The organism is Vreelandella sp. L-15 (assembly GCF_056857635.1).
The window spans coordinates 1-50248 of the sequence record NZ_JBSXNN010000034.1 but is presented as its reverse complement, the minus strand read 5'-3'; the positions used below and the strand labels follow the sequence as shown (position 1 = coordinate 50248).

Genomic DNA, 50248 nt, shown 5'->3' with positions numbered 1-50248 from the left:
GGTTACCCGACACCACGCAACACTCGCTGCCGGCTGGTGGCTAGCCTTGGCCGGGTGGGACTTTCACCCACTGGGTTTCACGACATCCTTTCCACCTTCTCGGTTTCCCGGATGTCCAGGCTTTGCCTGGCGCACTCAAATCTGGTGGATGGCGGTCAGGCGGCAGTCCTGTCTGACTGATCGGTTACTTGCTCTCCATCCTGGAACCGGACGTTGTTCACGACCAGTTCCAGCTTGCTGACCCCCTTGATGCGCTTCCAGCGCTTCTCGGCGCTCTGGAGCAGCTTGAAGACCATCGCCAGGGTCGTCGCTCTGGAGCCGCAGTTCCGGCTGCGCTTGCTCCGCAGGCGGACCGTGGCGAAGGTCGACTCAATCGGGTTGGTGGTGCGGATATGCACCCAGTGCTCTGCCGGGTAGTCGTAGAACGCCAGCAGCTCGTCCCGATCCTTAGCCAGGCACGCCATCGCCTTGGGGTACTTGGCCTCGAAGCGCTTCAGCGTGCGATCAAAGGCCTTGTGCGCATCAAAGCGGGTCTCGGCCATCCAGATGTCATGCAGGTCGGCCTTGACCTTGGGCTGTACTGACTTTGGCAGCTTGTTCAGCACGTTAGCCGTCTTGTGAACCCAGCAGCGCTGATGGTCGGTCTCCGGGTAAATCTTGCTCAGGGCCGCCCAGAACCCCATGGCGCCGTCGCCCACCGCCAGCTTGGGAGCCTGGGTCAGGCCGCGTTCTCGCAGGCCTGTCAGCAGGGTCTTCCAGCTGTCCGCCGACTCGCGGAAGCCGTCCTCGACGGCCACCAACTCCTTGCGGCCCTGCTCGGTGACCCCGATGATCACCAGCAGGCACAGGCGGTCATCCATGCGCACGTTGCTGTACACCCCGTCGGCCCACCAGTAGACGTAGCGACGGTCTGACAGGTCCCGCTTTCGCCACTCGGTATGCTCGCCCTCCCACTGCTTCTTGAGCCGTGACACAGTGTTGGCCGACAGCCCCTTGGCCTGGTCGCCCAGCAGCGCCGCCAGGGCTTCCTGGTAGTCGCCGGTGGAGATTCCCTTCAGGTAGAGCCAGGGGATCAGCTCCTCGATGCTGCGGGCCCGCTTCAGGTAGGGGGGCAGCAGGCTGCTATTAAAGCGAGCGCCTCCACCGCTTCGGTCTCGCACCTTGGGCACCTGCACGCTGACATCCCCGATGCCAGTCTGGACCGTACGCTCGGGCAGGTACCCGTTGCGGACCACGGCCTGGCGGCCATCGTCGAGCCGATGATCGGCATACTGCGCCAAGAAGGTAGCCAGTTCGGCCTCGACAGCCTTGGCAATCAAGTCACGGGCGCCTTGGCGCAGCAGCTCGTGCAGCGGGTCAGCGACCTGGGGTTCTGGTTGTGAAAGAGCCCGGAGGGTAGAATCGGTCATGACGTATCCACCCTGTTGGTTGAGATTTTGGTCGTGATCAATCAACAGGATACGCCACCCTTCCTACCTCCTCCCATACACCAGACTTGAGCTTAACTCCTGATTCAACCCCGGCATCCCCTGCCACCGAACCCCAAGAAAACCTAGTGAAGTTCACTCCCAAAGAGGTCCGTCATGGATAAGCTCGAAATGCGCCATACCCTGCTGGCTGCCAAAGCCCGTAAAAAAATGAGTTGGGATGACATTGCCAGCGCCGTCGGCATGTCGCCGGTGTGGGTCGCCTCTGCCTGCTACGGCATGAACAGCGCCAGCGCCGATATCGCCCATAAGCTCTGCGACGCACTGGAAGTGGATGGCGATGTCGCCACTGCGCTCACGACCTTCCCCACAAAAGCGTGGGATGAAGCCATCCCCCAAGACCCGTTCGTCTACCGCCTCTACGAAGTGGTCGGCGTGTACGGCGAAACGCTGAAAGACGTGGTGCAAGAGAAGTTCGGCGACGGCATCATGAGCGCCATTGACTTCACCATGGAAGTGGACAAAATCGAAGACCCGAAAGGCGACCGAGTACTGCTGACCCTGAACGGAAAATTCCTGCCTTATAAATCCTGGTAAGCAGCCTGCATAAAACACGCTAATACACGAACGCCAGCACCCTTCGATGATCAAGGTGCTGGCGTTGTTATTTATAGAGTTATTTCTAAAGCGAGTGGCGCTGCCCTAGCGCGGCCAAATAGCGCTGATAGGCTCCTTCATAGGCGGCCACACGCTCGGCATCAGGCTCCGCTAGCGATGCCGCATCCAGATGCACTAAACGCTCGCAGAGTGATGCCAGGCTAACGCCCTCGGGCTGTAGATCGCACCAGGCCGCTTGAATGGCTGCTCCTAGCGCGGCGGCATCGGTAATCTCGGGGCAAATCACCTGGGTGTTGGTAATATCAGCGACCATTTGCCGCCACACCGGGCTTTTCGCCCCGCCGCCAATCAATCGAATCTGGCTGGTGCCCGCCGCCAGCTCGCCTAGCAGCTCCAGCCCATAGCGTAGGCCAAAGGTCGCACCCTCCATCACGCCTCGGCAGAGGTTGGCCTGGGTCATATTCAGGCTGGTCAACCCGAGAAAATCGCCGGTGGCATCGGGCAGCATGGGCACCCGTTCGCCGTTAAAGAACGGCAGCACGGTGACGCCATCGGCACCAATCGGGGCGCTGGCGACCTGTTCGCCAAAGGTAGCCAAGTCCAACCCAAACAGCTCACGCACGCGAGTCGTTGCCGAGGTCACGTTCATGGTGCAGATCAGCGGCAGCCACCCCCCGTGGCTGGCGCAAAAATTCGCCACCATGGCGCTGTCACACACCACGGAATTAGGTGAGTAAGCACACACCGTGCCGGAAGTGCCCAAACTGAGCGTGACCAGTCCCTGGGTAATATTTCCGGTGCCAATCGCCCCCATCATGTTGTCGCCACCGCCGGAGGAGACCACCACGTTATCGCCTAGCCCCAGCTCCTGAGCCACTAACGGGCGAACGCGGCCAGCGGGTTCATAGGCGTCAATGATCCGAGGCAGTACACGGTCAGGGTCGAGCTCCGGCGCAATGGCGGCAAACACCTCTTTTTGCCAGCACTGGGCGCGGGTATCAAAGTAACCGGTGCCCGAGGCGTCGCCTGCCTCGGTAACCCGTTCGCCGGTCAGCCAGAAATTCAGGTAGTCATGGGGCAGCAAGAGCGTAGCAATACGCTGGTAGGCATCCGGCTGATGCTCGCGTAACCAAGCCACTTTGGAAGCGGTATAGCCCGTTTGCAGCACCAGGCCCAGCTTCTCCAGGCAGCCCGCCTCGCCCCCCAGCGTTTCTACCAACGCGCTATTTTGAGCGCTGGTTTCGGTATCGCACCACAGCTTGGCGGGATACACCGGCACGCCATCGGCATCGAGTGCCACCATGCCGTGCTGCTGGCCAGACACACCAATACCGCGCACCTGCTTGGCATCGATCCCGGCGCGCTCAATCGCTTGAAAGAACGCGCCCTTGAGCGCCGCCAGCCACTCTGCCGGTGCCTGCTCCCGGCGGCCATGCTCCCCTTCATCCAGGCGATGCGGGCGGCTGCCCTCGCCCAGAATGACGCCCCGCTCTACATCCACCACCACGACTTTGGTACTTTGCGTACCGCAATCCACCCCGATATACATCACAACGTTCCTTTGGACGCGACCAGAGCCTCAAGAGTAGCCCGTGCGCCCCGTTCATGCAGCGACTTCAGCGCCTCCAGGTAGGCGTTAAGGAAGCGAGGCTGGTCCGCCAAGTCGCCAAACAGCTCCCGGTTTTCCACGAAGGCCGCTGGATGGGTGCGGTTATTGGTGGCAATGGCCATTAACGGCTCGCGCAAGCGGTCCACGATCTCAATGGTCTGCCCCTGCTCATCGACGCCTTCGGCGTAGCGTGCCCAGCTGGCCACCACGGCGGCACTGCGCTCAATCTCACCGCCCTGGGCAAGCTGCTGGCGAATCACCGGCACTAACCATTTAGGAATGCGATCCGAGCTTTCGGCGCACAGCCGCGCCAAGGTATCTCTGATTTGTGGGTTCGCAAAGCGCTCGATCAGCGTCAGCCGGTAGGCTTCTAGATCCACCCCCGGCACGGGGGCCAGCGTCGGCGTGCCCTCTTCGCGCATGTAGCCGAGCAAGAACTCGACAAACAGCGGGTCTTGGCACACCTCATGGGCGTAGCGGTAGCCCGCCAGATAGCCAAAGTAGGTAAGCGCTTGGTGGCTGGCATTGAGCAGGCGCAGCTTCATGAGCTCGTACGGCTCGACATCCTCAACAACTTGCACGCCGACCTTCTCGAACGCCGGGCGGCCCAAGGGGAAGTGATCTTCCAACACCCACTGGGTAAAAGGCTCGCACACCACGGGCCAGGCATCTTCAACGCCAAAGCGCTGGGAGAGCTCTTCGATATCCGTGGGCGCGGTCACTGGCGTGATGCGGTCTACCATGGCGTTGGGGAACGCCACCTCGGCGGCCAGCCAGTCGCCCAGCTCCGCACTGCGGGCGCGGGCGTAGGCGCTGAACATACGCTTGGCGACATCGCCGTTGCCTTGAATGTTATCGCAGGACATCACCGTAAACGGCGCAATACCCCGTGCCCGGCGGCGTACCAGGGCTTCCACCACTAAGCCAAAGCTGGTGGAGGGGCGCTCAGGATGGGCGAGATCGTCGCGCACCTGGGGGGCGTCCAGGTTGAATTCTCCGGACACCGGATGAAAGTTGTAGCCGCCCTCCGTAACGGTGAGCGAGACAATTTTGATGGCGGGGTCGGCCATGGTTTCGATCACCGCCTCGGGGTCTTCCGGGGCAAACAGGTAGTTCACCATGCTGCCAATCACCCGAGGCTGATATTCACCGTCAGGGTGCTTGACCACGAGGGTGTAAAGGTAGTCTTGTGCGGCGAGGGCCTGCTGCATGCGTTTGTCGCCGGGCATGACCCCCACGCCCACAATGCCCCAATCCAGCGCTTCGCCTTGGTTCATCAGCGCATCTACGTACATCGCCTGATGGGCACGATGAAAACCACCGACGCCAATATGGACGATGCCAGGCGTCACGGCCTGACGATCATAGGTCGGCGTCTCAACCGCCGCGCTGAGGGAACCCACATTGTGGTTATTAAGCTGGGTCATCGTCACTCTCCGGGTTATTGGCTGGGCAAGTGCGGCCTAGCGCCAGCGCTGGTCAGGTGGCACGCTGCTGGTTTTTACCAGCGCGGCGTTCAGCATGTCTTTTTGGTGGGTGCGCTCAAGCGCGCCGCTGTGGTCTTGGCCCATACAGAGCCAGCGGTTCACCAACCGCTCTACGAGCACGGCATCGTCCACGTCGATAAATAGCGTCCAGTCGAACAGCGCGTGCAGTGAACGCCACGGATCTTGGTTCAATAGCAGATAATTGCCTTCCACAATCACAATGCGATGCGCGGGGGTGATTAACCGCCCACCGGCACGGGCAAGGTCCAGCGGCCGATCAAAGACCGGCACGGCCACCGGCTTATCCGCCCGACGGATGCGCATTAAATCGTGATGCAAGCCCTCCACATCGAAGGTGTGGGGCGCACCTTTCACAGGCAGCTGCTCATCGCCTAGTACGGCGTTATCGAAGTGGTAGCCATCCATCGGCACCACCGCCGCGTGCCCTGGGCGCAGTTGATTAATCGCTTCACAGAGCAGCGCGCTGCGGTAGGATTTTCCGGCCCCCGGCGGCCCCGCCAGGGCAACCATAAAGCGCGGCTTGCCTTCGGCGGCATCCAGCAGTTGGTGGCTTAACGAAACAAGATCAGGGCTCATAGGCGTCTTAGCTCATCCAGTTGCCGCCATCGACGTTGAGCGTCTGGGCGACGACGTAATCGCTATCCTGGCTGGCAAGAAACACGGCGGCGCCGGTGTGATCTTCCGGCAGCCCCATACGGCCATAGGGCACCGCCTCGCCCACTAGGCGCTTTTTCTCGCCTAATGGGCGGTTCTCGTAGCGAGCAAACAGCGCATCGACCTCTTCCCACATCGGGGTATCCACCACGCCGGGGGCAATGCCGTTGACGTTAATGCGGTGTTTGATCAAATCGAGCCCGCAGGACTGGGTCAGGCTAATCACGGCGGCTTTGCTGGCGCAGTAAACACTCACTAGCGGTTCGCCACGCCGACCCGCCTGGGAGGCCATATTGATAATTTTGCCTCCCTGACCTTGGGCCACCATGGCGCGGGCCACGGCCTGCAGGGTGAAAAACATGCCTTTGGTGTTCACCGCAAACTGTTTGTCAAAGCTGGCCTGGGTCACTTCCAGCACCGGCGCCATATCGAACACCGCCGCGTTATTGACCAAAATATCAATGCCACCAAAGCGCTCGGTGACGCTCTCCACCATGGCATCGATAGAGCCTTGGTCGCACACGTTCAGCACTACGCCCATAACCCGCTCGGCGCTGGCATCCTGCTGCAGCGTGGTGAGCGCGTCTTCGATGGCCTTGGCATCGATATCGGCCACCACGACACTGGCCCCTTCGGCCAAATAGCGCTGGGCAATGGCGAGTCCGATGCCACGGGCACCACCGGTAATCACGGCACGTTTATTGAGCAGTTTCATTGTTATCTTGTCCTTGCAGATGTAGTTGCCACTCGTCCACTAAGGCGCGGAGCCCGCGCATATGAGGCAAAATTCGCCAAGCACCCGCCGCGAGCAGGCGGTTAGGCTGCTCGTCGTCGATATGGCTGGCGCCCACAAAACCAATCACCCGCATGCCGGCGGCATGGGCAGCGGTAACGCCTGCCACGCTATCCTCAACCACTAGGCAGCGGCTGGGCGGGCAGCCAAGCTCATGCGCCGCCAAGCGGTAAATCGCCGGGTCCGGTTTAGGGTTATCGACCTGCTCGGCCGTGAAAATCGGCACATCGCCCAACGCCTCTTCCAACTGCGTTGTTGCAAGCGATGCCAATACGCGGCAGCGGCGGCTGTTGGAGACCACGGCCTTAGGTAAATCGAGACTACTAACGGCGTCGTGGACCCCTGCAATCGCGGTGAGCTCTCGTGCCAGACGCGCTTCTATGGCGCTATCGACCCGCTCGGAGGCATCAGGCGGCAACTGATGGCGGCTTAACTGCGCCAAGTGCTTAAGGATGTCGGCGGTCGTCATGCCCAGGGCTTGGCTGAGCAGCGTGGGAATATCCAGATCCGGCAGCCACTGCCCAAGGTGAGTTTCCAGGGTCTCTTCAGCCAGGGCTTCGCTATCCACCAGGACGCCGTCACAATCAAAAATCAGCGCTTTCATACCTGCGCCCCTGGCGCAGCAGGCTCGGTAGCCGCACGGTTATCCTGGCGGGTCAGGCTGGCCAGCGGGTGCTGTGACAGGCTCTCTAGCGCCAAGCCTTGGGCATCGAACAGGTGAGCACGCTCGGCGGCAAAGCTAAACTGCACGGTATCGTTCACCCGATAGGCTACATCGCCATCGGCCATAATGGTGATCAGTAGCTCGCCCATCTGCACGTACAGCGAGGTCTGCCCGCCTAAGCGCTCCAACACTTTAATCTGCCCACTCAGCGGGCCGTTTTCATCCAGCTGTAGATGCTCAGGACGAATACCCAGCTCCAGCGCTTCATCGCTGGCGAGCTGTTCGCCCGCCACAGGGATAGTGCAGGGCCGCCCGCCGGGCAGGCGCACGGTGACGCCATCATCGCCAATGGACTGCTGCTCGACGGTGAAGAAATTCATCTTCGGCGAGCCGATAAAGCCTGCCACAAAGCGGTTACGCGGGTGGTGATAGAGCGCCATGGGCGAGCCCACCTGCTCCACCACGCCATCGTGTAGCACGACGATTTTATCGGCCATGGTCATGGCTTCTATCTGGTCGTGGGTCACGTAAATCATCGTGGCATCCAGCTCTTCATGCAGCCGCGCCAGCTCGATACGCATCTGCACCCGCAACGCCGCGTCTAGGTTGGAGAGCGGCTCATCAAACAGGAAGATGCTGGGGTTGCGCACAATCGCTCGGCCAATCGCCACCCGCTGGCGCTGCCCGCCGGACAGCGCTTTGGGCTTGCGATCCAGCAGCGGCTCAAGCTGAAGGATCTTGGCAGCTTCCAGCACCTTGGCGCGGCGCTCCTCTTTGGGCACCCCAGCCAAGCGCATGCTGAAGCCCATGTTGCCCTCAACGGTCATGTGCGGGTAAAGCGCGTAGCTTTGAAACACCATCGCCAAACCGCGGTCGGCGGGGCCCACCTCGTTCATGCGCTTGCCATCGATGAGAATATCACCGTCGCTGGCGCTCTCCAGGCCTGCGATCATGCGCATCAGCGTGGATTTACCGCAGCCCGAGGGACCAACGAACACCACGAACTCACGATCGTTAACGTCGAGATCAATGCCCTTGATGACCTTGGTGTCGCCAAACTGCTTAGTAATGTTCTTGAGTTGTAAGGTTGCCATGGGGAACTCCTTTACTTGACGGCGCCAAAGGTCAGGCCGCGCACCATTTGTTTTTGGGTCATCCAGCCGAGAATTAGAATGGGGGCGATGGCCATGGTAGAAGCCGCCGACAGCTTGGCCCAGAACAGCCCTTCGGGGCTTGAGAACGAGGCAATGTAGGCGGTCAACGGCGCGGCTTTCGACGAGGTGAGATTGAGACTCCAGAACGCTTCGTTCCAGCTCAAAATCACCGAGAGCAGCCCGGTCGACGCAATCCCTGGCAGGGTCAGCGGCAGTAGCAGGAAGAACACTTCCTGCAGAGTGGAGGCACCGTCCATCCGGCCCGCTTCGAGAATGTCTTTGGGCATATCTTTAAAGAAGGTGTAGAGCATCCACACCACAATGGGCAGATTCATCAAGGTATAAATAATGATCAGCCCGGTACGGGTATCCAGCAGCCCGACATCTCGGAAAATCAGATAGATAGGCACCAGAACACCCACCGGTGGCAGCATTTTGGTGGAGAGCATCCACAGCAGCGTGCCCTTGGTGCGTTTAGTGGGCAAAAAGGCCATGGCGTAAGCCGAGGGAATGGCGATGAGCAGCGCTAACAACGTGGAGCCAAATGCAACGGCAACGCTGTTTAACGCAAAGCGGGCGTAGCCCGAGCGGGCCTGAACAGCTTGATAACTTTCCAGCGTGGGTGAAAAAATAAAGCTGGGATCGGCAATGGCTGCCGTTTCGGTTTTAAATCCCGTCAGCACCATCCACAGGATGGGAAAGAAGATAATCAGCGCGATGGACCAGCCCAACAGAGTTAACACCAGTTGCCGGATGGGCAACGAGCGAGTGTGTGCTGGCGCGCTATTATGATGCGTTGTCATTGAAATACTCCCAAGACGCCCTGGTGCTGGGGTCAGTCTTCTAAGTTCTTAGCGACCATACGGACAAGGAAAATCGCGACGATATTGGCCAGAATGATGGCGATCACCCCACCCGCCGAGGCCATGCCCACATCGAAATCCAGCAGCGCTTGGATGTAGATCAAATAAGCCAAGTTGGTGGTGGCGAGCCCAGGCCCACCGGAGGTAGTGACAAAGATCTCGGCAAAAATCGTCAGCAGGAAGATCATTTCAATCATGATCACCACGCTAATCGCCCGCTTTAGGTGCGGTAGCGTGATAAAGAAGAAAATCGCCAGCGGCCCCGCGCCATCCATCCGTGCGGCTTCCACTTGGTCTTCATCCAGCGATTGCATCGCCGTCAGCAGGATCAGTAGCGCAAACGGCAGCCACTGCCACGAGACGATGATGATGATGGAGGTCAGCGGTAGCGATGAGAACCAGTCCAGCGCAGGAAGCCCCAGCGACTGTGCTAACCACGCCAACACCCCGTTAGAGGGGTGCATCATCATGTTTTTCCATACCAGCGCGCTCACCGTTGGCATGACAAAGAAGGGAGAGATCGCCAACACACGGGCAATCCCCCGCCCTGCGAAATCCTGCTGAAACAGTACCGCCAGTAACGTGCCGCCAATGACCGTAATCGCCAGTACTGACCCGACCAGCAGCAGCGTGTTGCCCATAGCCCGCCACAGTGCGGGGTCAGTTAGCAGATATTCGTAGTTTTCCACCCCGGCAAACCCGGCCATGTCGGGCATTAGCAGGTTGTAGTACTGGAAGGAGAACCATATCGTCATGCCTAACGGCACAATCATCCATAGCAGCAGTAGCGTGACGGCGGGCGCTTGAAGCGAAAGCGTTCTCAGCCCGCCGACCGTACGGCCAGAAGCACGTGTTCTATTCATGGAAATACCTGCAAGAAAACAGACCTGCGAGAACCACCGAAAACGCCTGCCTGTGGCCGGGCAGGCGCAGGAGTGCATTAACGTTCGATGTAGCCCGCCCGCTGCATCGTGCGCTCAGTAGCACGCTGGGCGCTATCTAGCGCCTGCTCAACCGACGTATCGCCGGTCAGCGCCGCCGCAATGGTTTGGCCTACCTGAGTGCCAATCGATTGGAACTCAGGAATACCCACAAACTGCACGCCCACATAGGGGTTCGGCTCTAGGCTAGAGTCGGTGGGGTCGGCCTCTTTAATGGCGTTCAGTACGAAGCCAGCAAACGGCGCGGCTGAGGTGTACTGCTCGTTAGCGTAGGTGGACTCACGAGTACCCGGCGGTACGCTGGTCCAGCCGTTAGTCTCACCGACAAGCTCGATATACTCTTCAGAAGTGGCCCAGGTAATAAACTCTTGAGCTGCCTCTTTATGCTCAGAGGAGGCTGGGATAGCCAGTGCCCAAGACCACAGCCAGTGGGAACCTTTGGGAGTTTCGGCGATGGGCGCAGGTGCAAAGCCAAGCGTACCGACTACGTCGGATTCGCTCTCATCGTAGAGCTTGCCTGCCGCCGAGGTAGCATCGACCCACATGGCGCAGTTACCGCGTGAGAAGAGAGCGAGGTTCTCGTTAAAGCCGTTGGAGCTGGCGCCTGGCGGGCCGTAGTTGCTGAGCAGGTCTACGTAGAACGAAATCGCGTTATTCCACGCCTCAGAGTTCAGCTCCGGATTCCACTGCTCATCGAACCAGCGGCCGCCGAAGGTGTTCACCAGCGTCGAGACAAAGGCCATGTTCTCGCCCCAGCCCGGCTTGCCGCGCAAACAGATACCCGCAAGGCCCTCTTCGCTACCGTGGAGCTGTTCGGCCCAGTCACGCACCTGTGTCCAGGTGGGCTGCTCGGGCATCTCAATGCCTGCCTGCTCAAACAGATCGGTGCGGTAATACATCATCGAGCTTTCCGCATAGAACGGCAGGGCGTGCAGCGTGCCGTCCAGGCTTAAGCCGTCGCGTACCGATGCCAGCAGATCGTCTTCGTTATAGTCATCGGGCAGGCTGTCCAGCGGCTCAAGCCAGCCGCGTTCCGCCCAAATGGGCACTTCATAAGTGCCGATGGTCATCACGTCAAACTGCCCACCGCCGGTGGCAATATCCGTGGTCATGCGCTGACGCAGCACGTTCTCCTCAAGTACCACCCAGTCCAGCGTGATATCCGGGTGCGCTTGCTCAAAGGCATCGGTCAGGCTCTGCATAATGACCATGTCATTATTGTTCACCGTGGCGACGGTGATCTCAGTTTGAGCCTGGGCTTGGCCAGCTACCGCAATAGCAGCTGCTAGGGTCGTGACGGGCAAATGACGCACGAGACGCATACAGCACTCCTCTTGGCAAATATTGGCATTGTTGTTGCCTTGATCTTATTGATCACCAACCGAACAAAAGATCGCACGCAAGCCAAAAAAAAGCAAAGCCTGGAGCGTTAGACTTTACGCTAATTTATTCAATTGCTTGCATGTTGCAACCGCGAAGATAGCGCTCACTCCATCGCCTCGAGGATATGCCGCGCAGCGATCTCGTCGGTGATCAAGCCCTTCAGCCAGCCACCGCGCAGTGCGGCTAAAATGGCAGGCGCTTTATCACGGCCACCGGCAATCCCCACCATGAGGTGCTTCCCAAAACGCTCCAGCGGCAAGCTGGTGACCCGTCGGGTAATCGAGCAATCGATCACCTCTCCACGACGGTTCAGCGGCCAACCCAGCAGCTCTCCCACCGCTTCGCGGCCCAGCAGCTCATCTAGCTCGCTTTCGCTAATGAAGTGGTCTTGAAAAAGCGTGGCCTGGCGGTCAATACGGCCAATGCCGATAAACGCCGCCTCTGACTCTCGCGCTACATCGGCTATCGCTTTGAACAAGCGCTGGGACAGCATGGCCTCTTTTTCCGCCAGCGACTCCGCCACTACGGGGGCAGGCAATAAAAAGCGCTCGCCGCCGGTTTTATCCGCCAGCACCATCACGGCGTCGTAGCGGTTGGCGGAGCCATCCCGTGCCACGTTGCCCACCAGCGAGACAAACCGATGCTGCGGCCGCTCCAAGCGGCTTAGCGCTTCCACTGCCGCACGTACCGAACGCCCGGTCCCCAGCGAGAGCGTCAGCGGCTCGCTGCGCTCCACCAGCCGCGCAATGCGCTCGGCCCCCGCCACGGCCAGATAGTACGCGCCGCTTTCGGGGGCCTGGGTGTCCGCAGGCACCACGTCGCAGTAAGCCAGCTGGAAGCGCTCCCGCAGCGTGCTGCCGAGCGCCATACAGGTGGAAATGGGGTGATCGATATGCACTTTCACCAACCCCTCTTGGCGCGCCAGGGCTAGTAAGCGTTGGACGCCAGGGCGTGAGACGCCAAGCTGAGTGGCAATCTCATCCTGGGTCATGCCGCCCACATAGGACATCCAGGCGGCCCTGGCTGCTTGGTCGAGCTTTACTTCAAACTTATCCATGGGTTGGTTCGCCGCTTATATTGAAAAACGCCATCATACAAAGCCTGCGCCAAGACCAGTAGTGTGCTATCCGCTAACATTGGCAGTACAGCGTTACGTCATTACCCAAGGGAGGCCTCTGATTATGTATAAGCTCGCGTTTTTTGTTCCCATTGAAAGTGCTGAAAGCGTTAAAAACGCCGTATTCGAAACCGGCGCGGGGCGGATTGGCGATTACGAACACACCTGCTTTCAAACGCGTGGTACTGGCCAGTTTCGTCCCCTTGATGGTGCAGAGCCACATATTGGTCAGATCGGTAAGCTGGAAACCGTTGAGGAGTTCAAGGTCGAGCTGGTCTGCGCCGACGAGCATATTCAGGCCGCTATTGCCGCGCTCAAACTGGCGCATCCCTATGAAGAAGTCGCCTACGACGTATGGCAGCTTGCCGACCTATAGAACAAGCTAGGCGCTACCCACATAGCGCTCGCGATCTTCAGGCGTGATTTTGCTGATATGCAGCGGATACGCAGCGTTTTCACGGTCGGCAAAGTAGTGGCGCAGCGTGCGCTCAATGGTAGGAAAAGCCAGCGCATCCCAAGGGATCTCGTGCTCCTCAAACAGCGCCACTTCCAAGCTCTCTGGCCCGGGGCCAAAGCCATCTATCAAGTCGGCAAGAAAAATCATATACACTTGGTTGATATGCGGTAGATCAATCAGCGTGTATAGACCGCCTAAAGTGACCTCGGCAAACGCCTCTTCCCAGGTTTCCCGCGTGGCGGCCTGCTGGGTGGTCTCAGCGTTTTCCATGTACCCCGCCGGTAGCGTCCAGTACCCTTTTCGAGGGGAGATCGCGCGCTTGCAGAGCAGTACTTTGGAGCCGCTCACCGGCAGCGTACCCGCCACGATGCGGGGATTTTGATAGTGGATCGTGCCACAGCCGTCGCACAGGTAGCGGGGGCGGTCGTCTCCCTCGGGAACGGCAAACCGGACTTTCTCACCACACTGACTACAAAAGTTCATCGCGTTTTCTCTACGGCTGGTGGGTCGAGGCATCAACGTGCTTGACGATGATCACCGTGGCTGGGTAAAAGAGAGCAAAGTAAAGAGACTCCTATGTTAGAGAAACTGCGCAAACGGCTGCAACAGCATACCCCTCAACGGCTAGACCATGTAGCACTGCCGGAAGCTGCCGTGCTCATGCCGATTGTTGAGCGCCCTGCCCCCACCCTACTGTTTACTCGCCGAGCCAGCCACTTGAATACCCACCGTGGCCAAGTCGCTTTTCCTGGCGGTAAACGTGAACCGGGTGACGCTGATCTATACGCCACGGCGTTGCGGGAAGCAGAAGAAGAGATTGCGTTAGCCCCTGGCCTGGTACAGCCCCTGGGGCGGCTGTCGGACGTCATTTCGCTTCACGGCATTCGCGTGACGCCCTGGGTGGGTATTATTCCACCGGATCTACCGCTGGTGGCAGACCCAGCGGAGCTGGACGCTATTTTTGAAGTCCCGCTCAGCCACTTTTTAGACGACCAGCGCACCCATACCGATGTGATTACCGTCGATGGCGTCGCCCACTATGTGCCCAGCTATCACGTCGATGGTCACGTGATTTGGGGATTATCTGCCATGATGTTGGTGGAGCTGTTGGCCGAGGGTTTTGGAATGGAGATTGACCTTTATCAGCGCCCGCCCGGCGCCCTACGCCACTACCCCGAACGACGCACCCCCACAAGCAGTCGCTCGGCCAAAGCCGAACGCGCGCCCGTTACGAGAATCACGAAATGATCGCTTTATCTGAACTGGACTCTCCCGCCCTTGACCCGCAAGCCCATTTGGAGCTGGTCGACGCGCTGGTGGAACAAGGTTGGTATGTGGGGAAAGGGGTGATCGACTCGGCTCTGTGTCAAGCGCTGCACCGCGAGATCCACCACCTCGCCGAACACGACGCGCTGGATGAGGCTGGCATTGGCCGAGGCCAGCAGCACCACTTACGTAAAGATATCCGGGGTGATGCTATCCATTGGCTAGACCGAGAGAGCGACGCTCAGCGCCGATACCTGGATGCTATGGCAGAGCTACAGCAGTCTCTCAACCAAGCGCTATTTCTTGGCCTGTTTGAGTACGAAGCCCACTTTGCTCACTACCCTGCCGGAGCCTTCTACCAGCGCCACTTGGACAGCTTTCGCGGGCGGGCCAACCGCGTGATTTCCACCGTCGGCTATTTGAACCCCGACTGGCCGAGCGACGGCGGCGGTGAAATGGTGATTTATCACCCGGACGACCCAACCCTGGAAGTGGCCCGGGTCGTGCCCGAAGCGGGAACGTTCGCCTGCTTTTTATCGGAAACCATTCCCCACGAAGTGCTACCCACCCGCCAGCCTCGCGCTAGCATTGCGGGCTGGTTCCGCCGCAACGCATCAATGGGCGGCGTATTAGATCCTGCCCGCTAATTTATGAGCAATAAGAGAGAGGCAGCCCTAGCAGCAAAATTGGCCACCTTAGAAGCGCGCAACGCCGCACTCGAGGAGGAAAAGCGCCACTATCAGTGGCTGGCCGAGAGCACCACCGACCTGATCTCCCGCCACGCCCGAGACGGCACGTTTTTGTATGCCTCTCAGGCCGCGCGGGAGCTGCTGGGCTATGAACCCGACGAACTCATCGGCGTCTCCGCGTATCAGCTTTTTCACCCAGCGGATTTGAACGACCTGCTCAACAAGTCACCGCGGGTTTACTACCACGACGGTTTCTATCAGCAAACCTACCGTTTCCGCGCCAAAGCGGGCCATTACGTATGGTTTGAAACCACCAGCCGCACCCGGCGGGATACAGAGACCGGCGAATTGATCGATATCCTGTGCGTCTCCCGAGACGTTGGACGTCGTATTGAGGCTGAAGCCACTCGCGAGCGTTTGGCGCAGGTGGTCGAATCCACCACCGACTACGTGCTGTTTTTAGGGCCAAACCAGCAGGTATTCAGCGCTAACGAAGCCGCTCGCCGCTGCTTTGCCTTGCCCAACGAAGCGTCTACTGCACTCAGTGAGCTATACCAAGCCGACTCGCTGCGCTTATTAAATGAGGTGGTATTTCCCGCCGTGGAGCGTTACGGCTCATGGAGCGGTGAGCTGGAGATGCGCACCGCAAGCGGCAGCGTGCCGGTGCTCAGTGTGGTACTGGCCCACCGCAGCCGGGGGGCAGAGCCTGGTCACTTTGCCTTGGTGAATCGCGATATTAGCGCCCGCAAAGCCGCAGAAGCCCAGGCGCGTCGCCACCAAGAGCAGATTGCCCACGCTAACCGGCTAGCTGCCGCAGGCGAACTTGCCTCCAATATCGCCCACGAGCTGAATCAACCCTTAGGCGCCATTGCCAACTACACCAGCGGCGCGTTGCTAAAGTGCCAGCAGCAACCCACGCCCCTCGCCAGCGAGCTTCAACTACCTCTAGAGCGCATCGACGAGCAGGTACAGCGCCTCGCCCAGCGTCTGCGGCATCTGCGCAGCTTCGTCCGAAAGCGTAGCCATCAAGTACGCCCACTGGTTTTGGCTGACGTAGTGACAGCCGCCTGCGGGCTCTGCGACTGGCAGTACCAACAGGCAGCGGTGGGTCTAACGGTAGAGCTTCCCGCTGGGCTGCCGCGGATCTACGGCGACGCGATTGCCTTGGAACAGGTCATCGTTAATTTATTGCTGAATGCGCTGACTGCCAGCCGTCGAGTGGTTGATGCCAAAACAGTGCGCGTCAGCGCACGGCGAAGCGGCCAGCGACAAATCACGCTAAGCGTGGAGGACGAAGGGCCGGGGGTCGACCCGAGGTATCAGCCCATGATTTTTAACGCTTTTTTTACCACCCGTGATGAAGGGCTTGGCATGGGGCTAGCCATTAGCCGCACACTGGTGGAAAGTATGGGAGGCACCCTCTCCCTGCGCACCGACAGCGCTAAAGGTGCCTGTTTTGACGTATTTCTACGCACGGAGACCGACGTTTGATGCCCTCGGCTAATGCGCCTACGACTACCTCTTCGCCCAAGACTAGCGCCATCGCGGTGGTCGATGACGACGACGCGCTTCGGGAATCGCTGGTGTGGCTATTGGAATCGGTAGGGCTCACCTCCCGCGCTTTCGCCAGCGGTGACGCCTTTTTAACCACGGAGCACGAAACCTTTGGCGCGCTACTGCTGGACGTTCGCATGCCGGGTATGAGTGGTCTTCAGGTGCAACAACAGCTCGTTGACCAGGGCAGCCGCCTGCCCCTCATCATGATGACCGGTCACGGCGACGTTCCCATGGCGGTGGCAGCATTGAAGAACGGCGCATTCGACTTTATCGAGAAGCCCTTCAATCATCAGCAGCTCATCGATGTAGTGCAGCAAGCACTCAGCCATACCGAACAGCAGCATCAACAGACCCAGGCACTGGCACGATTACAAACAGAGTTCGACGCCCTGCGCCCCAAAGAGCAGCGCATCGTGCAGCATGTTGCAGAGGGCATGACCAGCCGTGAAATCGCCGATCACATGGGCATCAGCGCCAAAACCGTCGAGGTGTATCGACTGCGGGCGATGAAGGCGATGGGAGCGGCCAATGTGGCCGCCTTAGTGCGTCAGGCGGTAGCGCTCTCGCTGGTCCCCGCGTTGCCGCCTGATGCCGAGTGAACATTGGTTAGCTAAGTGGCACGATCTGGCCGCTGGCTTCTTCCAACACGCGGCTCACCTGCTCGTAGTTGGCACGACCTTCCCCTTTATGCTCTTCGATCAGGCTCACCACGTTCAACAGCGTTTCCATGCCAAAGGCCTGCTCATCGGTCGCCGTGAACGCCTGAATGTAGGCCTCGCCGTCGGCTCCCCACCCCAGCTTGATCGGCGCATCGATGATGTTCACTTGGGTGCCCACTGGCACACGCCAGAAGACTGACTCAATATCCTCGGGGTGCATGCGAATACAGCCGCGACTGGCGCGCATACCAATCCCGTCAGGTTGATTGGTGCCATGAATCAGATAACCGGGAATATCCAACAAAATGGCATATTGACCCAGCGGGTTATCCGGTCCAGGCGGTACGACCGCAGGCGGCGGGTCACCACGCTCGGCGGCCTCGCGGCGGATCGACTCAGGCGGGTACCATGCCGGATTTTCCAAGCGCATGGTGGTTTCGGTGATACCCAACGGCGTATTGTAGGCATCGCGGCCAATGCCGATGGGATAGGTTTCGACACGGGGAGCATGGCCATCTTCGGCCTCGGGGTAGTAATACATGCGCAGCTCGGCAACGTTGATCACGATACCAGTGCGAGGCTCGTCAGGAAGGATGAACTGCCCCGGAATGGTGACCTCGGTGCCTTCGCCAGGCACCCACAGACTCACGTCCGGGTTAGCCATGCGGATCTCTTCGTAGCCCACGTTATGCGCTCGGGCAATATCCAGCAGCGTGTCCTCTTCACTCGCAGTGACGGTATACACTTCGCCCACCATATTGCCCGACTCGGGCAGTAAAAAATGGCCTTTCGGCAGCTCAGTATCGTTGGCGATCGCGCTGGCTGTCATCAGCCAAGCGCCTAATGCCACAACACCGCCAGCCAAGCGCTGTTTCAATGGCTGAAACAGCCATGAAGGGTCTGTCAGGGTCATTGGAAAATCTCTCTCTATGTCGCTATCGCTCTACGGCGATCTTGATGACGATGAAAATGAATATGCACAGCCATAGGCAGCGGGTCAATTCGCCAGACTGTCGCAGCCGTTTAACCTTTATCTAGCATTTTCTTGATAACGATGATCTTCGCACCGAGCTCGACACCGAGATGAACAATAGCGAAGACAACGCTAACGAGATGCGCGACACAGAGCTAAGCAGTACTTTAACGAGTACATAGCAGCCATTGCTCGCAAAAAGGGCCTTGCCATTCGGCAAGGCCCTTCTCGTATGTGAGTGGCGACAACGGTATACAACACGCTACCAAGCGCTGCCCTAAGGCAGTGCCAGATATTAGCCTTTCAACTTGGCAGACATCGTGATATCGGCCTTGAGGACTTTAGATACTGGACAGTTGGCCTTGGCGGTTTCGGCGGCTTCCTGAAAAGCAGCGTCGTCGGCACCGCTCACGCTGGCTTCCACGTCCAGGTGAATGCTGGAGATATCAAAACCGGCATCGCTTTGCGACAGCGTGACTTTTGCCTGGGTATCGATGGCGTCGGCGGTGTAGCCTTTCTCACCAAGGATCATCGATAGGGCCATCGAGAAACAGCTGGCGTGTGCGGCGCCGATCAACTCTTCTGGGTTGGTGCCGGGCTCGCCTTCGAAACGCTGCTTGAAGGAGTAACCTGCATCCAGTACGCCGCTTTCCGTGGCGACTTTGCCTTGGCCATCTTTCAAACCACCTTCCCAATGTGCGCTTGCTTTACTATCCATTCTGTTCTCCTTTCCTAGGGTAGTGTGCTTCTCGCAGGATGAACGCAGGGTTACGTTCGGTGCTCATTCAGCGTAGCTGATTCTGAGCAGTGATTCTATGTGGCTGTCGAAACCTCTAAACCCCGACGATAAAACTGCTGGCGCTCACTGCGGACAATAAAAAGGATTCGCTGGCTTGGTTTACTGGCAAGCGCGGGCGCAACGGCGGCCTCGACGGTGACGTTTCTCGTCCCCGTTAGCGCCCTGCTGTGGGGCTATGTGCTGCTGGAGGAAACGCTGAGCCTACAGGTCATTGCTGGCATGGTGATTACCCTACTGGGCACTGCCATTGCCACGAAAATGCTACGTTTTAGGCCTAGCGGGGCGTTACGGAGACCACTTCCCCCACACGAATGACGCTACCTTCCCCCGCCGTCAACGTGGCGTTTTGGCCAAAGTGCGCGCCCTTCAAGTGGGGTTGGGTATTCAGTGCCAGCAGCGTTTTCAGTGGCTCGGCTTGAGTAGGAATCGTGCCGGTCTGCTGGTCGACGGTGGTGATTTTGCAGCGCTGGCAGGGTTTGCGCAGGGTGAGCTGATAGCTGCCGCTCTCGATCGTCGCCCAACCATCCTCTTGCCAAGCCTCGTCGCAATCCACCACGATATTGGGCCGAAACCGATTCATGGGCACCGGTGTATTGCCGCCCGCCACCAGCGCGTTGTTCAACGCATCCAGCGAACCGGTAGTGGTGATCAAAAAGGGATAACCATCGGCAAAGTAGGTGTGCGCCTCGCCACCGGCCAGAAAATCGTCCTCCACCGCCCGTGTAAAGGTAGTGGCGAAACGCACCAGACTCACACCCTTGGCCGGTTCACCCAATGCCGCCTCTAGCCACTCGGACACTGCCTCGCTCTCCGGCAGCGCTTTGCAGTGATCACTCCACACCGATACCAGCCGCAAGTTGCCCTTGGGCTCTTCCAGTGAAATGGAAATTGGCTCGACGGTGGGGTGAGAGAGCACCAGAGCATCGGAGGTCAACGCCACGGAGATCGTGGCCAGCGCAGGTAGCTGGCGCTGGGTGACGAAGCGTTGCTGGGCATCCACCAGCATCCAACGGCGATCCCAAGCGAGGCCATGGGCATGGATCTCGCTTTGGGACACATCAATCCCCTGCAGGGATTTCACCGGATAAACCGTTAATTGGGTAATCTTCACAGCGGCCTCGCACGCTCGGGCGTAACAGGATAAAACGCTAACCTAACGAGGTTATCGTAAGCAGCCAAACAGTTTTTAGGATGGACGCTATAGCGTTTTACCCGCTTCGATACGATACCCCAAATCCACCACTTTCTGCTCCAGCGCTTCGCCACGGATCCGCGCCAGCAGGGCCTTTGCGGCGGCTTCGCCAATCGCCTTACGGGGCGTGACAACGCTGGCAAGGCGGGGCGTCATTGCCTGACCAACATCGTGGCCGTGAAACCCGGCAATCGCTATGTGTTCGGGCACACCGATGCCTTGGCGTAGACACTCGAAGTAAGCGCCCACGGCCACGTCGTCATTGGTACAAAAAATAGCGTCTGTTTCGGGGTAGTTACGCTGAATTTCCTGCATCAACGCAGCCCCCACGGTATAGGAGGAGCGCTGGCTACTCTGCAGCGTTACGGGGGGTAGCCCATGCTCTTCCATGGCTTGACGATAGCCCAGCTCACGCTGGCGGGTACGTTCATCCAAACGCACGGCCAAGTAGATAACTTGGCGGCGACCACGGCGCATCATCTCACTCACCATATCATAGGCGGCACGGACGTTATCGTAGCCCACTGCCTGCTGCAGCGGCGGGCGGTGGGTATCCATAATCTCCACAATGGGAATGCCAGCGGTTTCTAACATACGCAGGCTGCGCGGCGTGTGATCATGGTCAGAGAGAATCACCCCATCTACGTTATACGACAGTAGCGAGGCAAGGCTGCGCTCCTCGAGCTCCTGACTATAGCCGTAGTGGGAGAGCATCAAGTGATAGCCTGCCGGTTCGGTATGGGCTTCGATCCCCACGATGACGTCGGCAAATACTTGGTTGGTCAACGAGGGGACCAGTACGCCTATCGAGTGACTGGTCGCGCGGGAGAGCAGATCCGGGGCGCGATTGGGTATATAACCAAGCTGCTCGGCGATGCCGAAGATGCGCTCTCGAAGCCCTTCCGATACCGTTTCCGGGTCGCGTAAACAGCGGCTAACGGTCATCTTGGTGGCACCAACGCGATCAGCAATATCTTGTAATGTAGGGCGTTTTTTCTTCAATGGCGTCGCTGCCTTGTACAATGGATGGCGCTCGAACCCTACCATAACGAATAGTAGAGCCCGCCGCCTATCCCTTCCTTTAGCCTAATGAGCGGCGCTGTTCGGGCACCAGCGTGGCGCTAAAACGCTCGACGATCACCGCCGGTGTTAGGCTGATGGAGAGCGTCACCGCCTCATCTGCTGCCGGTGGTTCTAGGTCGGCTAGCTGGCTGGCTAACATACTGTCGCCCTTAAAGAAGTGCCCGGCACGAGTTTCTAAGCGCTCGCGCAGCAGCCCATGCGTGCCTTCTAGGTAAAGAATACGCAGCGCGCTATCCCCCTCTCTCAAGCGGTCACGGTAGCGCCGCTTCAGGCCAGAGCAGGCAATCACCACCGACTCACCCCGCGCCTTATACTCGGCAAATAGCCCAGCCAGGGTTGCTAGCCAGTCGCGACGGTCATCGTCGTTCAGCGGTGTACCGCTGGCCATCTTGGCTACGTTGGCTGGCGAGTGGTGGTCATCGCCATCAATAAAGGTGGCTTCCATACTGGCCGCTAGCTGCTGACCAATATGCGACTTCCCCGAACCTGACACCCCCATGACGAGAATGCGATATGAGCCGTTATGATTTGAATCAGTCGTCACACGCGGCTCCTATCAGTTACCGCGCACGGCGGTGAGGTCGGGCAACCAAGTCACGATGCTTGGGAAGGCGATGAGCAGCACCAGCACCACAAGCAGCGCGGCATAATAAGGCAACATGGCCTTGACCAAAGACTCCATGGAGACTTTACCCACGCCACAGCCCACGTAAAGACAGGTGCCCACCGGCGGCGTGAGTAGCCCAATCCCCAGAATGAAGGCCATCAGCACGCCAAAGTAAGCGGCATCCACGCCGACCGATGTGACGATAGGGGCCAGCATGGGTGCCATGATCACCATGGCCGGCGTGAGGTCCATTACAAAGCCCACCAGCAGCAACAGTGCCGCCACAATCAGCAGCAGAAGGAACGGCTCCTGGGTAATCGCCTGTACCTGACGTACCAACGTTTGCGGAACCATATTGATGGTCAAGAACCACGCAATAACGGTGGCAAAGGCCAACAGCATCATTACCATCCCGGTCAGCCTGGCGGTACGAATCAGCATGCCCATGAGTTCGCTGAGCTTGAACTCGCGGTAAACCAGCAGTGAAATCGCCAGCGAGTAAAGCAGTGCCGCGACCGCCGCTTCTGTGGCGGTGAACACGCCGCCAATAATACCGCCAATGACAATCACCGGTAACACCAGGGCCAGCCAGGCGTCTTTAAAGGCTTTCCACAGCACGTCCCAGCGGAACTGGCGCACGCCGCCGCCCTGCTTATTGGCCAGAATATAGGTGGTGACCATCAGGGCAGCGCCAATCAGTAGCCCAGGCACAATACCGGAAATGAACAGGCGGCTGATGGAGGTTTCGGTGACGATGCCGTACAGAATCAGCGGAATAGAAGGCGGAATAATAATCCCGATCACCGATGAGACAGTGTTAATCGCCGTGGCGTTGGCCGCGGTATAGCCCTGCTGCTTCATGGAGGGAATCATCATCGAGCCGGTGGCCGCCGTATCGGCAACGGCAGAGCCGCTGATACCGCCGAAAAACATAGACCCGGTAATGGCCACTTGGCCCAGGCCGCCACGCATAAAGCCGACCAGCGCACCGGCAAGCTCCATCAAACGACGCGCAATGCCGCCGTTACTCATTACTTCCCCAACCAAAATAAAGAACGGAATGGCCAACAGCGGGAAGCTGTTCACCCCACGAATAGACTGCTCAATCATGATCGAGAGCGGAATATCTGAGAGCACCGCCATGACCAGCGCCGCCACTCCCAAACCAAACGCGATGGGCAGGCCGATCACAATCGACACTAATAAAATGGCGAGAAAAATCCACAGCATGGTGATCACTCCCCTTGCGATTCAGCCGACTGGCCGTGTGGTTGAACAATCACGCGTACGCTCATCCATACCCGCCAAAGCGAGACGGCGGCAATAAAGATGACGCACAGCACTAGGGAAAGACTCACGAGGCTCAAGGGCACGCCCATAATCGCAGAGCGCCCGCTGGAGCGTGACAGCACTTGATAGCCGCCAAATACCATGACCAACATCAGGCCAGTAATAATCAAGTGCTGCAGGCAGTAGAGCATATGCGCTAGACGTAGCGGCAAACGCCGCACCAGTGCGTCCACGGCAATATGCTCATAGCGAGCAAACGCAGCGGCCGCACCAATAAATACCAGCCAAATAAACAGCATGCGCGCCAGCTCATCGACCCAAGGCAGCGAGTGGTTAAATAGCGAACGGCCCACCACATTGCTGGACACCGCCACAATCAGCGCCACTAAAATGGCGCCGATCAAATACTCCATGCCAAGCGTTAACCAGCGAAACAGCGCGGGGCCTTGACGCGTTTCAGTATCAATTTCCAGCAGCTTGCGATTGGGGTCGTCTAAATAGACCGACGGATCTTCAATCGTAGGCGCTCTCAAAGAGGATTCAGCGTTGGGAGGTGTTGAGGAGGATGTCATAAGAACTCCAGGGGCACTGACAAGTCGGGCAGGCACAATGGCCTGCCCGATGGCGCGCTTAATGGTGCGTATTAGTTGCTAGCATCTTCAACGATCTGTTGAATTTCAGCGATCAGATCTTCGCCAATGCGCGGCGCCCACTCTTCATAAACGGGCTGCACGGCGTCTTGGAACGCGGCCAGTTGCTCATCGCTCAAGCGAGTGATCTGCATACCGCGGGCTTCTAACTGCTCACGGGACCAGTCGTCATACTCAGCAGAGAGTTGAATTTCGTACTCGGCGGATTGACGCGCGGCTTCCAGCACCAGCTCTTGGTACTCGGGTGCCATACGGTCCCAGGTACGCTCGGAAAGCATCATGATGAACGGTGTGTAGACGTGGCGGGTTTCGGTGCCGTAATCCTGAACTTCGTTGAAGTTAGAGGTCAGGATGGTGCTCCAGGGGTTTTCCTGGCCATCGACCACGCCCTGCTCTAGGGCAGAGAACAGCTCACCAAACGCCATCGGCGTGGGGTTAGCACCTAATGCTTCCCAAATCGCCAGGTGCACCGGGTTCTGCATGGTACGTACGCTCAAACCGCGAACATCCTGGCCTGCGACATCTTCTGGCGTTTCAACGGGGCGCGCGCTGTTAGAGAGCTGGCGGTAGCCGTTTTCAGAGAAAGTGAGTGCCTTTAAGCCAGTGCCTTCAAAGCCATCTAGCATCTCTTGGGCAACGTCGCTCTGCATCACTGCAATGGCGGCTTCACGGCTGGGCAGCAGGAACGGTAGGTCGAACGCCGACAGCGCTTGCACATAGCCTGTGGTTGCGGAGCTAGATGGGTACGTCATATCCAGCGTGCCGGTCTGCAGCATTTCCATCATCTGAACATCGTCGCCCAACTGGCTGTTGGGGAACACGTTGACCGTGATACGGCCTTCGGTACGCTGCTCTAGAATCTCGCCAAAGTATTGGCTAGAGAGAAACTGCGGAGAGGTTTCAGAAAGGCCAATGCCCATGCGAAGCGTATGGCTACCGTGGTCCGCCACGACATCCCCTTCAATGGCCGGCGGGTCGGAAAGCTCGGGGCTTTGGGCATGCGCCATGCCAAAAGTAAGGGTGGTTGCACCAACTAAGGTAAGCGTGTTGCGCCAAATCGCTGTCATGACGTTATCTCCAAACATTCATTGTTGTTGAGTGCTGAACTGCTAATTGCTAAGCGGTTATGAACGCTGCCGTGCTATCGCGCCTGTTACGCCGTAGTGTTACCGGTAACATCCAATAAGCGAAGGCTAGTGACCATTCGGCTGGGTGTCAAAGCAAAACTGCCAACTTACGACCAACGTCTAGGGATAGCCACTCACCGCCTAGCGCGCTACATTACCCGATATGCATCCTGTCCTGGAGTCCACATGCCTGCGTTAGACACTTGCAGCGAACTAGAGCTAGACCATCAGCTCTGCTTCGCCCTCTATTCAACATCGTTGATGATGACAAAAGTTTATAAACCGCTTTTGAAAAAGTTAGGGCTTACTTACCCGCAATACCTAGTCATGCTGGTACTTTGGCAAGAAGATGGCATTACTGTAGGGACGCTCAGTAAGCGCTTACTGACAGACCCTGGCTCGCTGACTCCTCTCCTAAAGCGTTTAGAAGCCGACCAGCTATTGCGCCGCCAGCGTAGCGTGCAAGATGAGCGCGTGGTGGAGCTATTTCTGACCGATAAAGGCCGTTCCCTGCGCGAGCAGGCGCGTCATATTCCCAGTTGTATGGTGAATGCCAGCGAGAAGTCTATGGAGGCCTTAACGCAGTTGAAAGAGGATTTGGTTCAACTGCGCGATAGCCTGCAAAAAGCCAAGTAGTGCGACTCTCGTCCGTGGCACTACAAACTTTCTGATCATCTAGCTTGCGCACAAAATAAAGCCGCACTAAATTAATAGCGAATGCGTAATTAACCTGATGTACCAGTCACTATCCAACCATAACGACTGAGCCCCATAAACAGGAGAGACTCAATGTCGATTGAAACGATTGCTTACCGCGCACATGCTCATGCCACGGGTGGCCGTGAAGGTTACGTCCCCATAAAGTAGGGATAACTCAGTAAGCTAGGCTAGGCGATTGCACTGTTTTTTTCTTACCTGATGAACAGCGAGGCTATGATGACCGATACGACCTATACACCACCGAGCGTATGGAAATGGGAGCCGGGCAACGGCGGTAAGTTTGCAAACATCAATCGTCCGGTAGCGGGCGCCACCCATGATAAAGCGCTGCCGGTAGGCAAACATCCGCTACAGCTCTACTCCCTCGCCACGCCCAACGGTGTGAAAGTCACGGTAATGCTAGAAGAGCTGCTGGAAAAAGGTATTGAGGCAGCCGAGTACGATGCGCACCTGATTCAAATCGGCGAAGGCGACCAGTTTGGCAGCGGCTTCGTTGAGGCTAACCCTAACTCCAAGATCCCGGTGCTGGTGGATCACAGTATGAACCCGCCCCAACGGGTGTTTGAGTCAGGGGCTATTTTGCTCTATCTCGCCGAGAAATTCGGTGAATTTCTGCCTACAGACCCGGCCAAACGCACCGAGTGCCTCTCTTGGCTGTTCTGGCAAATGGGCAGCGCTCCCATACTGGGCGGCGGCTTTGGTCACTTCTACGCCTACGCGCCAGAGAAGTACCAGTACCCGATTGACCGCTACACCATGGAAGTCAAACGTCAGCTAGACGTACTGGATCGTCACTTGGCCGACAACCGCTTTATGGCAGGCGATGAGTACACCATTGCCGATATAGCGATTCACCCCTGGTACGGCGCGCTGGTGAAAAACCGCGTGTATGAGGCCGCTGAGTTCCTCGAGGCACACACCTATACGAATGTGCTGCGTTGGACCGAAGAGATTGATGCCCGCCCTGCGGTGCAGCGGGGCCGCATGGTGAACCGCACTTGGGGAGAGCCCAGCGAGCAGCTTCACGAGCGCCACGACGCCAGTGACTTTACTGAAAAAACCGAAGATAAGCGTTAATTCGCGTATTAGGAAAACGTACGATGTTCGATCCGAAATACGCCCAGCTGATATTTTCATGCCTGATGGCACTGTTTATGTCATGCATTATGTCGCTGGTGATCACGCTGTATAACGTGGGGCTTGTGGAGGGGATTGTAGTGATTTGGCTCAAGGCGTGGCTGTTTGCCTTTGCCGTCGCGCTGCCGGTGATCAACTTGGTCGCCCCAATCGTGCGGCGTTTGGTGAAGCCACTGGTCAAGCAGCCGCACTAACGCCGCTCACGCATTGAGTCCCATTAACCAAACGGGGCCTGCTCATCGCAGGCCCCGTTTGTTATATCATGATGCGTTAAAACTGATAGCGCACGTTGGCCGTAACGCTGCGACGGTCGCCGTAGCCACAGTCACCGCCGTCATAGCGGCACCAGGAGACATACTCTTCATCAGTGGCGTTTTTCAAGTCTACGGAGAAGTCCCACTCACCCAGGGTGTAACCCACCATCGCATCATACAGCGTGCTGGAAGGCACTACCGGCGCGCCGCCAGAGCCAACGTTGTCGCCGACATAACGAACGCCCGCCCCAATACGCCAGTTATTACCAACATACAGGCGGCTCCACCAGGAAGCCTGCTCTTCAGCCACATACGGCAAGCGAATACCGGTACCGTCGTTAGTGGCGTTTAAGTTGGTGTATGCGACCTGGGTTTCAAACTGCTGCCAGCGCTTATTTACCTGTAGCTCCCAGCCATCGACCACGGCACCCACTTGCTCGACGCCGCCTGGAGTAACGCCGTCGCTAATGCGGTTTTGCTGAGTAATATCAAAGTAGGCCGCGCTCACGGCCAGGGATTGATCTGGAGATACGTACTTAAAGCCAATCTCCTCCTGGTCGCCGGTGGTGGGCTTCAAGGGGCTTGGGTTAGCTGTGCCGTCGTTACCCAGGTTCATGGCGAACGCTTCGGAGTAGCTGACATAGGGTGAGAAGCCGTTATCAAAGCGGTACATCAGCCCCAGCCGGCCGGTGGTTTCACCTTCATCACTGACCGTATCCGGTCCAGACAGTGCCAGCGTGCGATTCTCTGCCCAGTCACGCCGCAGGCCTGCGGACACCACTACTGGCCCTACTTCGATATGATCGGCCAGATACACGCCCACCTGCTCAATCTCATTATCCGGGCGGTCAGTGGGGTTCAGCGAATCCAGCTGAAGATTGCCATACTGAGGGTTATAGACGTTGAACTGCCCGCCACCACTGGCCACCGAACTGTAGTTATCCTGAGACCAGCGAGCGTCCTGACGGTCGATACCCGCCACCAGCGTATGTTGGGTATTGCCAAGCGCAAACTCGCCTTCTAGGCGCGCATCCATATTGAGAATGCGCGTTTGAGCATCGGCCATAAAGATGGTCCGATTCACATTGCCGTTAGCATCGGGCACGCTGGGGATATCCACCCAGTGCTCGCGGGTTTCGGTGCTGGAATCGGTATAGCGGGCGGTGGCAGCAAACGCCCAGCTGTCGTTGAGCTGGTGATCAACAAACAGCGTTGTTTCGATCTTTTCCCGGTCGTAGCGGTCCCAACCCGGCTCGCCAACAAAGCGCTCAGAGCCAATAAAGCCCAGTGAACCCGGCGCTAACGTGCCTGCCTGGGGAAGAAACTGCGCCGATACCTGACCTTTGTTTTCCTGGCGGTTCAGTAGCAGCGTAATGTTGGTGGCGTCGCTAGGGCGCCACGTAAACGATGGCGCAAACAGGTAGCCATCATCTTCAACGTGATCGACTTGGGTATCGCTATCGCGGGTTAACGCCACTAAGCGATAAAGAAACTCGCCCTCTTCATCGGCCGCCCCGGTCACGTCCAACGCCAGCTGCTTGCGGTCGTAGGAGCCGTACTGCGCCCAAACCTCACCGCTGGGGGTAGTTTAGAGACGCCGTTGATGATGCCGCCCAAATCAGCTTGGCCATACAGCATGGAAGATGGCCCGCGTAACACCTCCACACTCTCCAGCGCGTAGACGTTGGTGCGCACGGTGTTGTAGGAGCCATACACTTGGCGCAAACCATCCAAATAGCGGCCTGCATCTAGCCCGCGCACTTTAGCGCTGTCGCCACGAGTGTCGAATCCGAAGTTGCCCGCGTACACGCCGGGGGTATACAGCAGCGCATCTTGAATGTTTTTGGCACCGCTCTCCTGAATAAACTCTTGGTCGATCACTGACATGGAGTAAGGCTGTTCGGCCAGCGGCACATCCAGCTTGCCTACTGAGGGCTCCCGCTCAGCATCGCTGTACCCATAAAGACCGGCCGATTCAGCGGTGACTTCAACCGTATCCAGATTGACGCTGCTCTCTTGTGCATAAACTACCGGCACAGCAGCAGCCGAGGCTAAGGCAACCGCGACGCTCAGCGTGCGCAGGCGAAAGGTAGGTACAGGTTTCATCGTGAAAGATCCCAGAGCGAATATTAATGCTAATGATAGTAATTTTTATTCGCGAAAATATAGGAGGCTATACAAAGGATGTCAACGGAGGCGAAAGGTGAGTTGAGTCGGACAGGAAGATGCGTTAATGCAAATATTTCTCAAAAAATGACTGCCTGCCGAAGGTCGGCAGGCAGTGCAAGGGGCTCTTCGCTTGCGAGGGGGCTGACATTACTGCAGGCGAGAGTTATTCAACGCGTAGTTCCACACCCGGTAAAAGTAGAAAATATAGCCAAGCCCCAGGGTCAGAAATGAGATCACCATCCACAGAATAATATGGCCAACATTGCTGAAGATATTGATATCGCAAACCATTTTCCGCTCTACGCCGGTTGCGTTATCCACCACGCTGGTGCGGTTGATCACGAAGCGAGCGAAGGAGTAAGGAAAGAAAAACAGCGCAATGCCAAAGGTAATAATGGTGAGCAACACCCAGATGAGCAGGTGGCCAATAATATCTAGAATCGAGAGGTCAGCTTTAATGTTCACAGGTCGCCCTTACGCGTTAAGAAAGGGGCGAAGATTACCACTGTGCTCGCTGCCCGTGAACGGCCAGCAGGTGAAGCCTGCGCTTTAAGGGCCGCCCACCCCTGCTAAGCTGGATTCACCTTTTCCTTCCCCGCGCTTTACCACACTTAGCGAACCGTCGGTTTCCAGCACCACCGCCTGAGCAGCCTCTAAACGTAAAAGCCCGCTGCTGCGTACGGCAGAACGCACTTCATCCTGCGTTACCCTCGCCTTCCTTAGCGACGCTTGCAATAACTCCCCGTCATACAGCAGCAGTATCGGTTCCCCCGTGACGAGCCGCTTTACCCAGCTGACACGCACGCTCAGCCACGTAATGATGAACTGCAGGGAAATCAACAGCCCTAGTGCCAGCGCACCCTCTGCCAACGCCACGTCTTTCGATAGCAGTACGGTGGCAAGCGTAGAACCCAAAGCCACGGTCACAATAAGATCAAAGGCGTTCATTTTGGATAGCGTGCGATTACCCGAGATACGTAAAAACACGATCAGCACCGTGTAGGCAAGTAACCCCACCACCAGGGTACGGGCCAAACTTTCCCAACCGCTAAAAAAGACCATTTCCATTGGCGCTCACCCCTGAGTGACGAAAGACAGATGCCTTCCACCACCCAAGGTAGCAACCATAGTGCCTGGGTGCGATGCTATCCGCTGGATTTAGGCTTCATCAAAAATTAAAATTGCTTGGTAAGCGTCAACGCACCAAATTTATCCTGTTCATCCTGGCCATCGAACTCGCGGGTGCGCTGCACGGCTGCGAAGGTTACCTGCCACTCTTCCCAAGCCAATGCCAGCCCGGTAGAAACATCAGCCACCCACTCGTTACGGTCTACTGAGTGACTATTTCTAAAGGTGTTGCCATCCAGCGTCAGGTTCTGTGCCATGTAATATCCCTCCACGTTTGCGAACAGGTACCACTGCCAGCCACTGCTGCCATTTAGCTGATGGCGGCTGCCAGGATTAGGCGTTAACGTAGGAATACCCTGGGCATCGTCGCCCCAACGAACGCTGTAACCAGCGCTGGCATAGGTATACAGGTTGCCAAGCGCCATCCCGACACCGGGGCCGTGGGAAAACTGTTTACTTGCCAGAGGCGTGTCATACCACCACTGGCGGCGCATGGTCAGGTTGACGATTGCCTCATCGCCCAATTGGTTTTGCCAACCGCGCGGCCGGTCACTATCGGTAACACGGTGAACCTCCCGCTGAATGCTATCCGCCTGGGAGGAAGGGCCTACCAAGCCAACATCCAAATGCAGGTCGGTGGCCTGCTGCCAACGGCCCATCGGCTTATCTTCATAAAGCGACACACCGCCATATACTAAACCCGCGTAGGGGCGATCATCTTCAATCAGCTCGCGGCGCTCAATCACATTGGGCGTATAAATTTGGTGTACTAAGCGGTAAGAGGCGCGATCTGCCTGGCTAATAATGCTGTCAGGCAGTGCTGCTGCTAAACGCTGTGTCCAGCTTTGCGGTTCGGGGGTAAACATCCAATTCAACTCGAAGCCACTGGTAAAGTGGCCATCATCACTGCTGGCAAGTCCATCGTTTGCATGCTTAATGGAAAGCGAACTATCGTCGGCCAACGCAATAGCGGGCAGTAAGCTGAACGGTAATACAAACGGCAGCACGGCTTTGCAAAAGATGGCTTTAGAAGATTCATCTCTGCGATGAAGAGCAGACGGCGTCATGGCTCATTCCTTGAGTTGAGAGCTGGGCAGGTGGCAGCCTATTAGCGGGGGGGGGGGGGCAACAAACATTGCTGATTGTATGTAAACATGCAAATAGATAGCAAGCTACTTTATGTAATGCATGTCACACGCAATGCCTACCCACCCTGAGGTACTTCCTTGTTATAACGAACTGGCAACCAGTCCGTTATTTAACGCTAGCACATGAATACCTATCGCTCCCGTAATAGCCACTGCGGGGTGATCTCGTGCTGGCCGTTTTCATCAGTGATAAACAGCGAACCGTCACTAATCATGACGGCCCAGTTAATCGCCCTCGGTAGGCCTGCTGCCACGGTGGCCAGCGCCTCTTGCGGCAATCCAGCGACGTGCACATTTTTCAAGGAAGCGACGGCGGGCAGCACCTTGCTTTCCCAGATATCCACGCGGCCATACGCCAGCAGGGACACCCGCTCAGCGCGGCGCGAACACCAGGTTAAACGCTCGGCATCGGGCAGGCCGACTTCTATCCAGTGCAGCACTCGGCCATCCAGGCTTTTTTCCCAAAGCGCTGGCTCGTCAACATCAGACAGCCCCCGCCCGAATGCCAGCGATTCGCTGTACCAGAGGATATAAGCAATCAGCCGGGAGCACAGACGCTCTTCTGTTTCAGAAGGGTGGCGGGCTACCGTGAACCGCAACGTTTCATAGACGTTGCGGTCCAGGTCGGTCAGGTTAACGTCGACTTTATAAGGGGTCGCACTTAGCGCCATAACATGAATCTCAACATTCTCTAGTGATATGCGCGCCAGTGTAGCGGATTTGTGTGATCACCGCGCAGCCATCCACGCGCTGCGCACTACCCTATCGCGCGTTCGTCACTCAGCAGGGTGGCATGCTTCACTGTTTCTTCTTCATGCATCGGCTCACGCCATGTCTCTTTCAGCGCAGCCTCGTACCACTCCTGCATGGCGGGTAGGGCTAACAGGCGCTGCACATAAGCGAGGGAGGCTTCACTCAGCGGCAGGTTGAAGGTTTGTATCCGAAACGCCACCGGGGCGTAAAACGCATCCACCGCGGTAAAGCGCTCACCTGCCAGAAACGGGCCGCCAAAACGCGCAAGCCCCTCCTGCCACAGCGCATCTAAACGCGCCAAGTTGCCGTTAAGCCCAGGAGAGAGTTCATTCATCGCCACGCGCACGCCACAGTTCATGGAACACTCATCCCGCAACGCGCCAAAGCCGCTATGCATCTCGGCACTGGCGGAGCGCGCCCAGGCCCGCGCCTCACGCGCTTGCGGCCATACGTTCGGGTGTGTTTCCGCTACGTACTCTACAATCGCCAGCGAGTCCCACACGGCAACATTGTGATCGTTATCCACCAGGCACGGCACTAAGCCAGACGGCGAAAAGCGCTTAAACGTGGTGTGACTTTCCCCGAACCCACCTTCAAAAGGCATTAAATGCTCGTTAAAGGGGATCTCCAGCGCTTTGAGCAGCACCCAAGGGCGAAGTGACCAGGAAGAGTAGTTCTTGTTAGCGATATACAGATCAAACATGCCGCGCTCCTTACGGTGAACATCACAGTGACTGGCCCTACCGTGCTGCCTGGACCAACGTATTACTTCCGAGCCCCATTAATACGCCTCCGCCAATCCGTTGAATCAACCGGGAAGAGCCATGAGACGTTTGCAGCCATGCGCGAAGCGGGCTGGCCAATAGCACCACCACCACATCCGCTGACGAGAACAGCACGTTGGTGGCAATGCCTAACCAAAGCAATTGCCATGCGACCGGCATGGCAATATCGGGCTGCACAAATTGCGGCAGAAACGCCACGAAGAAAAGCGCCGTTTTAGGGTTAAGCACTTCCACCAGAAAGCTATCGCGCAGTACCCGCTTGGTTGAAGCGAGCGGGAGTTCGTCACTGCTCGTGCGAATGCCTTGTTGCCATAAACGCACGCCCATCCAGAGCAAATAGAGTCCACCGATGATTTTCATCGCGAGATAGGCAGGTGGAATGGCCGCAAACAGCAGCGCTAACCCCAGTGCGGCGGCGATAACATGCACATAGCAACCAAGATGCACCCCAGCCACCGCCAACCAGCCCGCCCGTCGGCCACGTCCCAGCGTTTGTGCTGCGGTGTATAACATCGCAGGCCCGGGTAAATAGGCAAACCCCAGCGCGGCAAGAAGAAAGGCGGCCCACTGCATCGCGGTCACTCCGGCATAGTAAGAAATAGTAAGCCTGAGAATAAAATAAGGGGTGACGCGTGCGCCACCCCTCAAATAAGTAAAACTCGAAAAAAGAGAGCTTAGAAAAAAGAGAGCTTAGAAATTGGGTTTGCGCTTCTCGACAAAGGCACTCATGCCCTCTTTCTGCTCCTGGCCTGCAAAGCAGAAAGCGAACAGGCTGGTTTCCAGCGCCAGGGCGCTGTCTAGGTCTTGGTCCATGCCGTCGTGAACGGCTTGTTTGGCCCCGCGTACCGACAGCGGCCCGTTGCCCTTCAGCTGTTTGGTAAGCTCTTCAACATAGCTTTCAAGCTCTGCCTGGGGCATTACGCGGTTAACGAGGCCAATGCGCAGCGCTTCCTGGGCATCGATTTTGCGCCCGGTAGTGACCAAATCAATCGCCATGGCGGGGCCGACTCGGCGCGGCAGGCGCTGGGTGCCGCCAAAGCCGGGAATGACGCCTAGCAGGACTTCCGGCTGGCCGAAGATGGCGTTGTCGCTGGCGACGGCCCAGTCGCAGGCCAGCGCCAGTTCGCAGCCGCCGCCAAGGCAAAACCCGTTGACCAGCGCGACCACCGGCACGGGCAGTGTTTCCAGGCGTTTGATGGTACGCAGTGCCTGGCTGGCAAATGCGCGGGCCTCTTCGGGGGTTTTATCCCGCATTTCGGTGATGTCTGCCCCGGCCACGAAGGATTTTTCCCCGGCCCCCGTAATCAATACCGCCCGCAGGCTGGGGTGAGCTTCCAACTCGACCAGATGCGCTTCCAAAGCGCTGAGCACTTCGCTGTTCAGCGCGTTCAAGGCTTTGGGACGATTAATGGTCAGGCGTACCACGCCATCGTTATCAACCTTCTCGATCACTGCGTCGCTCATGGCGGCTCCTTAATTGTTATTGCGCGTAGAAGTGGTTACCACTCAACCCTAGCGAACGCTTGGTTGGGTGGCAATCACTTCTTTTGTCGCCCCCTAAGCTTTTTGTCGCCCCCTAAGCTCGCTGCCTGCTATTCGTAGATATAGAACCCACGGCCACTTTTGCGGCCCAGATAGCCTGCGGCCACCATGCGCTTGAGCAGCGGGCAGGGTCGGTACTTGGGATCGCCAAAACCTTCCTGCAGCACTTCCATGATCGCCAAGCACACATCCAGGCCAATCAAATCCGCCAGCGCCAGCGGCCCCATGGGATGGGCGGCACCCAGCTTCATGGCGTCATCGATGGCTTCCGGCGTGGCGGTGCCTTCCTGCACGATAAACGCGGCCTCGTTGATCATCGGCACCAGCAAACGGTTCACGGCAAAGCCAGGCGCATCGCCCACCGGCACAGCGGTTTTGCCCAGCGCCTTGGTCAGCGCTTCGATGCGCTCTACGGTGGCATCCGAGGTCTGCTCGGCGCGGATCACCTCGACCAACTTGAGTACCGGCACCGGGTTGAAGAAGTGCATGCCTACCACCCGCTCAGGGCGCTCGCAGACCGCCGCCAGTCGAGTCAGTGATAGAGACGACGTGTTCGACGCCAGAATAGCGTCGCTGCTCAAATGGCTGAGATCCCGAAACAGCTTCTCTTTCAATGCGGGCTGCTCGGGGGCAGCTTCGATGATCACGCTGCAGTCGCTGAGCGCATCCAGCGCCGTGGTGGTCGAAAGCCGAGCCAGCGCTTCCTGCTTGCCCTCTGCCGTCATCTTCTCTTTAGCAACGAGCTTCTCGAGCCCTTTATCGATCGCATTTTTGGCGCGGGTGAGCTGCTCATCGGCGACATCGTACAGCCGCACATTAAAGCCATTGGCGGCCACCACTTGAGCAATCCCCTGCCCCATGGTGCCTGCGCCTACCACGCCAATCCGCTGTTCGCTCATTGCTGTTCCCCTGACTGGTGCTGTCTGGCTTCTTCGCGCAGCACGAATTTTTGAATTTTGCCCGTGGACGTTTTGGGCAGTTCGCTAAAAACCACCGTTTTCGGCACTTTAAAGCTCGCAAGATGCTTACGGCAGTGGGCAATGATATCCGCCTCGGTGACTTCGCCGTAACCTATTTTCAGTTTGACGAACGCGCAGGGCGTTTCGCCCCACTTTTCATCCGGCTTCGCGACCACGGCGGCCTCTTCCACCGCTGGATGGCTGTAAATGGCATCTTCGACTTCAATGGTGGAGATGTTTTCACCGCCCGAGATGATGATATCTTTCGAGCGATCTTTAATCTCGATATAGCCGTCGGCATGCCATACCGCCAAGTCGCCCGTGTGATACCAACCGCCCTCCAGCGCTTTTTCCGTGGCCTCGGCGTTTTTGAGATATCCCTTCATCACGTTGTTGCCGCGCATCAGGATTTCGCCGATGGTTTGGCCATCCTTGGCAACGGGTTCCAGCGTGACCGGATCGGCGACGCAGAGCGCTTCCAGCATGTGGTAGCGCACGCCCTGGCGTGACTTGAGTTTGGCCCGCGACTCCAGCGGCAGTTCGTCCCAGGCCGCGTGCCAGGCACATACCGTGACCGGGCCATACACTTCCGTCAGGCCATAAACGTGGGTCACTTCAATGCCCAGCTTTTCCACCCCGGCTATCACCGAGGCAGGCGGCGCGGCCCCGGCGGTGGTCACCTTCACCGGATGATCGAACACCCGCTTCTGTTCGGCGGGCAGGTTCACCAGCCCATTGAGCACGATCGGCGCACCGCTAAAGTGAGTGACGCCCTCTGCAGCGATCAAATCGGTAATGCGTTTGGGGTCTACCTTGCGTAAGCAAACGCTGACGCCTGCATTGGCGGCAATGGTCCAGGGGAAGCACCAGCCGTTACAGTGGAACATCGGTAGCGTCCACAGGTAGACAGGATGGTGCGGCATAGCCCACTCGAGAATGTTGCTCACCGCGTTCAGGTAGGCACCGCGATGGTGATACACCACGCCCTTGGGCTTGCCAGTGGTGCCGGAGGTGTAGTTCAGCGAAATCGCCTGCCACTCGTCGCTGGGCAGTTGATAAGCGTACTCCGGGTCGCCCTCGGCCAGCAGCGCCTCGTACTCCAGCTCGCCAATGCCTTGGGTCTCGCCCAAAAATTCCGGGTCGGCCACATCGATAATCAGCGGCTTGCTTTCCAACTTGGCAACCGCCGCTTGAATCACCTCGGCAAACTCAGGGTCTACCAGAATCACCTTGGCTTCGCCGTGGGCCAGCATATAGCTAATGGCGTCGGCATCGAGGCGAATATTGAGCGTATTCAGCACGCATCCCGCCAGCGGCACGCCGAAGTGGGCCTCGAACATCGCCGGAATATTGGGCAGCATGGCGGCCACCGTTTGCCCGGGTTGAATGCCACGCTTTTCCAGCGCCGAGGCTAACTGGCGGCAGCGTGCCCAGGTCTCTGCCCAAGTACGGCGCGTCTGGCCATGCACCACGGCCGGGTAATCTGGATAAATAGCCGCCGAGCGCTCAATAAACGTGAGCGGTGAGAGCGCCACATGGTTGGCAGCGGTCGGCGGTAAGTCTTGTTCAAAGATGGAGGTCATGATCGGTTCCTGCACTCTCGCTGTTGTTATAGGACGTTTTATTATCGGACACTTATAACGAATACCGCCGCCCTTAAGGCGGCGGGGACGTTAGTAGGCGGCGCTATCAAACTGGCCAAAACAGTGCCAACCAGCCTCAATCACGGCATGCTGGGCGCGGCCAACCGGCAGCCATTGGTGAATGGCAAACTCGGCGCTGCACAGTTTGGCGCGGTAAAACGGCTCATCGCTGCCGCCGTCTACAGCCTGTTGGGCATGCAGCGCTGCAATGCCCATTTGCCAAGCGCACAGTACGTGCCCGGCAAGGCTCAACAGCGGCGTGGCGTACGCCTGTACGGCATCGGGGCCGTGCTCAGGGTCGCTGCCCTGCTCCAGTACCAAGGCCATGGCGGCGCGCAAGTCGTCAGCGCCCGCCGCGAGTGCACTGCCCATGCTGGCCAGCGACGCTTCACCCCGCAGCGCTTCGGCCGTTTTATGCACATCATCGATCAGCGCAGAGAGTGCCGCCCCCCCGTCTCGCTGCAGTTTTCGGCCGGCCAAGTCCAGCGCTTGAATGCCGTTGGTGCCTTCATAGATAGGCGCAATGCGCGCATCCCGCAATAGCTGGGCCGCTCCGGTCTCTTCCACGTAGCCCATGCCGCCGTGCACCTGCACGCCCATAGAGGCAATATCCACCGCTTGGTCGGTCGAGAAGCTCTTCACAATCGGGATCAGAACATCGGCGCAGGCCTGAGCGGCTTGGCGTTCGGCGTCGCTCTCTGCACGGCGAGCGATATCTAACTGCCCGGCACAGTAGAGCGCCAGGGCACGCAGCGCATCGGTACGGGCACGCATGGAGAGCAGCATCCGGCGCACGTCAAAGTGATCGCTAATGGTGCACTCGCTGCCGCCCCGCTGTTTGGGGGAGCGGCCCTGAGTGCGGTCATTCGCGTAGGCCAAGGCGTGCTGGCAGGCGCGTTCGGCCACGCCAATCCCTTGGATCCCGACCTTATGGCGCGCCTCGTTCATCATGGTGAACATGTGGTTGAGCCCGCGCCCCTCCTCCCCCACCAGATAGCCTACGGCACCGCCGTTTTCCCCAAAGCTCAGCGTGCAAGTGGGCGAGCCGTGAATGCCGAGCTTGTGCTCGATGGAGGCGCAGGTGACGTCGTTACGCTCGCCAAGCGAGCCATCGTCGTTCACCAGAAATTTGGGAACCAGGAACAGCGAAATACCCTTATTACCTTCCGGGGCATCGGGCTTGCGGGCAAGGACGAGGTGAATGATGTTCTCGGCAGCGTCGTGCTCGCCCCAGGTGATGTAGATTTTTTGGCCGCTGATGCGGTAGTGATCGCCTTCCGGAACGGCTTTGGTGCGCACTTTGGAGAGGTCCGACCCCGCCTGGGGTTCGGTGAGGTTCATGGTGCCGGTCCAGGAGCCCTCAACCAGCTTGGGCAGGTAGGTCGCTTTTAAGGCATCGCTGCCGTGATGGGCCAGCGCCTCGATGGCACCGGCGGTGAGCATCGGGCATAGCCCTAACGCCATGTTCGCGCCGTGGAGCATCTCCTGCACCGCACTGGCAACCACTTCGGGTAGGTTCTGCCCGCCCAGCTCTTCAGACACGCCAATACCGTTCCAGCCGCCCTCCACATACGCTTGATAGGCGGCGGCAAAGCCTTCAGGAGTGGTGACGCTGCCATCAGTATGGCGCTTAGCCCCCTGGCGGTCGCCCGTGCTGTTGAGCGGGCCCCAGACATCGCCCGCCAGTTTCGCAGCCTCTTCCAGCACAGCCTCGACGAGATCAGGCGTCGCCTCTTCAAACCCCGGCAACGCCAAGGAGCGGTGCGCTAACATCTCTTCGAGCACAAAGCGCAGATCTCGGACCGGCGCGGCGTAATAATTCATGGCAAAACCCCAGGCAAATGCGGTGAAATAGTAAAAACACTATCGCTGATAGTAGTTTCCCTACTTTCGCCACACCATTAGCCCAAGGTCTCACCTTACTCGATATTGCAGTTCACCTACCGACGCACCTCGGTTTCTACATCGTCGTAATAGGTAATATGGCTCTCGTCTTCCTGAGGCGGCCCTACTACGGGTTCGGCCACGTCGACCTCAGGCACAACGTCAGACAGGTCTTCCAGGTGCTCGTGCTCAAGCGCCCCTTGTACCAGCTCCTCGGTCACCACCAGCTCAGCACCTGCGGCGGTCATCGGCGCAGTGGCCGTAAACGGTGCCACCGGTACCGGTGCCGGGCGAACACTACGACGCCAGCCGAAGAACAGCACGAAGAATAGACTCAGTGAGCCAAACGCCCAGAACAAGCCAGCATCGCCCATGGCGGTCATCACCGGCGAGATCATCAGCGGGCTGATGGTGGCACCAATCGAGTTAATCAACAAAAGGCCTTGGCTCATGCGCACCAGTGCACCGGCAGGCGCGCGGTCGGCGGCATGACTAACGGCCACCGGGTAAAGCGCAAAGACGCCGCCGCCCAGCAAAAAGAGCAGCACGGCGAGCAGCGGCGTGGAGAGCGGCAACCACAGCATGGCCGCTGAAATCACTACGCAGAAGGCGCTGATACCAATCAGCACCATTTGGCGATCATGGCGATCCGACCAGCGGCCAATGGGGTACTGCAGCAACATCGCGCCAAGGACGAGCACGGCCATCATCTGACCTACCTCGTTTACGCTCATACCAATGCGCTGTAGATAAAGCGGCAGCAGCGTATAAGCAGCGGCCACCACCATGCCGGAACCTAGACTGCCCATCACGCCGGTGGGTGTCATGGTAATCAAGCGGAGAGGCGGTAGCGGCTCGGCGTGTTCGATGAGCGGCGACACGCGGGGAATCATCGCCATCGGCAGTACCGAGAGCGACGCCAACAGGCCAATCACCATAAAGGGCGCGGTGTCGCCCATGGCGCTGGTGACACCGAGCATAAGCTGCCCCAGCACCCCAGCGGCGTAAAGGGAGATCATGTACAGTGCCAGCAGGCGGCCACGCACTTTCTGGTCGCCCGCGGTCAACAGCCAGCTCTCGATGACCAGATAGACGCCTACCGTGGCCCAACCGCCCACCAGGCGCAGGGCAAACCACGCCCAAGGGTCGAAGAACAACCCCTGCAACAGCACGGTGACGGCCACCAGCGATGCAAAACTGCCGTAAGCACGAATATGGCCAATGCGCAGCAACAGGCGATCATTAAACATGGCCCCCAGGGCCAGGCCGATGAAATAGGCTGACGAGACAATCCCGATCACCGTCGCCGATTCACCTGCTGCGTCTAAGCGCACGGTAATCAGCGTGGCGAGAAAGCCATTGCCAATCCCAAGAATAAACAGCCCTAGTAGGGGCGCTAACGCCATGGCCAGCAGTTGCCGCGACATGCGTACCTCACCTTGCTCAATGGATGAATCGTTGCCGTTAACACGCCATCACATCAAACAGGCAAGAAAACGGGCGCGCAATTATTGCTTCCATAGGCGCAAAGTCAATGCTTTTTCGCCCTTATAGCAAGCAGATTAGTGTTTTCTAAAAATTACCACGTCGTTGCCAGTAAATTCGACTGTTAAACCCTGTTCAGCCGCCCACCAGCGGAAGGTCGCTTCACTAAAAAAGCAGACGTGGGTTGGGTCGTTAATATAGTGCCAGCGGGCGAAGGCTTGCTGGCTCGTCACTCGCTTGGTCATCAGCCCAAGATAGCCTCCGGGTAGCAGTTGCGCGACCCGCTGGTTCAGCGCCTCGCCCGGTGCCGCCAAGTGCTCCACTACTTCGGTGGCGGTAATGAAGTCATACTGGCGAGTCAGATTCGCGGCATGGGGCGCGTAAAAGATGTCATACACATCTATATCAAAGCCCGCTTCCTCAAACATCACCGAGAGCGTTGGCCCAGGGCCGCAGCCAAAATCCAGCCCTCTTGCGCCAGGAGCTAGCTTTGTTGCCAACGGATTAAATAAACGCCCCAAAAAGCGCCGATATCCCGTATCCTGCGGCGAGTTTTGGTGCTGGTCGTACTCGGCTTTTTCGGCGGCAGCGGTTAAATGCTGCTCGCTAGGCACAAACACTAGCGCACACGTGGCACACTGGTAGTAATCACGGCGACGGTCTTGGTGGTACAGCGCAGACTCCTGCGCGTGGCATAGCGGACAGCGTCGCATCATCGTATTCTCTGGTTTTACGTTTGTATTAAGGAAAGAGGCATGCTCTCAGGTCTGGATCATCTTGTGGTTACCGTGACCGATATGGGTCGCGCAGTGGATTTTTACTCTCGTGTATTAGGCCTGGATGTACGCTATCGGGACGCTCAGCGCGTTGACTTGATGCTGGGTGACACGGCCCTGCGCTTGCACCAAACCGATACCGATATCGCGCCCATTTCAGCCACGCCGACACCGGGCAGCCTGGATTTATGCCTGCGCTGCCAGCTACCGCTGGACGAGTTTAAGCAGCACCTGGATGCACTGGCCATCGAGGTCGAGCTTGGCCCCGTGGCCCGCCAGGGTGCCAGCGGCCCCATCGAGTCGATTTACCTGCGCGACCCCGACGGCAACCTGCTGGAAATCTGCCGCCCGGCAGCGCGTTAAGCGCTCAACCCTAGGCGTGGGTGGCCTGCGGGTGATAAGTCGCACTGCCCACGCTATCATAGCGCGCAGAAAAGGTGTCCGCAGGATGCTCGAATTAAACTGAATAGAAAAGGTACGCCCATGCGTGATGACGCCCCATTGGAAGGCGAAGTGGTTAACCACCACACTTCGTCGGAAGAGACCTCCCCCGCCCCAGACACCACCATGGCCATGGTGATTTACGCTCTCTACCTGGCAAGCTTTGTGTTGGGTTTTACGTCACTAATCGGCGTGATTATTGCTTATGTCTACCGCGGCAAAGGTCCAGTATGGCTAGATGAGCACTACCGCTATCAGATCCGCACCTTCTGGATTGGCCTGCTCTACGGCAGTATCGCTACGCTGCTTACCCTGATTCTTGTTGGCTTCCCCATGCTGTTGGCGTTGGTCGTGTGGTTTATCGTGCGCTGCGTAAAGGGCTTTAAAGGGCTGCAGGAGAAGCGCGCGCCCTCCAATGTCGATAGCTGGCTACTGTAATCCATGACCGAACAGGCAACTCCCCCTGCATCGCGCTTTCAAGCCCGTGCCATTGCAACGCTATGGCGCACGCTCTCCCGCTGGCCGGTGCGCTGGCTCTGGCGCATTGCGGCTCTGGTCGGCCCGCAGGTGTATCGCTTTAGCAAACGCGAGCGCAAGGTAACCGAGATCAATCTGAAGGTGGTCTACCCCGACGCGCCTGCCAATCAACGGCAATCCCTGGCCAAACAGAGCCTACAGCACTCCACCGCGACGATGCTGGAACTCGGTCACGCCTGGATGGCCCCGCCCGAGAAGGTAGAAGCCAGCATTCTAGCGGTACATGGCCGCGACAAGCTGGATAGCGCCCGGGCCGAGGGGCGCGGCGTGATCGTGCTTGCTCCTCACTTTGGAAACTGGGAAGTGCTGAACTTTTGGCTTTCCAGCCACTTTCCGTTTACCGCTATGTACGAGCCGCCCAAAATCACAGAGCTGGAGCCGATTATCCGCCATGGCCGCGAGCGCATGGGGGCAAAGCTCGTGCCCACTAACCCACGGGGCGTGGCGGCGCTGCTCAAAGCGCTGAAACGTAGCGAGGCCATTGGTATTTTGCCGGACCAAGAGCCGGACTGGGGTAGCGGCGTGTTTGCGCCGTTCTATGGCCGCGATTCCTATACCGCGACGCTGTTACCCAAGCTGGTGGCGCGCACACAGGCACGGGTGGTCACCGGTGTGGCCCTGCGTATTCCTGGCAAAGGCTTCGAGATCCACTTCCTAGACGCTGACGAGCGGGTGTATAGCGCTGATGATACAGAGTCAGCTACCGGCGTGAATGCCAGCGTTGAAGCCTCCATTGCCCTGGATCCGGCGCAGTATCAGTGGGAGTACAAACGCTACCGCAAAGTGGTGGAAGAGCAGCAAGGGCTGCCTAACGCCAACGATTTCCGTCTCTATTAAGTGAGGATGGGCATGACTGAGCAGTACCTCCCCAAACAGGATACGCGTCCCACGCAAATTATTTATGCCCTCTATTTAGCAGGGCTGGTCACGGCTAATGTCACGCTATTGATCGGTGTGATTATCGCCTATGTCTATCGCAAAGAAGCAGCGCCTTGGCTACAGGCCCACTACCGCTACCTCATCCGCACGTTCTGGATCGGCAGCCTCTACTTTATCGTCACGTTTACCCTGAGCCTGATCTTTATCGGGACGCTACTCTGGCCGCTGCTGGTGGTATGGCTAGGCGTGCGCTGCATTATCGGTTGGGTGGCGGTGCGTAAAGGCCAGCCACCGGCACGGCCCGGTAGCTGGCTCTGGTAAGTGCACTCAATTACTCATCGCTGTGGCGAGCGTACACGTCATCCAACCGTTCGATATCATCCTCGCCCAGGTAACTGCCGGACTGTACCTCGATCAGCTCCAGTGGGATTTTGCCCGGGTTCTCCAAACGGTGCAGTGCGCCAATGGGGATGTAAGTGGACTGGTTCTCGCTGACCAAAAACGTGCGTTCATCCAGCGTCACCTTAGCCGTGCCGCTGACCACCACCCAGTGCTCCGCGCGGTGGTGGTGGCGCTGTAGCGAAAGCCGCGCCCCAGGGCGCACGGTAATATGCTTCACTTGGTAGCGCTCGCCGCTGTTCATGGCTTGAAAGCTGCCCCAAGGGCGGTGTACCTGCGGCGAGGTATGCGGCTCGCTGCGCCCAGCCTGGGTCAGCGCCGCGACGAGCTGCTTAACGCCCTGCGCCTTGTCGCGATGGGCCACCAGTACACTGTCCGAGGTTTCCACCACGATCAGGTCTTCAACGCCAAGTGTGGCCACCAATCGGTGGTTCGCTACCACTAACGAGCGCTGAGTATCGCTCAACACCCCATCCCCGGTGACCACATTGCCCGCTGTATCAGGCGTATGGGTCGCCATCAGCGCATCGAAGCTGCCTATATCGCCCCATTGGGCATCCAAAGGCACCACGGCAGCCTGGGAGCAGTGCTCCATGACCGCGTAATCGATCGATTCGCTGGGGCAGCGCTGGAACGCCTGCTCGTCCAAGCGCAGAAAATCCAAATCACGGTGGGCGCGGGCTACGGCTTCTTGGCAGGCGGCCAGCATGTCTGGCTGAAGCCGTTCAAGTTCCGCCAAATAGCGGGAGGCACGCAGCAAGAACATACCGCTATTCCAAAGCGTATCGCCCTGCTCAAGCAATGCTTTGGCGCGCTCTAGCGCGGGTTTTTCGATGAACGCCTCCAGATGGTGCCCTGCCCCCAGCGCATTGCCACAGGCAATGTAGCCGTAGCCGGTTTCTGGGTGCGTCGGCACCACGCCAAAGGTGACCAAATAGCCCTGCTCCGCGAGCGGTTCAGCACGCTGCACGCTATCGGTAAACGCTAGCGCATCGCCTATCACGTGGTCTGCAGGTAATACCAGCAGCAGCGGGTCTTCGCCCGTTTGCCTTGCCAGCAGTGCCGCGCAGGCAATCGCCGGGGCGGTATTGCGCCCTGCTGGCTCTAGTACGATCTGGCCCTTTTGCTGAACTTCGCGAAGTTGCTCGGCCATTAAGAACCGGTGCGAGTGGTGGCCTATCAGCATCGGCGGTAGCGTCGTCAAGCCCTCAAGGCGGGTGAGCGTTTGCTGAAGCAGGCTCTGCTCGCCGGTTAAGTGCAAAAACTGTTTGGGCATCTGCTCGCGGGAGAGCGGCCAAAGCCGGGTGCCGCTGCCACCGCTCAGAATAACCGGTTGAATCATGGCGTCGTCCTTGGTGATGGTACTGAAGGGCCAAAGTCTTGCTGCAGCCAGTGGCGCAGCTGGCTCATATGCAGCGCATCCTGCGGGCGAGCCAGTATTTCGCCTTTGTCAATCGGCGCAAGACTCAGATGAAGATGCTGTATTTTACCGCCACCGGTTATTGCCTGTGGGCCAAGCGCTTGGAGCAGGGGCACTTCCGGGTGCCGTTATCCGCCTCCCGGATCACGCGCCGGTTTGGAGCCGCAAAGCGGCGAAAAATCGGTCGCTGTGCAGCCGATTGTTAAATCTTTCTGTGTACAGTATCCTGACCATGGTCAACATCCTGTACAGGAGCAACCTTATGGATGCCATTAGCTACACAGCCGCTAGAACCAATCTAGCAAAAACCATGGAGCAGGTCTGTGAAGACCATTCCCCTGTGATCATCACCCGGAACAAGTCGCAGTCCGTGGTAATGATCTCCCTAGAGGACTACGAGGCGCTGCAAGAGACTGCCTACCTTCTGCGCGCACCAAAAAACGCACGGCGTTTGCTGGAATCCGTTGCCGAGCTGGAGCAAGGCGGTGGTCAAGAAAAGGAACTTCTTGAATGAAACTCATCTTCTCCGAGAACGCCTGGGAAGACTATCTGTACTGGCAGAAAACCGACAAAAAGATACTTAACCGAATCAACAAACTGATCAAAGAGACCAAACGAGAACCGTTCGAAGGTGTTGGCAAACCAGAGCCCCTCAAACACAGCCTCGCCGGGTACTGGTCTCGCCGGATCAACGAAGAACACCGAATAGTTTACAAAGTCACGGATGACGCTTTGCTTATCGCCCAGCTCCGGTATCACTACTGATTATGCATTAATCGTAGTGGCTCCAGAGTCTGAGGACTTTCACCACTTGCTCGTCCTCCAGTACTTGGTAGACCAGGCGATGCTGAATATTAATGCGGCGCGAATAGGTCCCCGCAAGATCACCAATTAGCTTCTCAAACGGAGGCGGCTTGTGATAAGGATCTTCCGCTATTAACGCTAACAGTTCCTGGGCTTTTGGTTTGAGGCCGCTGGAGGCCAACTTTTTTGCATCTTTCTGGGCTTGCTTGGTGTAAACCAACTTCCATGTCACCAGTCCAGCTCCTCATCGCATTCCTCGACCGGGGTATCCATCCCCTCACGAATAGACTCCCGCATACCTGGCACGGAGAGCAGGTAAAGTGTTTCCTGAATGGCAGACCAGTCCTCTTCGGATACCAGAACAGCTTTATTCCGCTTACCCATAATGACGATTGGTTGGTGGGACTCGGCGGTCTCGTCAATCAACCGATAAAGGTTGCTGCGCGCCTCAGTTGCTGTGATTCCGGCCATGACGCACCTCTTGCGTGTTTAACTTTTCACCAAGTGTACGCCTATAGGTACGTACGTCAAGACGAGCGCCCTGGCTAACGCCAGCCAGCATGCGCGGCTACGGAATGTAGGCGAAGCCGGAATGTAGTAGCCGTCGCCGTGCCTGGTCTTGTTAGGGCCTTTGAATAGGGATAGCATAATCGTATCGTCATTTGCGGAGGCTCCATGGCTACCGAAACATTAGACCACCTACGCTCCCAGATTTCGACTCTCTCCGAGTCGGAACGTGCAGCGTTGGCTCGGGAGCTCATAATGAGTCTGGACGGCCCCCGTGACGACTCGGTAGAACAGGCGTGGAACGATGAAATTGTTCGCCGTGTGTCCAATGTCAAAAGCGGAAAAGCCACGCTGCTCAGCCGTGAAGAATTTCGATCAAAGATGAGAGCGAGGTTGGGCCAGTAACAGCGCGAAAGGTAAGGATACTGGAAGAGGCCTCGCAGGAAGCGATAGAGGCAGCAGCATGGTATGAATATGAGCAGCCTGGACTCGGAGCCGAGTTTTTCGCTGCTGTTGATGCAGCTATCGACGTTATTGAAGAAGACTTCCTCCCTTTATCACCTCTCCCCAAAGAAGCCGGCGATACCGGTGCAAGACGCCTGATTCTGGAGCGCTTCCCATACGATATAGTCGCCATTGAACTGCCAGAAGAGGCTATAGTCATTGCGGTTGCTCACCATTCCCGAAAACCTGGCTATTGGCTGGGACGCAGTAAGCCCTAACGCTGAAGTAACCGGCGCCGGAGCGCAACGGAGGGAACCAAAAGCGGCACGCTTTTGGGGTCCGGTTGACCGCTTGGTTAACTGATTAATCTGCCCGAATTATCGCCGTAACTGCTGACTCTGGAACCTTTATCTTGCCTCCATAGGACCAGCCTTGGTATTCCCATCTGGGATCTGGGCCAATACCCACTAGTTCACCGCTAACGAGATCGGGGGCGCATTCTTCGACAAGGATATAGAAGTCTATGGAATCTCCCGCCCGAATCGTCACGGTGTCATTTGGTCTCGGCGGCCCCTGGTTCAATTTCGCATCGTTGCCGACAAACATTCGGCCGAATTTAGGCGGAAGCGGATTTTCAAACTCCTTGTACATGGCATATTCCTTTTGACAGTTAACACCTGAGTTAAGCCGGACCGCGCACGCGGCCGAGGCGGGTGCAACGATACCACGGCACCAAGCCGAGGCCGCGAAGCGGTCTCGGCTTGAACGAATTGTTAGGCTTGCTAGCCAGGTAGCTTTGCCGCAAGTACATCAACGTTTTCTATGGACGGGGGCTCGGAGAACAACTCACCTGCCTTTTCCATCAACGCGGCTGCGACCTTGCCGGAGAGATGGGCCTGCCGACCCGCTTCATCCGGGAAAGCATCAAAGATTCCGAAAGTGCTTGGTCCAAGGCGAATGCCAAACCACGCAGTGGTGTCAGGCTCCTCATTGACGATGGGAAGGCCACTCACAAGGAAGTTCTCAACCTCTTTCTCTTTTCCGGGTTTCGCTTCAAGGCGAACGAACAAGGCTACTTTGACCATGGCATGTCTCCGGTTGTTAAAACGACATCACGATGCGCGATGTTCTCTTGCAAGTCTAACGCCCGGCTCTGCGGCAGGGCAAAGTGGAGGCCGTTTTTTGGCCGGAGCTTTGGCCTGTCCGCCAGAAGCCGCTTGTTAACAGTTCACTTCCACTCAATTTTCAGATCTTTGTGTGACTGAGCGCAATCACGTAGGTAGAGGTTGATAAGACTCTGATAAGGTAGGTCTTTTTGCTCAGCAAGATTCTTAAAGTACGCAACGGTATCTTCATCCAGCCGGATCGTAACCTGCTTCTTGAGCTTCTTGGCGTATGGACTCTTGACGGATTCGGAAAAATCGTAATGATCACGCATGTCTGTACCCTTCATAAGTATTTCGTTCTCGCCTATTTGCCTTACGGGCGGAGATAATTCGAATAACCTCACCGTCCCTAACGCAGTGGCACACCACCAGTAAGCGAGAATGAATGCTTGTACCGAGGAGAATGAACCGGTCCTCCTCTTCAGAATGGTCTGGGTCAGCTATGAGACGTGCGAACTCATCCGTAAAGGCAGTTTTGGCCTCCTGGAACGAGACGTCATGCTTCTTGCGATTAGCGGCATCCTTGCGAGGATCCCAGTCAAAGGAATAATGGCTCATAACTACATTGTAGTTACATAATAATTATTGTCAAGGCACCAGCCTAGATACTGTTAACGGTTCATGATAACCGGCGGCGACGAACGGCCCGAACACCACCGCAATTTGGTTTTGCTTTTCAATTTAGCACAGACGTATTTTCCGTCCGGTTGATTAGTTTGTTATGTGCCTGTTCTTATTGGTTCGCTATTTTTAGTAGAGTTTCTTTTCCTGTTCCAAACTTACAGATTGCTTCGCAATTTTCTTTCAGGACTGAAAATTTAATATAGTGAATTTTAGTTCCGTTGGATTTAATTGATGGCCTGCTTAACTGTAGCAACAGCTCTTTTTCTCTATTGTCAGGTATTATTAAAAATAAAGAGGAAGGGTTTTCTGGAAACGAGTGATATAGGTCAGTCAGCCTGAGTATTCCCGAATAGATTGAGGTACTTTTTTCAACTTCAAAAGCGCAAACAATATTCTTTGTATTATTTTCAAACCAAATTACATCGATTAATGCAATTGTATTTTTTGTTTCTTTTTCTACATTAATTTCAGGGAAACAAGGGAGGCACAAGGATGAAAAGTTTTTTCCTTGAAAATTTCTAGAACGATCATTAGAAGCACTAATTACTTGATACCCTAAAGCTTTTCCGATCTTCAATAAATGGTATTGCATTTCAGTATGCAAGTTTTCTTGCTCTCTTTCACTGGTTACTTCTTTGTGCCTTTTTTTGAGAAGGTTTTCAATCTTTGCTTTTTCTTTTTCCGAAAGACTTCCTTCGTCGCCAACCATTATTTTTTTTACACCAATGTCAAACAGCAAGCCTGAAATTGCACCTAAATCTTTTGACAGTGATTTTTTATGCTTATTGTTTTTTTGTAAAATGACCTCACGCATACGAAGGTATTCAGTCCAGGAACCAAGTTTAACTTTTTCTTTGAATAAATGATTAAAACCATTGACTATTGCTGTATTAAATGGAGGGATTATTTCAGGATGAAGGAAATATAAAATGTTTGCCACTGCCGGACCAAGACCCTTTATTTTCTTCTCATCTAGGTTGATTATTTCCTTTAGGATTTGCTCTTCATTTTTGGCTGCGAAGCAATTTTCAAGAAATTGACCAAAAGACATTTTATTTTCTTCATTTTCATAAATGTCTGGAATTCTTAACTTTGGTTTCCAGTAAAAAGCATGCGATGCTCCAATGAAAACTTGTTTTTGTTCTGTGATACAGTTTAAAACAAACTCTAACGATGAACCTTTGTAGTCATTCCCAAATTCCTTATTTTTAATATCATTGATTACACTTTGAACACCACGGCGTATTGAACGAAAGGCTTTTAGTCTTTCGTCATTATTAATAAACCACGTATTGAATACGGATTCATTGTCAGACCGGTACTTGTCAATTAAGTCGTTTAAGTCACTATTCATATTTTCCTCATTTTTGGCACATAACACCTGAATTAAGCCGACCCGCGAAGCGGGTTCGGCTTGAATGAATTGGCTCTTCGACGTTGGGTGTGGAATTCGCCCCCTGAGCTGGGCCAGAATATGACCTCCACAGCGGCAGGAGGTATGACATGGACGGCACCCAGATTCTAACACTCGGCCTGGGCTTGGAAGCGCCCTGGATCCTCAAGA

The 50248-nt window shown here is 57.1% G+C and carries 61 protein-coding genes; 19 read left to right on the top strand and 42 right to left on the bottom strand.

The window, feature by feature from the left end; all coding sequences use genetic code 11:
* On the top strand, positions 1-180 hold a 180-nt coding region (locus AC13CY_RS04185; protein ID WP_483052329.1), incomplete at its 5' end, for a hypothetical protein.
* Here the strand turns inward: AC13CY_RS04185 and AC13CY_RS04180 are convergent.
* Positions 156-1409, bottom strand: a complete 1254-nt coding sequence (locus AC13CY_RS04180; protein WP_483052328.1) for an IS256 family transposase — start codon at positions 1407-1409, stop codon at positions 156-158. The two genes, AC13CY_RS04185 and AC13CY_RS04180, sit on opposite strands and share 25 nt — an antisense overlap.
* Before the next feature lie 174 nt (positions 1410-1583).
* On the opposite strand from AC13CY_RS04180, the gene cynS reads away from it, so the two are divergent.
* Entirely contained in the window at positions 1584-2024 is a 441-nt protein-coding gene (gene cynS / locus AC13CY_RS04175; RefSeq protein WP_074210898.1) for a cyanase, read from the top strand.
* 85 nt (positions 2025-2109) lie between these two features.
* Here cynS and xylB read toward each other — a convergent pair whose 3' ends face one another.
* From xylB to AC13CY_RS04125, 10 genes are all read right to left on the bottom strand, one after another.
* Positions 2110-3594, bottom strand: coding sequence for a xylulokinase (gene xylB, locus AC13CY_RS04170; RefSeq protein ID WP_074210899.1), 1485 nt, complete (start codon positions 3592-3594; stop codon positions 2110-2112).
* Entirely contained in the window at positions 3594-5081 is a 1488-nt protein-coding gene (locus AC13CY_RS04165; protein WP_074210900.1) for a mannitol dehydrogenase family protein, read from the bottom strand. The genes xylB and AC13CY_RS04165 overlap by 1 nt, the downstream gene beginning before the upstream one ends.
* A gap of 36 nt (positions 5082-5117) precedes the next feature.
* Positions 5118-5738 carry a nucleoside/nucleotide kinase family protein gene (locus AC13CY_RS04160; RefSeq protein ID WP_074210901.1) on the bottom strand — a complete coding sequence of 207 codons (621 nt, stop codon included), beginning with the start codon at positions 5736-5738 and terminating at the stop codon, positions 5118-5120.
* A gap of 7 nt (positions 5739-5745) precedes the next feature.
* The gene (locus tag AC13CY_RS04155) at positions 5746-6531 is read right to left on the bottom strand and encodes an L-iditol 2-dehydrogenase (protein ID WP_054640932.1); all 786 of its coding nucleotides are present in this window, start codon (positions 6529-6531) and stop codon (positions 5746-5748) included.
* Positions 6515-7213 (bottom strand): HAD family hydrolase, encoded by a 699-nt coding sequence (locus tag AC13CY_RS04150; RefSeq protein ID WP_062359319.1) that lies wholly within the window; start codon positions 7211-7213, stop codon positions 6515-6517. The genes AC13CY_RS04155 and AC13CY_RS04150 overlap by 17 nt, the downstream gene beginning before the upstream one ends.
* Positions 7210-8367 carry an ABC transporter ATP-binding protein gene (locus AC13CY_RS04145; RefSeq protein ID WP_062373542.1) on the bottom strand — a complete coding sequence of 386 codons (1158 nt, stop codon included), beginning with the start codon at positions 8365-8367 and terminating at the stop codon, positions 7210-7212. Before AC13CY_RS04145 ends, AC13CY_RS04150 begins: the two co-directional genes overlap by 4 nt.
* Before the next feature lie 11 nt (positions 8368-8378).
* The gene (locus AC13CY_RS04140; RefSeq protein ID WP_427720642.1) at positions 8379-9230 is read right to left on the bottom strand and encodes a carbohydrate ABC transporter permease; all 852 of its coding nucleotides are present in this window, start codon (positions 9228-9230) and stop codon (positions 8379-8381) included.
* 32 nt (positions 9231-9262) lie between these two features.
* Complete coding sequence (locus tag AC13CY_RS04135; RefSeq protein ID WP_062373539.1) at positions 9263-10153, bottom strand: carbohydrate ABC transporter permease; 891 nt, start codon at positions 10151-10153, stop codon at positions 9263-9265.
* 77 nt (positions 10154-10230) lie between these two features.
* Positions 10231-11553, bottom strand: a complete 1323-nt coding sequence (locus tag AC13CY_RS04130; RefSeq protein WP_483052327.1) for an ABC transporter substrate-binding protein — start codon at positions 11551-11553, stop codon at positions 10231-10233.
* 164 nt (positions 11554-11717) lie between these two features.
* Complete coding sequence (locus AC13CY_RS04125; protein ID WP_062359324.1) at positions 11718-12671, bottom strand: sugar-binding transcriptional regulator; 954 nt, start codon at positions 12669-12671, stop codon at positions 11718-11720.
* Between the two features lie 124 nt (positions 12672-12795).
* On the opposite strand from AC13CY_RS04125, the gene AC13CY_RS04120 reads away from it, so the two are divergent.
* The gene (locus AC13CY_RS04120; RefSeq protein WP_044627897.1) at positions 12796-13107 is read left to right on the top strand and encodes a YqfO family protein; all 312 of its coding nucleotides are present in this window, start codon (positions 12796-12798) and stop codon (positions 13105-13107) included.
* Between the two features lie 6 nt (positions 13108-13113).
* Here the strand turns inward: AC13CY_RS04120 and AC13CY_RS04115 are convergent, their stop codons facing one another.
* Positions 13114-13671 (bottom strand): NUDIX hydrolase, encoded by a 558-nt coding sequence (locus AC13CY_RS04115; RefSeq protein ID WP_062359326.1) that lies wholly within the window; start codon positions 13669-13671, stop codon positions 13114-13116.
* 93 nt (positions 13672-13764) lie between these two features.
* Between AC13CY_RS04115 and AC13CY_RS04110 the strand changes: the two genes are divergently transcribed.
* From AC13CY_RS04110 to AC13CY_RS04095, 4 genes are read left to right on the top strand one after another with little or no spacing between them, the layout of a single operon-like run.
* Positions 13765-14436 carry a CoA pyrophosphatase gene (locus tag AC13CY_RS04110; protein WP_058576938.1) on the top strand — a complete coding sequence of 224 codons (672 nt, stop codon included), beginning with the start codon at positions 13765-13767 and terminating at the stop codon, positions 14434-14436.
* The gene (locus AC13CY_RS04105) at positions 14433-15101 is read left to right on the top strand and encodes a 2OG-Fe(II) oxygenase (protein WP_044627900.1); all 669 of its coding nucleotides are present in this window, start codon (positions 14433-14435) and stop codon (positions 15099-15101) included. The genes AC13CY_RS04110 and AC13CY_RS04105 overlap by 4 nt, the downstream gene beginning before the upstream one ends.
* A 39-nt stretch (positions 15102-15140) precedes the next feature.
* The gene (locus AC13CY_RS04100; RefSeq protein WP_249934463.1) at positions 15141-16634 is read left to right on the top strand and encodes a PAS domain-containing sensor histidine kinase; all 1494 of its coding nucleotides are present in this window, start codon (positions 15141-15143) and stop codon (positions 16632-16634) included.
* The gene (locus tag AC13CY_RS04095) at positions 16634-17299 is read left to right on the top strand and encodes a response regulator transcription factor (protein ID WP_044627902.1); all 666 of its coding nucleotides are present in this window, start codon (positions 16634-16636) and stop codon (positions 17297-17299) included. The genes AC13CY_RS04100 and AC13CY_RS04095 overlap by 1 nt, the downstream gene beginning before the upstream one ends.
* 7 nt (positions 17300-17306) lie before the next feature.
* Here AC13CY_RS04095 and AC13CY_RS04090 read toward each other — a convergent pair whose 3' ends face one another.
* Positions 17307-18272, bottom strand: a complete 966-nt coding sequence (locus tag AC13CY_RS04090) for a L,D-transpeptidase family protein (protein ID WP_044627903.1) — start codon at positions 18270-18272, stop codon at positions 17307-17309.
* 355 nt (positions 18273-18627) lie between these two features.
* Positions 18628-19050: an OsmC family protein gene (locus tag AC13CY_RS04085; RefSeq protein WP_044627904.1), complete on the bottom strand. Its 423-nt coding sequence runs from the start codon at positions 19048-19050 to the stop codon at positions 18628-18630.
* A 147-nt stretch (positions 19051-19197) separates the two neighbouring features.
* On the opposite strand from AC13CY_RS04085, the gene AC13CY_RS04080 reads away from it, so the two are divergent.
* Positions 19198-19446, top strand: a complete 249-nt coding sequence (locus tag AC13CY_RS04080; protein WP_082051390.1) for an EamA family transporter — start codon at positions 19198-19200, stop codon at positions 19444-19446.
* Here the strand turns inward: AC13CY_RS04080 and AC13CY_RS04075 are convergent.
* The 6 genes from AC13CY_RS04075 to AC13CY_RS04050 form a co-directional block, all read right to left on the bottom strand.
* Positions 19406-20242 (bottom strand): MOSC domain-containing protein, encoded by an 837-nt coding sequence (locus tag AC13CY_RS04075; protein WP_483052326.1) that lies wholly within the window; start codon positions 20240-20242, stop codon positions 19406-19408. The two genes, AC13CY_RS04080 and AC13CY_RS04075, sit on opposite strands and share 41 nt — an antisense overlap.
* A gap of 87 nt (positions 20243-20329) precedes the next feature.
* The gene (gntR, locus tag AC13CY_RS04070; RefSeq protein ID WP_062359352.1) at positions 20330-21325 is read right to left on the bottom strand and encodes a gluconate operon transcriptional repressor GntR; all 996 of its coding nucleotides are present in this window, start codon (positions 21323-21325) and stop codon (positions 20330-20332) included.
* Positions 21326-21404: 79 nt separating this feature from the next.
* Complete coding sequence (locus tag AC13CY_RS04065) at positions 21405-21905, bottom strand: gluconokinase (RefSeq protein WP_062359353.1); 501 nt, start codon at positions 21903-21905, stop codon at positions 21405-21407.
* A 57-nt stretch (positions 21906-21962) separates the two neighbouring features.
* A complete protein-coding gene (locus tag AC13CY_RS04060; RefSeq protein WP_044627905.1) occupies positions 21963-23243 on the bottom strand; it encodes a TRAP transporter large permease in 1281 nt (426 codons plus the stop codon).
* A 5-nt stretch (positions 23244-23248) separates the two neighbouring features.
* The gene (locus tag AC13CY_RS04055; protein ID WP_044627906.1) at positions 23249-23875 is read right to left on the bottom strand and encodes a TRAP transporter small permease; all 627 of its coding nucleotides are present in this window, start codon (positions 23873-23875) and stop codon (positions 23249-23251) included.
* Positions 23876-23946: 71 nt separating this feature from the next.
* Positions 23947-25020, bottom strand: a complete 1074-nt coding sequence (locus AC13CY_RS04050; RefSeq protein WP_044627907.1) for a TRAP transporter substrate-binding protein — start codon at positions 25018-25020, stop codon at positions 23947-23949.
* A 246-nt stretch (positions 25021-25266) separates the two neighbouring features.
* Here AC13CY_RS04050 and AC13CY_RS04045 point away from each other — a divergent pair, with 246 nt between their 5' ends.
* The 3 genes from AC13CY_RS04045 (at position 25267) to AC13CY_RS04035 (ending at position 27131) form a co-directional block, all read left to right on the top strand.
* Positions 25267-25716, top strand: coding sequence for a MarR family winged helix-turn-helix transcriptional regulator (locus AC13CY_RS04045; protein WP_044627908.1), 450 nt, complete (start codon positions 25267-25269; stop codon positions 25714-25716).
* A gap of 300 nt (positions 25717-26016) precedes the next feature.
* Positions 26017-26877, top strand: coding sequence for a glutathione-dependent disulfide-bond oxidoreductase (gene yghU, locus AC13CY_RS04040; protein WP_284453637.1), 861 nt, complete (start codon positions 26017-26019; stop codon positions 26875-26877).
* Positions 26878-26900: 23 nt separating this feature from the next.
* The gene (locus AC13CY_RS04035; protein ID WP_044627909.1) at positions 26901-27131 is read left to right on the top strand and encodes a DUF2798 domain-containing protein; all 231 of its coding nucleotides are present in this window, start codon (positions 26901-26903) and stop codon (positions 27129-27131) included.
* Positions 27132-27207: 76 nt separating this feature from the next.
* Here AC13CY_RS04035 and AC13CY_RS04030 read toward each other — a convergent pair whose 3' ends face one another.
* The 14 genes from AC13CY_RS04030 to AC13CY_RS03965 all read right to left on the bottom strand — a co-directional run bounded on the left by AC13CY_RS04030 (position 27208) and on the right by AC13CY_RS03965 (position 41403).
* Positions 27208-28713 (bottom strand): TonB-dependent siderophore receptor, encoded by a 1506-nt coding sequence (locus AC13CY_RS04030; protein WP_483052330.1) that lies wholly within the window; start codon positions 28711-28713, stop codon positions 27208-27210.
* On the bottom strand, positions 28710-29297 hold the full coding sequence (locus AC13CY_RS04025) for a TonB-dependent receptor plug domain-containing protein (RefSeq protein WP_483052325.1): 588 nt from the start codon (positions 29295-29297) through the stop codon (positions 28710-28712). Before AC13CY_RS04025 ends, AC13CY_RS04030 begins: the two co-directional genes overlap by 4 nt.
* Positions 29298-29507: 210 nt before the next feature.
* Positions 29508-29825: a DUF6693 family protein gene (locus AC13CY_RS04020; RefSeq protein ID WP_044627911.1), complete on the bottom strand. Its 318-nt coding sequence runs from the start codon at positions 29823-29825 to the stop codon at positions 29508-29510.
* Between the two features lie 84 nt (positions 29826-29909).
* Positions 29910-30428, bottom strand: a complete 519-nt coding sequence (locus AC13CY_RS04015) for a DUF421 domain-containing protein (RefSeq protein ID WP_062359331.1) — start codon at positions 30426-30428, stop codon at positions 29910-29912.
* A 107-nt stretch (positions 30429-30535) separates the two neighbouring features.
* Complete coding sequence (locus AC13CY_RS04010; protein WP_483052324.1) at positions 30536-31555, bottom strand: lipid A deacylase LpxR family protein; 1020 nt, start codon at positions 31553-31555, stop codon at positions 30536-30538.
* A gap of 212 nt (positions 31556-31767) precedes the next feature.
* Complete coding sequence (locus AC13CY_RS04005) at positions 31768-32307, bottom strand: YaeQ family protein (RefSeq protein WP_044627913.1); 540 nt, start codon at positions 32305-32307, stop codon at positions 31768-31770.
* Positions 32308-32393: 86 nt separating this feature from the next.
* Positions 32394-33092: a glutathione S-transferase family protein gene (locus AC13CY_RS04000; protein ID WP_427720659.1), complete on the bottom strand. Its 699-nt coding sequence runs from the start codon at positions 33090-33092 to the stop codon at positions 32394-32396.
* Positions 33093-33129: 37 nt separating this feature from the next.
* Positions 33130-33747 (bottom strand): LysE family translocator, encoded by a 618-nt coding sequence (locus AC13CY_RS03995; RefSeq protein WP_074210907.1) that lies wholly within the window; start codon positions 33745-33747, stop codon positions 33130-33132.
* Between the two features lie 117 nt (positions 33748-33864).
* Positions 33865-34638, bottom strand: a complete 774-nt coding sequence (locus tag AC13CY_RS03990) for an enoyl-CoA hydratase-related protein (RefSeq protein ID WP_054640930.1) — start codon at positions 34636-34638, stop codon at positions 33865-33867.
* A 128-nt stretch (positions 34639-34766) separates the two neighbouring features.
* On the bottom strand, positions 34767-35663 hold the full coding sequence (locus AC13CY_RS03985) for a 3-hydroxybutyryl-CoA dehydrogenase (protein WP_074210908.1): 897 nt from the start codon (positions 35661-35663) through the stop codon (positions 34767-34769).
* Complete coding sequence (locus AC13CY_RS03980; RefSeq protein WP_483052323.1) at positions 35612-37258, bottom strand: acyl-CoA synthetase; 1647 nt, start codon at positions 37256-37258, stop codon at positions 35612-35614. Before AC13CY_RS03980 ends, AC13CY_RS03985 begins: the two co-directional genes overlap by 52 nt.
* A gap of 90 nt (positions 37259-37348) precedes the next feature.
* Positions 37349-39142: an acyl-CoA dehydrogenase gene (locus tag AC13CY_RS03975; protein WP_137093236.1), complete on the bottom strand. Its 1794-nt coding sequence runs from the start codon at positions 39140-39142 to the stop codon at positions 37349-37351.
* A gap of 116 nt (positions 39143-39258) precedes the next feature.
* Positions 39259-40629, bottom strand: a complete 1371-nt coding sequence (locus tag AC13CY_RS03970; RefSeq protein ID WP_062373503.1) for an MFS transporter — start codon at positions 40627-40629, stop codon at positions 39259-39261.
* A gap of 135 nt (positions 40630-40764) precedes the next feature.
* Entirely contained in the window at positions 40765-41403 is a 639-nt protein-coding gene (locus AC13CY_RS03965; RefSeq protein WP_137093238.1) for a class I SAM-dependent methyltransferase, read from the bottom strand.
* 39 nt (positions 41404-41442) lie between these two features.
* Between AC13CY_RS03965 and AC13CY_RS03960 the strand changes: the two genes are divergently transcribed.
* The 4 genes from AC13CY_RS03960 (at position 41443) to AC13CY_RS03945 (ending at position 43641) form a co-directional block, all read left to right on the top strand.
* On the top strand, positions 41443-41826 hold the full coding sequence (locus AC13CY_RS03960) for a VOC family protein (protein WP_044627922.1): 384 nt from the start codon (positions 41443-41445) through the stop codon (positions 41824-41826).
* Between the two features lie 120 nt (positions 41827-41946).
* Positions 41947-42342: a DUF4870 family protein gene (locus tag AC13CY_RS03955; protein WP_044627923.1), complete on the top strand. Its 396-nt coding sequence runs from the start codon at positions 41947-41949 to the stop codon at positions 42340-42342.
* Between the two features lie 3 nt (positions 42343-42345).
* Positions 42346-43278 (top strand): lysophospholipid acyltransferase family protein, encoded by a 933-nt coding sequence (locus AC13CY_RS03950; protein ID WP_058576949.1) that lies wholly within the window; start codon positions 42346-42348, stop codon positions 43276-43278.
* A 12-nt stretch (positions 43279-43290) separates the two neighbouring features.
* The gene (locus tag AC13CY_RS03945) at positions 43291-43641 is read left to right on the top strand and encodes a DUF4870 family protein (protein WP_044627925.1); all 351 of its coding nucleotides are present in this window, start codon (positions 43291-43293) and stop codon (positions 43639-43641) included.
* A gap of 10 nt (positions 43642-43651) precedes the next feature.
* Here AC13CY_RS03945 and AC13CY_RS03940 read toward each other — a convergent pair whose 3' ends face one another.
* Positions 43652-45061 (bottom strand): mannose-1-phosphate guanylyltransferase/mannose-6-phosphate isomerase, encoded by a 1410-nt coding sequence (locus tag AC13CY_RS03940; RefSeq protein WP_062373493.1) that lies wholly within the window; start codon positions 45059-45061, stop codon positions 43652-43654.
* Between the two features lie 68 nt (positions 45062-45129).
* On the opposite strand from AC13CY_RS03940, the gene tnpB reads away from it, so the two are divergent.
* The 3 genes from tnpB to AC13CY_RS03925 are packed head-to-tail and all read left to right on the top strand — an operon-like array spanning position 45130 to position 45904.
* Positions 45130-45345, top strand: a complete 216-nt coding sequence (tnpB, locus tag AC13CY_RS03935) for an IS66 family insertion sequence element accessory protein TnpB (protein ID WP_128082402.1) — start codon at positions 45130-45132, stop codon at positions 45343-45345.
* Positions 45346-45401: 56 nt separating this feature from the next.
* Positions 45402-45653 carry a type II toxin-antitoxin system Phd/YefM family antitoxin gene (locus AC13CY_RS03930; RefSeq protein ID WP_044627927.1) on the top strand — a complete coding sequence of 84 codons (252 nt, stop codon included), beginning with the start codon at positions 45402-45404 and terminating at the stop codon, positions 45651-45653.
* Complete coding sequence (locus AC13CY_RS03925) at positions 45650-45904, top strand: Txe/YoeB family addiction module toxin (RefSeq protein WP_008938367.1); 255 nt, start codon at positions 45650-45652, stop codon at positions 45902-45904. Before AC13CY_RS03930 ends, AC13CY_RS03925 begins: the two co-directional genes overlap by 4 nt.
* 7 nt (positions 45905-45911) lie before the next feature.
* Here AC13CY_RS03925 and AC13CY_RS03920 read toward each other — a convergent pair whose 3' ends face one another.
* Positions 45912-46175: a Txe/YoeB family addiction module toxin gene (locus AC13CY_RS03920; RefSeq protein WP_062373491.1), complete on the bottom strand. Its 264-nt coding sequence runs from the start codon at positions 46173-46175 to the stop codon at positions 45912-45914.
* Positions 46172-46414, bottom strand: a complete 243-nt coding sequence (locus tag AC13CY_RS03915; RefSeq protein WP_044627930.1) for a type II toxin-antitoxin system Phd/YefM family antitoxin — start codon at positions 46412-46414, stop codon at positions 46172-46174. Before AC13CY_RS03915 ends, AC13CY_RS03920 begins: the two co-directional genes overlap by 4 nt.
* A gap of 204 nt (positions 46415-46618) precedes the next feature.
* Between AC13CY_RS03915 and AC13CY_RS03910 the strand changes: the two genes are divergently transcribed.
* Complete coding sequence (locus tag AC13CY_RS03910; protein ID WP_054640924.1) at positions 46619-46855, top strand: addiction module protein; 237 nt, start codon at positions 46619-46621, stop codon at positions 46853-46855.
* Positions 46856-47257: 402 nt separating this feature from the next.
* Here AC13CY_RS03910 and AC13CY_RS03905 read toward each other — a convergent pair whose 3' ends face one another.
* From AC13CY_RS03905 to AC13CY_RS03885, 5 genes are all read right to left on the bottom strand, one after another.
* Complete coding sequence (locus tag AC13CY_RS03905; protein ID WP_062359341.1) at positions 47258-47545, bottom strand: hypothetical protein; 288 nt, start codon at positions 47543-47545, stop codon at positions 47258-47260.
* 131 nt (positions 47546-47676) lie between these two features.
* On the bottom strand, positions 47677-47979 hold the full coding sequence (locus AC13CY_RS03900) for a putative quinol monooxygenase (RefSeq protein WP_054640923.1): 303 nt from the start codon (positions 47977-47979) through the stop codon (positions 47677-47679).
* Positions 47980-48122: 143 nt separating this feature from the next.
* Positions 48123-48404: a BrnA antitoxin family protein gene (locus tag AC13CY_RS03895; protein WP_371827822.1), complete on the bottom strand. Its 282-nt coding sequence runs from the start codon at positions 48402-48404 to the stop codon at positions 48123-48125.
* On the bottom strand, positions 48325-48618 hold the full coding sequence (locus tag AC13CY_RS03890; RefSeq protein WP_074210915.1) for a BrnT family toxin: 294 nt from the start codon (positions 48616-48618) through the stop codon (positions 48325-48327). Before AC13CY_RS03890 ends, AC13CY_RS03895 begins: the two co-directional genes overlap by 80 nt.
* A 175-nt stretch (positions 48619-48793) precedes the next feature.
* Positions 48794-50038, bottom strand: a complete 1245-nt coding sequence (locus tag AC13CY_RS03885; protein ID WP_062359343.1) for a hypothetical protein — start codon at positions 50036-50038, stop codon at positions 48794-48796.
* Positions 50039-50248 lie beyond the last annotated feature (210 nt).

Bases quoted from the DNA above. Each gene is read 5' to 3' on its own strand.
- AC13CY_RS04115 (WP_062359326.1), bottom strand. From the start codon at position 13,671: ATGAACTTTTGTAGTCAGTGTGGTGAGAAAGTCCGGTTTGCCGTTCCC.
- AC13CY_RS04105 (WP_044627900.1), top strand. From the start codon at position 14,433: ATGATCGCTTTATCTGAACTGGACTCTCCCGCCCTTGACCCGCAAGCC.
- AC13CY_RS04000 (WP_427720659.1), bottom strand. From the start codon at position 33,092: ATGTTTGATCTGTATATCGCTAACAAGAACTACTCTTCCTGGTCACTT.
- cynS (WP_074210898.1), top strand. From the start codon at position 1,584: ATGGATAAGCTCGAAATGCGCCATACCCTGCTGGCTGCCAAAGCCCGT.
- AC13CY_RS04090 (WP_044627903.1), bottom strand. From the start codon at position 18,272: ATGACCCTGACAGACCCTTCATGGCTGTTTCAGCCATTGAAACAGCGC.
- AC13CY_RS04135 (WP_062373539.1), bottom strand. From the start codon at position 10,153: ATGAATAGAACACGTGCTTCTGGCCGTACGGTCGGCGGGCTGAGAACG.
- AC13CY_RS03980 (WP_483052323.1), bottom strand. From the start codon at position 37,258: ATGACCTCCATCTTTGAACAAGACTTACCGCCGACCGCTGCCAACCAT.
- AC13CY_RS03905 (WP_062359341.1), bottom strand. From the start codon at position 47,545: ATGTACAAGGAGTTTGAAAATCCGCTTCCGCCTAAATTCGGCCGAATG.
- AC13CY_RS03970 (WP_062373503.1), bottom strand. From the start codon at position 40,629: ATGTCGCGGCAACTGCTGGCCATGGCGTTAGCGCCCCTACTAGGGCTG.
- yghU (WP_284453637.1), top strand. From the start codon at position 26,017: ATGACCGATACGACCTATACACCACCGAGCGTATGGAAATGGGAGCCG.
- AC13CY_RS03945 (WP_044627925.1), top strand. From the start codon at position 43,291: ATGACTGAGCAGTACCTCCCCAAACAGGATACGCGTCCCACGCAAATT.
- AC13CY_RS04045 (WP_044627908.1), top strand. From the start codon at position 25,267: ATGCCTGCGTTAGACACTTGCAGCGAACTAGAGCTAGACCATCAGCTC.
- AC13CY_RS04015 (WP_062359331.1), bottom strand. From the start codon at position 30,428: ATGGAAATGGTCTTTTTTAGCGGTTGGGAAAGTTTGGCCCGTACCCTG.
- AC13CY_RS04110 (WP_058576938.1), top strand. From the start codon at position 13,765: ATGTTAGAGAAACTGCGCAAACGGCTGCAACAGCATACCCCTCAACGG.
- AC13CY_RS03890 (WP_074210915.1), bottom strand. From the start codon at position 48,618: ATGAGCCATTATTCCTTTGACTGGGATCCTCGCAAGGATGCCGCTAAT.
- AC13CY_RS03955 (WP_044627923.1), top strand. From the start codon at position 41,947: ATGCGTGATGACGCCCCATTGGAAGGCGAAGTGGTTAACCACCACACT.
- AC13CY_RS03885 (WP_062359343.1), bottom strand. From the start codon at position 50,038: ATGAATAGTGACTTAAACGACTTAATTGACAAGTACCGGTCTGACAAT.
- AC13CY_RS03925 (WP_008938367.1), top strand. From the start codon at position 45,650: ATGAAACTCATCTTCTCCGAGAACGCCTGGGAAGACTATCTGTACTGG.
- AC13CY_RS04140 (WP_427720642.1), bottom strand. From the start codon at position 9,230: ATGACAACGCATCATAATAGCGCGCCAGCACACACTCGCTCGTTGCCC.
- AC13CY_RS03950 (WP_058576949.1), top strand. From the start codon at position 42,346: ATGACCGAACAGGCAACTCCCCCTGCATCGCGCTTTCAAGCCCGTGCC.
- AC13CY_RS04180 (WP_483052328.1), bottom strand. From the start codon at position 1,409: ATGACCGATTCTACCCTCCGGGCTCTTTCACAACCAGAACCCCAGGTC.
- AC13CY_RS03965 (WP_137093238.1), bottom strand. From the start codon at position 41,403: ATGATGCGACGCTGTCCGCTATGCCACGCGCAGGAGTCTGCGCTGTAC.
- xylB (WP_074210899.1), bottom strand. From the start codon at position 3,594: ATGTATATCGGGGTGGATTGCGGTACGCAAAGTACCAAAGTCGTGGTG.
- AC13CY_RS04085 (WP_044627904.1), bottom strand. From the start codon at position 19,050: ATGGATAGTAAAGCAAGCGCACATTGGGAAGGTGGTTTGAAAGATGGC.
- AC13CY_RS04035 (WP_044627909.1), top strand. From the start codon at position 26,901: ATGTTCGATCCGAAATACGCCCAGCTGATATTTTCATGCCTGATGGCA.
- AC13CY_RS04055 (WP_044627906.1), bottom strand. From the start codon at position 23,875: ATGACATCCTCCTCAACACCTCCCAACGCTGAATCCTCTTTGAGAGCG.
- AC13CY_RS03960 (WP_044627922.1), top strand. From the start codon at position 41,443: ATGCTCTCAGGTCTGGATCATCTTGTGGTTACCGTGACCGATATGGGT.
- AC13CY_RS03995 (WP_074210907.1), bottom strand. From the start codon at position 33,747: ATGCAGTGGGCCGCCTTTCTTCTTGCCGCGCTGGGGTTTGCCTATTTA.
- AC13CY_RS03915 (WP_044627930.1), bottom strand. From the start codon at position 46,414: ATGGCCGGAATCACAGCAACTGAGGCGCGCAGCAACCTTTATCGGTTG.
- AC13CY_RS04150 (WP_062359319.1), bottom strand. From the start codon at position 7,213: ATGAAAGCGCTGATTTTTGATTGTGACGGCGTCCTGGTGGATAGCGAA.
- AC13CY_RS04010 (WP_483052324.1), bottom strand. From the start codon at position 31,555: ATGACGCCGTCTGCTCTTCATCGCAGAGATGAATCTTCTAAAGCCATC.
- AC13CY_RS03910 (WP_054640924.1), top strand. From the start codon at position 46,619: ATGGCTACCGAAACATTAGACCACCTACGCTCCCAGATTTCGACTCTC.
- AC13CY_RS04005 (WP_044627913.1), bottom strand. From the start codon at position 32,307: ATGGCGCTAAGTGCGACCCCTTATAAAGTCGACGTTAACCTGACCGAC.
- AC13CY_RS04130 (WP_483052327.1), bottom strand. From the start codon at position 11,553: ATGCGTCTCGTGCGTCATTTGCCCGTCACGACCCTAGCAGCTGCTATT.
- AC13CY_RS03940 (WP_062373493.1), bottom strand. From the start codon at position 45,061: ATGATTCAACCGGTTATTCTGAGCGGTGGCAGCGGCACCCGGCTTTGG.
- AC13CY_RS04120 (WP_044627897.1), top strand. From the start codon at position 12,796: ATGTATAAGCTCGCGTTTTTTGTTCCCATTGAAAGTGCTGAAAGCGTT.
- AC13CY_RS04145 (WP_062373542.1), bottom strand. From the start codon at position 8,367: ATGGCAACCTTACAACTCAAGAACATTACTAAGCAGTTTGGCGACACC.
- AC13CY_RS03990 (WP_054640930.1), bottom strand. From the start codon at position 34,638: ATGAGCGACGCAGTGATCGAGAAGGTTGATAACGATGGCGTGGTACGC.
- tnpB (WP_128082402.1), top strand. From the start codon at position 45,130: ATGCAGCGCATCCTGCGGGCGAGCCAGTATTTCGCCTTTGTCAATCGG.
- AC13CY_RS04155 (WP_054640932.1), bottom strand. From the start codon at position 6,531: ATGAAACTGCTCAATAAACGTGCCGTGATTACCGGTGGTGCCCGTGGC.
- AC13CY_RS04125 (WP_062359324.1), bottom strand. From the start codon at position 12,671: ATGGATAAGTTTGAAGTAAAGCTCGACCAAGCAGCCAGGGCCGCCTGG.
- AC13CY_RS04165 (WP_074210900.1), bottom strand. From the start codon at position 5,081: ATGACCCAGCTTAATAACCACAATGTGGGTTCCCTCAGCGCGGCGGTT.
- AC13CY_RS03975 (WP_137093236.1), bottom strand. From the start codon at position 39,142: ATGAATTATTACGCCGCGCCGGTCCGAGATCTGCGCTTTGTGCTCGAA.
- AC13CY_RS03900 (WP_054640923.1), bottom strand. From the start codon at position 47,979: ATGGTCAAAGTAGCCTTGTTCGTTCGCCTTGAAGCGAAACCCGGAAAA.
- AC13CY_RS03930 (WP_044627927.1), top strand. From the start codon at position 45,402: ATGGATGCCATTAGCTACACAGCCGCTAGAACCAATCTAGCAAAAACC.
- AC13CY_RS04060 (WP_044627905.1), bottom strand. From the start codon at position 23,243: ATGCTGTGGATTTTTCTCGCCATTTTATTAGTGTCGATTGTGATCGGC.
- AC13CY_RS04025 (WP_483052325.1), bottom strand. From the start codon at position 29,297: ATGAAACCTGTACCTACCTTTCGCCTGCGCACGCTGAGCGTCGCGGTT.
- AC13CY_RS04050 (WP_044627907.1), bottom strand. From the start codon at position 25,020: ATGACAGCGATTTGGCGCAACACGCTTACCTTAGTTGGTGCAACCACC.
- AC13CY_RS04065 (WP_062359353.1), bottom strand. From the start codon at position 21,905: ATGGGGGTGTCAGGTTCGGGGAAGTCGCATATTGGTCAGCAGCTAGCG.
- AC13CY_RS04095 (WP_044627902.1), top strand. From the start codon at position 16,634: ATGCCCTCGGCTAATGCGCCTACGACTACCTCTTCGCCCAAGACTAGC.
- AC13CY_RS04160 (WP_074210901.1), bottom strand. From the start codon at position 5,738: ATGAGCCCTGATCTTGTTTCGTTAAGCCACCAACTGCTGGATGCCGCC.